Source organism: Guyparkeria sp., from assembly GCF_046540515.1.
Classification (GTDB): domain Bacteria; phylum Pseudomonadota; class Gammaproteobacteria; order Halothiobacillales; family Halothiobacillaceae; genus Guyparkeria.
On sequence record NZ_JBKHFB010000008.1, the window covers coordinates 1 to 49,884 of the forward strand.

At 67.8% G+C, this 49,884-nt stretch carries 45 protein-coding genes and 1 tRNA gene; 18 read left to right on the forward strand and 28 right to left on the reverse strand.

Annotation, left to right across the window (positions count from 1 at the left end; all coding sequences use genetic code 11):
- The coding region (locus ACLFRM_RS01750) for an amino acid--tRNA ligase-related protein (protein ID WP_410753911.1) at positions 1 to 798 on the reverse strand (798 nt) is incomplete at its 3' end.
- A gap of 266 nt (positions 799 to 1,064) precedes the next feature.
- A protein-coding gene (gene prfB, locus ACLFRM_RS01755) for a peptide chain release factor 2 (RefSeq protein ID WP_410753912.1) occupies positions 1,065 to 2,163 on the reverse strand; the annotation gives its coding sequence in 2 pieces (ribosomal slippage) (positions 1,065 to 2,087 and positions 2,089 to 2,163; 1,098 coding nt in all).
- Positions 2,164 to 2,711: 548 nt separating this feature from the next.
- On the opposite strand from prfB, the gene dacB reads away from it, so the two are divergent.
- Both dacB and ACLFRM_RS01765 read left to right on the forward strand, forming a co-directional pair.
- A complete protein-coding gene (dacB, locus tag ACLFRM_RS01760) occupies positions 2,712 to 4,184 on the forward strand; it encodes a D-alanyl-D-alanine carboxypeptidase/D-alanyl-D-alanine-endopeptidase (RefSeq protein ID WP_410753913.1) in 1,473 nt (490 codons plus the stop codon).
- Between the two features lie 353 nt (positions 4,185 to 4,537).
- A complete protein-coding gene (locus ACLFRM_RS01765) occupies positions 4,538 to 5,035 on the forward strand; it encodes an Hsp20/alpha crystallin family protein (RefSeq protein ID WP_410753914.1) in 498 nt (165 codons plus the stop codon).
- 7 nt (positions 5,036 to 5,042) lie between these two features.
- Here the strand turns inward: ACLFRM_RS01765 and tilS are convergent, their stop codons facing one another.
- From tilS to pcnB, 6 genes are all read right to left on the reverse strand, one after another.
- Positions 5,043 to 6,458 carry a tRNA lysidine(34) synthetase TilS gene (gene tilS, locus ACLFRM_RS01770; RefSeq protein ID WP_410753916.1) on the reverse strand — a complete coding sequence of 472 codons (1,416 nt, stop codon included), beginning with the start codon at positions 6,456 to 6,458 and terminating at the stop codon, positions 5,043 to 5,045.
- The gene (locus ACLFRM_RS01775) at positions 6,439 to 7,398 is read right to left on the reverse strand and encodes an acetyl-CoA carboxylase carboxyltransferase subunit alpha (RefSeq protein ID WP_410753918.1); all 960 of its coding nucleotides are present in this window, start codon (positions 7,396 to 7,398) and stop codon (positions 6,439 to 6,441) included. Before ACLFRM_RS01775 ends, tilS begins: the two co-directional genes overlap by 20 nt.
- 144 nt (positions 7,399 to 7,542) lie before the next feature.
- Positions 7,543 to 8,418, reverse strand: coding sequence for a pantoate--beta-alanine ligase (panC, locus tag ACLFRM_RS01780; RefSeq protein ID WP_410753920.1), 876 nt, complete (start codon positions 8,416 to 8,418; stop codon positions 7,543 to 7,545).
- The gene (gene panB, locus ACLFRM_RS01785; RefSeq protein ID WP_410753922.1) at positions 8,418 to 9,200 is read right to left on the reverse strand and encodes a 3-methyl-2-oxobutanoate hydroxymethyltransferase; all 783 of its coding nucleotides are present in this window, start codon (positions 9,198 to 9,200) and stop codon (positions 8,418 to 8,420) included. Before panB ends, panC begins: the two co-directional genes overlap by 1 nt.
- The gene (gene folK, locus ACLFRM_RS01790) at positions 9,197 to 9,790 is read right to left on the reverse strand and encodes a 2-amino-4-hydroxy-6-hydroxymethyldihydropteridine diphosphokinase (RefSeq protein ID WP_410753923.1); all 594 of its coding nucleotides are present in this window, start codon (positions 9,788 to 9,790) and stop codon (positions 9,197 to 9,199) included. Before folK ends, panB begins: the two co-directional genes overlap by 4 nt.
- Positions 9,791 to 9,805: 15 nt before the next feature.
- The gene (gene pcnB / locus ACLFRM_RS01795) at positions 9,806 to 11,146 is read right to left on the reverse strand and encodes a polynucleotide adenylyltransferase PcnB (RefSeq protein ID WP_410753925.1); all 1,341 of its coding nucleotides are present in this window, start codon (positions 11,144 to 11,146) and stop codon (positions 9,806 to 9,808) included.
- A 719-nt stretch (positions 11,147 to 11,865) separates the two neighbouring features.
- Between pcnB and ACLFRM_RS01800 the strand changes: the two genes are divergently transcribed.
- From ACLFRM_RS01800 to ACLFRM_RS01825, 6 genes are read left to right on the forward strand one after another with little or no spacing between them, the layout of a single operon-like run.
- Positions 11,866 to 14,745, forward strand: coding sequence for a monovalent cation/H+ antiporter subunit A (locus tag ACLFRM_RS01800; RefSeq protein WP_410753926.1), 2,880 nt, complete (start codon positions 11,866 to 11,868; stop codon positions 14,743 to 14,745).
- Positions 14,742 to 15,113, forward strand: coding sequence for a Na+/H+ antiporter subunit C (locus tag ACLFRM_RS01805; RefSeq protein ID WP_410753928.1), 372 nt, complete (start codon positions 14,742 to 14,744; stop codon positions 15,111 to 15,113). Before ACLFRM_RS01800 ends, ACLFRM_RS01805 begins: the two co-directional genes overlap by 4 nt.
- Positions 15,110 to 16,726 carry a monovalent cation/H+ antiporter subunit D gene (locus ACLFRM_RS01810; protein ID WP_410753930.1) on the forward strand — a complete coding sequence of 539 codons (1,617 nt, stop codon included), beginning with the start codon at positions 15,110 to 15,112 and terminating at the stop codon, positions 16,724 to 16,726. Before ACLFRM_RS01805 ends, ACLFRM_RS01810 begins: the two co-directional genes overlap by 4 nt.
- A complete protein-coding gene (locus ACLFRM_RS01815) occupies positions 16,727 to 17,260 on the forward strand; it encodes a Na+/H+ antiporter subunit E (protein WP_410753931.1) in 534 nt (177 codons plus the stop codon).
- Positions 17,257 to 17,526, forward strand: coding sequence for a K+/H+ antiporter subunit F (locus ACLFRM_RS01820; RefSeq protein WP_410753932.1), 270 nt, complete (start codon positions 17,257 to 17,259; stop codon positions 17,524 to 17,526). The genes ACLFRM_RS01815 and ACLFRM_RS01820 overlap by 4 nt, the downstream gene beginning before the upstream one ends.
- A 13-nt stretch (positions 17,527 to 17,539) precedes the next feature.
- Positions 17,540 to 17,887: a Na+/H+ antiporter subunit G gene (locus ACLFRM_RS01825; RefSeq protein WP_410753934.1), complete on the forward strand. Its 348-nt coding sequence runs from the start codon at positions 17,540 to 17,542 to the stop codon at positions 17,885 to 17,887.
- A 118-nt stretch (positions 17,888 to 18,005) separates the two neighbouring features.
- Here ACLFRM_RS01825 and ACLFRM_RS01830 read toward each other — a convergent pair whose 3' ends face one another.
- Together ACLFRM_RS01830 and gltX are read right to left on the reverse strand one after the other, a co-directional pair.
- Positions 18,006 to 20,138: a PAS domain-containing protein gene (locus ACLFRM_RS01830; RefSeq protein WP_410753935.1), complete on the reverse strand. Its 2,133-nt coding sequence runs from the start codon at positions 20,136 to 20,138 to the stop codon at positions 18,006 to 18,008.
- Between the two features lie 162 nt (positions 20,139 to 20,300).
- Positions 20,301 to 21,704, reverse strand: a complete 1,404-nt coding sequence (gene gltX, locus ACLFRM_RS01835; protein WP_410753936.1) for a glutamate--tRNA ligase — start codon at positions 21,702 to 21,704, stop codon at positions 20,301 to 20,303.
- A gap of 248 nt (positions 21,705 to 21,952) precedes the next feature.
- On the opposite strand from gltX, the gene ACLFRM_RS01840 reads away from it, so the two are divergent.
- Entirely contained in the window at positions 21,953 to 22,897 is a 945-nt protein-coding gene (locus ACLFRM_RS01840; RefSeq protein ID WP_410753938.1) for a hypothetical protein, read from the forward strand.
- 15 nt (positions 22,898 to 22,912) lie between these two features.
- Here the strand turns inward: ACLFRM_RS01840 and ACLFRM_RS01845 are convergent, their stop codons facing one another.
- Genes ACLFRM_RS01845 through thiD form a run of 3 tightly spaced genes read right to left on the reverse strand, consistent with a single transcriptional unit; the run spans position 22,913 to position 25,372 of the window.
- A complete protein-coding gene (locus ACLFRM_RS01845) occupies positions 22,913 to 24,118 on the reverse strand; it encodes an O-succinylhomoserine sulfhydrylase (protein ID WP_410753939.1) in 1,206 nt (401 codons plus the stop codon).
- A 33-nt stretch (positions 24,119 to 24,151) separates the two neighbouring features.
- Positions 24,152 to 24,499: a YqcC family protein gene (locus ACLFRM_RS01850; RefSeq protein WP_410753940.1), complete on the reverse strand. Its 348-nt coding sequence runs from the start codon at positions 24,497 to 24,499 to the stop codon at positions 24,152 to 24,154.
- Between the two features lie 12 nt (positions 24,500 to 24,511).
- Positions 24,512 to 25,372, reverse strand: a complete 861-nt coding sequence (gene thiD, locus ACLFRM_RS01855; RefSeq protein ID WP_410753941.1) for a bifunctional hydroxymethylpyrimidine kinase/phosphomethylpyrimidine kinase — start codon at positions 25,370 to 25,372, stop codon at positions 24,512 to 24,514.
- A 222-nt stretch (positions 25,373 to 25,594) separates the two neighbouring features.
- Between thiD and ACLFRM_RS01860 the strand changes: the two genes are divergently transcribed.
- A complete protein-coding gene (locus ACLFRM_RS01860) occupies positions 25,595 to 26,986 on the forward strand; it encodes a YihY/virulence factor BrkB family protein (protein ID WP_410753942.1) in 1,392 nt (463 codons plus the stop codon).
- On the opposite strand, the gene ACLFRM_RS01865 is transcribed toward ACLFRM_RS01860, so the two are convergent.
- Positions 26,959 to 27,543 (reverse strand): cob(I)yrinic acid a,c-diamide adenosyltransferase, encoded by a 585-nt coding sequence (locus ACLFRM_RS01865; RefSeq protein ID WP_410753943.1) that lies wholly within the window; start codon positions 27,541 to 27,543, stop codon positions 26,959 to 26,961. The genes ACLFRM_RS01860 and ACLFRM_RS01865 overlap by 28 nt on opposite strands.
- 12 nt (positions 27,544 to 27,555) lie before the next feature.
- Complete coding sequence (locus tag ACLFRM_RS01870; RefSeq protein WP_410753945.1) at positions 27,556 to 28,086, reverse strand: hypothetical protein; 531 nt, start codon at positions 28,084 to 28,086, stop codon at positions 27,556 to 27,558.
- Positions 28,087 to 28,210: 124 nt separating this feature from the next.
- Between ACLFRM_RS01870 and nth the strand changes: the two genes are divergently transcribed.
- The 3 genes from nth (at position 28,211) to ACLFRM_RS01885 (ending at position 31,731) form a co-directional block, all read left to right on the forward strand.
- Entirely contained in the window at positions 28,211 to 28,894 is a 684-nt protein-coding gene (nth, locus tag ACLFRM_RS01875) for an endonuclease III (protein ID WP_410753947.1), read from the forward strand.
- A gap of 4 nt (positions 28,895 to 28,898) precedes the next feature.
- On the forward strand, positions 28,899 to 29,330 hold the full coding sequence (locus ACLFRM_RS01880) for a DUF1841 family protein (RefSeq protein WP_410753948.1): 432 nt from the start codon (positions 28,899 to 28,901) through the stop codon (positions 29,328 to 29,330).
- 88 nt (positions 29,331 to 29,418) lie between these two features.
- A complete protein-coding gene (locus ACLFRM_RS01885) occupies positions 29,419 to 31,731 on the forward strand; it encodes a heavy metal translocating P-type ATPase (RefSeq protein WP_410753949.1) in 2,313 nt (770 codons plus the stop codon).
- Here the strand turns inward: ACLFRM_RS01885 and ACLFRM_RS01890 are convergent.
- Positions 31,728 to 32,189, reverse strand: coding sequence for a YcgN family cysteine cluster protein (locus ACLFRM_RS01890; RefSeq protein ID WP_410753951.1), 462 nt, complete (start codon positions 32,187 to 32,189; stop codon positions 31,728 to 31,730). The two genes, ACLFRM_RS01885 and ACLFRM_RS01890, sit on opposite strands and share 4 nt — an antisense overlap.
- Before the next feature lie 121 nt (positions 32,190 to 32,310).
- Here ACLFRM_RS01890 and ACLFRM_RS01895 point away from each other — a divergent pair, with 121 nt between their 5' ends.
- Positions 32,311 to 34,101, forward strand: a complete 1,791-nt coding sequence (locus tag ACLFRM_RS01895) for a GspE/PulE family protein (protein WP_410753952.1) — start codon at positions 32,311 to 32,313, stop codon at positions 34,099 to 34,101.
- A 9-nt stretch (positions 34,102 to 34,110) separates the two neighbouring features.
- Positions 34,111 to 34,362: a hypothetical protein gene (locus tag ACLFRM_RS01900; RefSeq protein ID WP_410753954.1), complete on the forward strand. Its 252-nt coding sequence runs from the start codon at positions 34,111 to 34,113 to the stop codon at positions 34,360 to 34,362.
- A gap of 12 nt (positions 34,363 to 34,374) precedes the next feature.
- On the opposite strand, the gene cfa is transcribed toward ACLFRM_RS01900, so the two are convergent.
- The 4 genes from cfa to ACLFRM_RS01920 all read right to left on the reverse strand — a co-directional run bounded on the left by cfa (position 34,375) and on the right by ACLFRM_RS01920 (position 41,769).
- On the reverse strand, positions 34,375 to 35,538 hold the full coding sequence (cfa, locus tag ACLFRM_RS01905) for a cyclopropane fatty acyl phospholipid synthase (protein WP_410753957.1): 1,164 nt from the start codon (positions 35,536 to 35,538) through the stop codon (positions 34,375 to 34,377).
- Between the two features lie 110 nt (positions 35,539 to 35,648).
- Positions 35,649 to 38,189: an EAL domain-containing protein gene (locus ACLFRM_RS01910; protein WP_410753959.1), complete on the reverse strand. Its 2,541-nt coding sequence runs from the start codon at positions 38,187 to 38,189 to the stop codon at positions 35,649 to 35,651.
- A 232-nt stretch (positions 38,190 to 38,421) separates the two neighbouring features.
- On the reverse strand, positions 38,422 to 41,004 hold the full coding sequence (gene acnB, locus ACLFRM_RS01915; protein WP_410753961.1) for a bifunctional aconitate hydratase 2/2-methylisocitrate dehydratase: 2,583 nt from the start codon (positions 41,002 to 41,004) through the stop codon (positions 38,422 to 38,424).
- Between the two features lie 159 nt (positions 41,005 to 41,163).
- Entirely contained in the window at positions 41,164 to 41,769 is a 606-nt protein-coding gene (locus tag ACLFRM_RS01920; RefSeq protein WP_410753963.1) for an NUDIX domain-containing protein, read from the reverse strand.
- A gap of 329 nt (positions 41,770 to 42,098) precedes the next feature.
- Between ACLFRM_RS01920 and ACLFRM_RS01925 the strand changes: the two genes are divergently transcribed.
- The gene (locus tag ACLFRM_RS01925; protein WP_410753964.1) at positions 42,099 to 42,398 is read left to right on the forward strand and encodes a hypothetical protein; all 300 of its coding nucleotides are present in this window, start codon (positions 42,099 to 42,101) and stop codon (positions 42,396 to 42,398) included.
- Between the two features lie 45 nt (positions 42,399 to 42,443).
- A complete protein-coding gene (locus tag ACLFRM_RS01930; RefSeq protein ID WP_410753965.1) occupies positions 42,444 to 43,112 on the forward strand; it encodes an META domain-containing protein in 669 nt (222 codons plus the stop codon).
- Positions 43,113 to 43,132: 20 nt separating this feature from the next.
- Here ACLFRM_RS01930 and ligD read toward each other — a convergent pair whose 3' ends face one another.
- Together ligD and ACLFRM_RS01940 are read right to left on the reverse strand one after the other, a co-directional pair.
- Positions 43,133 to 44,023, reverse strand: coding sequence for a non-homologous end-joining DNA ligase (ligD, locus tag ACLFRM_RS01935; protein WP_410753966.1), 891 nt, complete (start codon positions 44,021 to 44,023; stop codon positions 43,133 to 43,135).
- Positions 44,020 to 44,553, reverse strand: a complete 534-nt coding sequence (locus tag ACLFRM_RS01940; protein ID WP_410753967.1) for a DNA polymerase ligase N-terminal domain-containing protein — start codon at positions 44,551 to 44,553, stop codon at positions 44,020 to 44,022. Before ACLFRM_RS01940 ends, ligD begins: the two co-directional genes overlap by 4 nt.
- A gap of 334 nt (positions 44,554 to 44,887) precedes the next feature.
- Here ACLFRM_RS01940 and ACLFRM_RS01945 point away from each other — a divergent pair, with 334 nt between their 5' ends.
- Entirely contained in the window at positions 44,888 to 45,058 is a 171-nt protein-coding gene (locus ACLFRM_RS01945) for a hypothetical protein (RefSeq protein ID WP_410753969.1), read from the forward strand.
- Between the two features lie 72 nt (positions 45,059 to 45,130).
- Here ACLFRM_RS01945 and ACLFRM_RS01950 read toward each other — a convergent pair.
- The 6 genes from ACLFRM_RS01950 to ACLFRM_RS01975 all read right to left on the reverse strand — a co-directional run.
- Positions 45,131 to 45,206: transfer RNA gene (locus tag ACLFRM_RS01950), tRNA-Glu, on the reverse strand.
- Between the two features lie 97 nt (positions 45,207 to 45,303).
- The gene (gene phnE, locus ACLFRM_RS01955; protein WP_410753970.1) at positions 45,304 to 46,095 is read right to left on the reverse strand and encodes a phosphonate ABC transporter, permease protein PhnE; all 792 of its coding nucleotides are present in this window, start codon (positions 46,093 to 46,095) and stop codon (positions 45,304 to 45,306) included.
- Positions 46,092 to 46,877: a phosphonate ABC transporter ATP-binding protein gene (locus ACLFRM_RS01960; protein WP_410753971.1), complete on the reverse strand. Its 786-nt coding sequence runs from the start codon at positions 46,875 to 46,877 to the stop codon at positions 46,092 to 46,094. Before ACLFRM_RS01960 ends, phnE begins: the two co-directional genes overlap by 4 nt.
- The gene (locus ACLFRM_RS01965; protein ID WP_410753972.1) at positions 46,874 to 47,755 is read right to left on the reverse strand and encodes a PhnD/SsuA/transferrin family substrate-binding protein; all 882 of its coding nucleotides are present in this window, start codon (positions 47,753 to 47,755) and stop codon (positions 46,874 to 46,876) included. The genes ACLFRM_RS01960 and ACLFRM_RS01965 overlap by 4 nt, the downstream gene beginning before the upstream one ends.
- Before the next feature lie 191 nt (positions 47,756 to 47,946).
- Complete coding sequence (locus ACLFRM_RS01970; RefSeq protein WP_410753973.1) at positions 47,947 to 49,101, reverse strand: alkaline phosphatase PhoX; 1,155 nt, start codon at positions 49,099 to 49,101, stop codon at positions 47,947 to 47,949.
- A gap of 244 nt (positions 49,102 to 49,345) precedes the next feature.
- On the reverse strand, positions 49,346 to 49,884 hold a 539-nt coding region (locus ACLFRM_RS01975), incomplete at its 5' end, for an energy transducer TonB (RefSeq protein WP_410753974.1).

Here is a 49,884-nt window from a genome sequence, read left to right on the forward strand (position 1 = left end):
GTTGTGCCGCGTGGACAGCCCCTCGTTGCGGAAGTTGCGGTTGATCTCGTAGACCCGCTCGAAGCCGCCGACCACCAGGCGCTTGAGGAACAGTTCCGGGGCGATACGCAGGTAGAGCGGCATGTCGAGCGCGTTGTGGTGCGTGACGAACGGCTTGGCCGCCGCGCCGCCGGGGATGGCCTGCATCATCGGCGTCTCGACTTCCAGGAAGCCGCGGGTGTTGAGGTAGTCGCGGATGAACTGGATCACGCGGCTGCGCAGGCGGAAGGTCTCGCGGGCGGCCTCATTCATGACCAGGTCCAGGTAGCGCTGGCGGTAGCGGGCCTCGGTGTCGGACAGGCCGTGGAACTTGTCCGGCAGCGGGCGCAGGCTCTTGGTGAGCATGCGCAGGTTGTCGACGCGCACGGAGAGCTCGCCCTTGTTGGTCTTGAAGAGGACGCCCTCGCCGCCGACGATGTCGCCGATGTCCCAGGTCTTGAAGTCCTGGTAGGCATCCGCGCCGATGTCGTCGCGGGCGACGTATAACTGGATGCGCCCGGACTGGTCGAGGATGGAGAGGAAGCTGGCCTTGCCCATCACCCGCTTGGCCATGATGCGACCGGCGACCGCCACGCGCACGGTGTTTTCCTCGAACCACGGCTTGTCGTGCTCGCCGTACTCGGCCTGCAGTTCCCCGGCCATGTCCTCGCGGTCGAAGTCGTTGGGGAACGGGTTGCCGGTCTCGCGCAGCTTTTTCAGCTTCTCGCGGCGCTCGGCAATCAGTTGGTTCTCGTCGAGGGCGGGCTTTTGCTCGGCCATGGTTTCGGCTCTTGATGGTTGGATGGGCCGGGCGTGCCCGGCGTAATCGTGTTCGGCGGTTTATCACATCGCTGTGGGAGCTTGCCTGGCAAGCGAATCGCGCCCTTGTCCTCCGACTGGGGCGCGCGTCCCCGTTTCGGCCGTATGCTCGGCTTGGGCGGGGGCGGCCGCTGTCGCGGCCTTCGCGAGCGAGGCTCGCTCCCACAATGGGGTTTTTCCTTTTGCGAGCGGGGCTCGCTCCCACAATGGGGCTTCGTTCTGCCGCTTTACAGGCCGCTCTTGAGGCTGGCCTCGATGAACGGGTCGAGGTCACCGTCGAGCACGGCTTGCGTGTTGCCGGTCTCGTGTCCGGTGCGCAGGTCCTTGATGCGGCTCTGGTCGAGCACGTAGGAGCGGATCTGGCTGCCCCAGCCGACGTCGGCCTTGGTGTCCTCGACGGCCTGCGCCTCGGCGCGGCGCTTCTGCATCTCCAGCTCGTAGAGCTTGGCCTTGAGCTGCTTCATCGCCCGGTCGCGGTTCTGGATCTGCGAGCGCTCGGACTGGCAGGCCACCACCACGCCGGTGGGGATGTGCGTGAAGCGCACCGCCGACTCGGTCCGGTTGACGTGCTGACCGCCGGCCCCGGAGGCGCGGTAGACGTCGGTACGGATGTCGGCCGGGTTGATCTCGATCTCGATGTTGTCGTCGACCTCGGGGGAGACGAACACCGAGGCGAACGAGGTGTGGCGGCGGTTGTCCGAGTCGAACGGCGACTTCCTCACCAGGCGGTGCACGCCGGTCTCGGTGCGCAGCCAGCCGAAGGCGAACTCGCCCTCGAAGCGGATGGTGGCCGACTTGATGCCGGCGACCTCGCCGTCGGAGATCTCGGTGATCTCGGTCTTGAAGCCGTGCTTCTCGCCCCAGCGCAGGTACATGCGCAGCAGGATGGAGGCCCAGTCCTGTGCCTCCGTGCCGCCGGCGCCGGCCTGGATGTCCATGAAGGCGTTGGACTCGTCCATATCGCCGGAGAACATGCGACGGAACTCGAGATCCTCGATCTGCTTCTCGTAGGTGGCCACGTCGGCCTCGACGGCGGCGATGGTGTCCTCGTCGTCTTCCTCGCCGGCCATCTCGAGCAGTTCGCGGGCGTCGGTCAGGCCATCGCGCATCGCCGAAAGCGTGTCGACGATGCGCACCAGCGAGGCGCGCTCCTTGTTCAGTGCCTGGGCGCGGTCCGGGTCGTTCCAGACGTCGGGCACCTCGAGTTCACGGTCGACTTCTTCTAGACGTTCCTTCTTCTCGTCGTAGTCAAAGATACCCCCGGAGCGACTCGGAGCGCTCGATGAGGTTGTCGATACGATTCACAATCGGGTTGATTTCGGCCATGGAAGTGCGGTTTCGCCTGTCGTCGATTGGGTGGCAAGAAAGGACCTGCGTCTCGAACCCGGACCACGCCCGGGAACGGCGGAAAGGGCGTTCGGGAAGGTCTGCACGAATCCGATACCGCTCTGCGCGTCTTGAGCCGGGTAGATGCAAGGCGCTCGTCCGCCGCGGAAGGGTGGTTCCCTTCCCAAGGACGACAACGCAGCTGATGCCCGGCTCAAGGCGCGCCCTGCGGGGCTTGGCGAGTCGCCCGTGCTCTGCGTTGCGATGCCTTGACGTGGCCGCCGGCACGTCGGCGACATCGCGCCTTGATCACGAACGACTCGCCGAGCCAGAGTGGCATCGGATTCGTGCAGACCTTCCCTAGTTTACTGAATGGCAACGGTTACCTCAAAGCGCGTGACGACGCGGCCGCGCCGGCGTATTCCCCGGCGTTTTCCCTGTGGCATCATGAGCGCCGGCCATGCGCCGTCACATGCCCAGCTGCCCAGTGACGATCCGCCTTTTCCCGACAGCGCGGATCGCCCGAACACCGGATACACCGATACCCTATGCAACTGCCACTGACCACCCGATTCGCTGCCGGCCGCCGCGCGTGCGGCCGGCTCGCCCAGGCGGCCCTCGCCGGCCTGCTGCTCCTCCCGCTGGCCGTGACGGCGAACGACGCCCTGCCCTCGAGCGTCCGGTCGGAGCTCGCTGCCCAGAAGCTCGACGCCAACCAGCTTGGCCTGTGGGTTCAGGCCGTCGACAACGACACGCCGCTGATCAACCACCAGGGAGACCGCCCGTTCAACCCCGCCTCGGTGATGAAACTGGTGACCACGGTCGCCGCGCTGGACGTGCTCGGACCGACCTTCGAGTGGAAAACGGAATTCCTCGCCGACGCCCGGCCGGTCAGCGGGGTGATCGAGGGCGATCTCTACATCAAGGGCTACGGCGACCCCTGGTTTCGCAGCGAGGATCTCTGGGACGCGGTACGTCGGCTGCGCGAACTGGGCGTGCGCGAGATTAGCGGCGACGTGATCCTCGACGACTCCTACTTCGCGCCGATCACCGCCGACCCGGGCGAGTTCGACAATCGACCGGATCGCGTCTACAACGCCCTGCCCAATGCCCTGCTGCTCGACAACCGTGCCGTGCGCATCGCCATCACGCCGCACGGCGAAGGTGAATCGGCGGTGAGCACCTGGCCGCCGAACCCGCGCATGGCGCTGACCAACAGCCTCAACCTGGTCGACCAGCCCTGTCACGGCAACACCAACCAGCCGGTGATCGACATCCGCAACCCCACCGACCCGGGCGCGGAGATCCAGGTCCGCGGCACCGTCTCGCGCCAGTGCTCGCCCCACCTCTACTACCGCGTCGCCGGCGACCCGCACGATGCCTTCTTCCACGCCTTCAAGGAACTGTTCGAGGCTGCCGGCGGCACGATCACCGGCACCTGGCGCCGGGGGCTGGTGCAGTCCGGCTCCAAGCGCCTGCTCACCCACGACTCGCGACCGCTGTCGAACTACCTCTGGCTGATGAACAAGTGGTCGAACAACGTGATGGCACGCCAGATCATGCTCACCATGGCTGCGGAGATCGAGGGCGCCCCTGCCACCGAACTCAAGGCCGCGCGCGTGATCGAGCGCTGGGCCGCCGACCGGGAACTGGACTGGGACGGCGCCGTGGTCGAGAACGGCTCGGGGCTCTCGCGCGTCTCGCGCCTGACACCGCGCCAGATCGGCGAGATGCTGCGCTCGGTCTGGAACAGTCCCTACATGTCCGAGGTGATGTCCACCCTGCCGATCGCCGGCATCGACGGCACCATGAGAAAGCGGCTGACCAACGGCTCGATTCGCGGCCACGCCCACATCAAGACCGGCACGCTACGCGACGTGCGCGCCGGTGCGGGCTATCTGCTGGCGCGCTCCGGTCAGCGCTACGTCGTGGTCATGCTGCACAACGAGCAGGGCGTGCAGTACGGCGGCGGCACGCGCGTGCAGGACTCGTTGCTGACCTGGTTGTACGAGAACGGCTGAACCTCGTCGCCGGCTTGCCCCGCTCACGGCAGGAGCGTCTTCGGGCGCGGTCTCGGGTTGCGTTTCGCGGCCAAGGCCTCCCCTGCGGGGTTTCTCACCTTGGGAACTTGCCCTGCAAGCGAATCGCGCCGGTGGCGAGAGTCCCCGATTCGAATGGCTGATTTCTCCAACGGAGACGGCCGCTTGCGCGGCCTTCGCGAGCGGTGCTCGCTCCCATGACTGGGCTTGGAGTCGATCCGTCACGCACGCCGATGACTCGACCTCAACCGCACCGCCCAGGCGCTTGAAACGCGGCGCCCGAGGCCCAATTATCGTCGTCAGGAACTCACCCAGGCTACCCATGGAGGTGCAGCATGGCGACGATTGATCGAATTCGCGACCGCTTCGAACAGATCGGCACATCGATTACCGAGGGCTGGCACCGTCTGACCGACGCCGCCGGCCAGGCGATTACCCGCTTCACCCCGAGCCACCGCGAGTCGGCCGACCAAGGCCGCGATCTGGAACGGCGCAATATCGGCTGGGGCCTGCTGCCGGTCGAGGTGTTCGACCAGGACGCCCATGTCGAGGTGCGCCTGGAGGCACCGGGGCTGGAACGCGATGACATCGAGGTGGAGGTGCTCGACGAGCATCTGCGGATTGCCGGCGAGAAACGCGTCGAGCGGGAGCACCGTGAAGGCGAATACCACGTGGCCGAGTGCGCCTATGGCCGATTCGCACGACTGGTTCCCCTCCCGGCGCCGGTGAAGGCCGAATCCGCCAGGGCGGCCTATCGCAATGGTGTGCTCAGCGTGACGCTGGAAAAGGCCGGCGGTGCACGACGCAAGCGCATCGAGGTGCAGGCAGGCTAAGGGCAGACTAACCGGGCTGGCCCGAGCGCCGCTCGACCAATGTCCAGGCCGGCTCCCCCGGGGCCGGATGGAAGCCCGCGTCCACCAGCCAGTGCTCGCCGGCCAGCACGGCGGCCAGTCGACCGTCGACCTCCACCCCGATGGCCGCGGGGCGTTCCCACGGCGGGATGCCCCGATCCTGGAACCATTGCTTGACCGGCAGGCTCGGCCGCCCCTCGGCCGGGCGCAACCGTTCGCTGCCGCCGACCGGGCGCAGGCGCCACCCCTCCCCGCCCGCCGCGAGGACCAAGCGGTCATCCACCCCCTCGGCAACCGCCCGACGGCAGAGCTCGCGCCCCCCGTCGACGGGCAGGCAATCGCGATCGGCCGGCCAGTCGAGCGACGGCGTCGGCTCGGGCAGCACCCTGAGCCAATGGATCCGATCCCGGTAACGCCGTAGCTGGCCACCCGGCCATTCGAGCAACGGCTGGCGATCGGCCGCGGCCCGTCGCAATTGCGCCAGCCACTCGCCGAGGCGTTCCGGTGGAGGCGGCAGGCAACCCAGGCGGGCCAGCCACTGGCGCAGCAGGTTGCACTGGCGATGCGGCGGCAAGGCGGCGGCCCTGCGCCAATCGAGCGTCGGCCCGTCCAGAGACTGGTCGGCGTCCATCTCGGCCAGTTCACTCAGCAGACCTTGCTCCATCGCCAGTCGCTGGGCACTGGTGCGCATCCGAGCGACGGCATCGGGCCAGTAGGCCCGCAACGCGGGCAGCACGTGATGGCGCAGGTGATTGCGGGCAAAGCCGGGGTCGTCGTTGGCCGGGTCATCGACCCAGTCGAGCCCACTCGCCCGTGCGGCCGCCTCGAGCTCGGCGCGGGGGGTTTCCAGGAACGGCCGCCAGTGGGCAAACGCCCCGCGCGGACGCCAGGCCGACATCCCCGAGAGCCCCTGCCCGCCCGAACCGCGCATCAGCGCGAGCAGGATGGTCTCTGCCTGGTCATCGGCGTGGTGGGCGGTGACCAGCACGGGTGGATGGGACGGGCTCTCGACGGCCGCATCGCGCAGCGCCTCGTCGAGCGCGCGGTAACGGGCCTCGCGGGCGGCCGCCTCGGTCGAGCCGCGCCCGGCCCCGACCGTGGCGCGCTTGACGGCTACCCGGTGCAGCTCGAACGGGCAATCATGGAGACGGGCCTGTTCACGGGCGATCTCGGCCCAGTCCGGGGCGTCGGGGTGCAGTCCGTGATCGACGTGGACCACGGAAAGGCGGGCGAAGCGCCCATCGTCGCGCCAGCGCGCCAGTTGCACCAGCGCGCCGAGGGAATCGCGCCCGCCGGAGCTGGCGAGCAGGACATGGGCGTCGTGCGGCGGGCAAGCCGGCCCGGCCGACCGGTCGTCGCCGGCCGGCGGCTGCCGACGGGCGGCATTAGCGTTCGATGAACTCACCGTAGCTCATCAGGCGCTCGTAGCGCCGCTCGAGCAGCGCCTGGGTCGGCCGGTCGATCTGGGCGAGCACGGCCTTCTTGAGACTGCTCTTGAGCGAGCGGGCCATGGCCGGCACGTCGCGGTGCGCCCCGCCGCAAGGCTCGGGAATCACCTCGTCGACCAGGCCCAGCTCCTTGAGACGCTCGGCGGTGATGCCCAGCGATTCGGCGGCCTCGGGGGCCTTCTCGGCGCTCTTGTAGAGGATCGAGGCGCAACCTTCCGGGGAGATCACCGAGTAGGTGCTGTACTGGAGCATCATCACGTGGTCGCCCACGCCGATGGCCAGCGCGCCGCCCGAACCACCCTCGCCGATCACGGTGACGATGATCGGGGTCTCGAGCTCGGCCATCACGTAGAGGTTGCGCGCGATCGCCTCGCTCTGGCCGCGCGCCTCGGCGTCGATGCCCGGGTAGGCGCCGGGCGTGTCGATGAAGGTCAGCACCGGCAGGCCGAACTTCTCGGCCAGTTCCATCAGGCGCTTGGCCTTGCGGTAGCCCTCCGGGCGCGGCATGCCGAAGTTGCGGCGGATCTTCTCCTTGGTGTCGCGGCCCTTCTGCTGGCCGATGACCATCACCGGCAGACCGTCGAGGCGGGCCATGCCACCGATGATCGCCGGGTCGTCGCCGAAGGCGCGATCGCCGTGCAGCTCGCGGAAATCGGTGAACACCCGCTCGAGGTAGTCGGTGAGATACGGGCGCTGCGGATGGCGGGCCAGCTGGTTGACCTGCCAGGCGCCGAGATTGGCGAAGATCGACCGCGTCAGATCCGTCGACTTGGTGCGCAGCCGCTCGATCTCCTCGTCGATGTCCAGGCCCTGATCGTCGTCCATGAGCTGGAGCTCGCGGATCTTGGCCTCGAGTTCGGCGATCGGCTGTTCAAAGTCGAGATAGTTCGGATTCATAGACGCCTGCGCGGTGTGGGCGGGTAGTGGGTATGCCGTCTCGCCATTGGCACCGGGACCGAAATGGTCGCCCGTGGTCGCGAGACAGACGCGTATTGTGCCGAAATTGCGTCCGCAGCGTAAATCCGCGGTGCTCCCGGCCCGTCAGCGATCGCTTTCGGTGTTGGCCGGGTGCGGGGTGTGCACGGCGAGGTTGTCGATCAGACGGACCTTACCCAGGCGCGCGGCGACCAGCAGCCGCCCGTGCGAGACCAGCCGGGTCTGCTCCTCGAGCCGCTCGTCGTCGCAGTAGACCAGGTAGTCGACCTCGAAACCCTGTTGCGTGAGCCAGTGGCGGGCCGCTGCAAGCGTCGCGGCCACGCTGTGCCCACCGGCCAGCGACTCGGCCGCGCGCTTGAGCGCCCGGTGGACGGCAGGGGCCTGGCAACGCTGCTGCGAGTCGAGAAAGCGGTTGCGCGAGCTGATCGCCAGCCCGTCGGGTTCACGGTGGGTCGGCTCGATCGCCAGCTCCACCGGCATGTCGAGATCGGCCACCAGCCGCCGGATCACGGCCACCTGCTGGGCATCCTTCTCGCCGAAGACGGCCACGTCGGGCCGCACCAGGTTGAACAGCTTGGTCACCACGGTGGCCACGCCGGTGAAGTGCCCCGGGCGCACCGCGCCTTCGAGGCGCTCGCCCAGCGGGCCGGGATCGACGCGCACGATGTCGTCCTGGCCATGGGGGTAGAGCTCGGGTTCGGTCGGCAGGAAGACCGCCGCCACCCCGGCGCGCTCGAGCAGCTCGAGGTCGCGTTCCTCGGTGCGCGGATAGCGCGCGAAGTCGTCCGGGTCCTCGAACTGCAGCGGGTTGACGAACACGCTCACGATCACGGCATCGGCGCGTTGCCTGGCGTGCTCGATCAGCGCGAGGTGCCCGGCGTGGAGGTTGCCCATCGTCGGCACGAATCCCACCCGACGGGCCTCGAACTCGACCGACTCGCGCCAATCGCGCAGGGTCTCGATGTCGCGGATCACCTGCATCAGAAGCTTTCCTCGGGAGTCGGGAAACGCCGCTCGCGCACGGCCTCGACAAAGGCGGCGAACGCGCCCCGGATCGAGCCGCCCTCGACGAGGAAGTCGCGCACGAAGCGCGGCGGTTTCTCGGTCACACCCAGCATGTCGTGCATCACCAGCACCTGGCCGTCGGTATCCGCCCCGGCACCGATGCCGATCACCGGCACCTCGACCGCTTCGGCCAGCGCGCGGCCCAGTTCGCTCGGCACGCATTCGACCACCAGCAGGTCGATGCCGGCGGCGACCAGCGCCCGAGCATCGTCGAGGATGCGGCGGGCATCCGCCGCCTCGCGGCCCTGCACCCGGTAGCCGCCCAGCTTGCGCACGCGCTGGGGCAGCAGACCGACGTGGCCGCAGACCGGCACGCCGCTGCCGGTCAGGGCGCGGACGATCTCGGCCTTCTCGGCCCCGCCCTCGAGCTTGACCATGTCGGCCCCGCCCTCGCCCATCAGCCTGGCTGCGGCATCCAGCGCACGCTCGACGGTCGCATCGGAGAGAAACGGCATGTCGGCGATCACCAGCGCATCGCCCACGCCACGGCGCACCATGGCGGCGTGATAGGCGACGTCATCGACGGTGACGGCCAGCGTGTCGCGCTGCCCCTGGACCACCATGCCGAGCGAGTCGCCCACCAGGAAGGCATCCACCCCCGCCGCGGCCGCGACGCGCGCAAGGCCGGCCTCGTAGGCGGTGAGCATGGCGATGGGGCGGCGCTCGCTCTTGGCCTGGCGCAATCGGGTACGGGTCATGGCGACCTCCGCGTGGGAGTGGTGCGGGCGCCCTTGGCGCGATTCGGCCGGCTGTGTCCCGGGGCGGTGGCCCGGCCCTCGTCACCATGGCGTTCCCAGCGCATGGCACGCAGGAATCGCAGCGGGTGATCGGCGACCGCCTCGAGAAACCCGGCCAGGGCCGTGCCGTCGGGCAGGCGGGCGTCCGGGCGGATCTCGAGCCAGGGGGCGAGCACGAAGTGCCGGCGGACGATCTCCGGGTGCGGCACGGTCAGTTCGGACGTGTCGAGCTGGCGATCACCGAAGGCGAGGATGTCCAGGTCCAGCATCCGTTCCCCCCAGTGGCGCGTGTACGAGCGGCCCGCCGCGCGCTCCAGACCCTTCAGGGCGCGCAGCAGGGCTTCCGGAGCCAGGGCCGTTTCGAGCTCGGCCACGGCATTGACGTAGTCGGGCTGGTCCTGCGGGCCGATCGGCGGGTTGGCGTACAACCCGGAGACGGCACGCACCCGGCAAAGCGGCAGGCTGTCGATGGCCTCGATGGCCCGCTCGATCTGGTCGACCGGATCGCCGAGATTGGCGCCCAGGCCGATGGTGGCAATTTCCCGAACCATCCCTGCCTCCCGCGATCAGCCTTTGGCGGATTGCGGCTTGCCGCCGGGCTTGCGACGACGCGGGCGACGGCGACGACGTTTCTTGCCGAAGTCCGAGGGCTGCAGGGCCTCGATCGGTGCCTCTTCGCGGCTGGAGCGCTCCGGGGCATGACGGCGCCAGAAGCTGCAGACGGCCTCGTCGACCTCGTTGGTGCGCGAGCGCAGACAGAGGAAGTCCACTGCGGCGCGGAACCACGGCGCCTCGGTCAGCGCGCGCTGTTCCTCGGTCAGCTTGTCGCCGGACTTGCCGGCCGGCGGGGCATGGCGCTCGAGATCCGGCTGCAGCGACCAGATCGCGCGGATGATCTCGGCGAGCCGGCGCGGGATCATCAGACGGCGGGCGGCGACGGCGAGCACCTCGTCGGCGGCGAGAACCAGGGCGTCCTCCATGGGCACGCGCTGGTGCATCCACTGGACGCGGTGACGGCCCAGCATCCGCCAGAACAGGCCGGCGAACAGGAAGGCCGGGTTGACCGGCAGGTCCTTGGCCACCCGCTCGTCGGTGGCCTCGAGCACCGGCTCGATCAGCACCCAGTCGCTGGCCGGGTCGTTGGGCTCGATCCAGGTGGCCAGGTTGTCGAACAGGTACTCGAGCAGGCCGAGGCGCTTGAGTTCGAGCACCGTCTGGCGCCCGGCGCCGCCCTGAAGCAGCTTGACCGTCTCGTCGAACAGGCGTGCCGGGGAGATGTCGGCGAGCGTCTCGCGGCAGTGCGCGATGGCCTGCTCGCTGTCGGGCGTGAGGTGAAAGCCGAGCTTGGCGGCAAAGCGCGCCGCGCGCAGCATGCGCACCGGGTCCTCGCGGTAGCGGGCCTCCGGTTCGCCGATCACGCGCAGGCGACCGCTGCGGATGTCGGTCAGGCCCTCGACGTAGTCGACCAGTTCCCCGGAGGCGAAGTCGAGGTAGAGGGCGTTGCAGGCGAAGTCACGCCGCCAGACGTCCTCGTCGATGCTGCCGAAGACGTTGTCGCGCGTGATCATGCCGCCGTCGGCGCGCTTGACCTCGTCGGCATCGCCGCCACGGAAGGTAGTCACCTCGATCAGCTCGTCGCGGAAGACCACGTGCACGATCTTGAAGCGCCGGCCGATGATGCGCGCGCGCTTGAACAGGCGCTTGACCTCTTCGGGGCGCGCGTCGGTGACCACGTCGAAGTCCTTGGGGTTGCGTCCGCGCAGGAGATCGCGCACGCAGCCACCGACGGCGTAGGCCTCGAAGCCGGCCTCGTGCAGTCGCTCGAGGACGAACCGGGCGTTTTCGCTCAGGTCGTTGATCGAGAGGCCATGGGTCTCGGCGGGTATTCGGGTCTGGATTGCTGTCACGTTATCCGTCAAAACGGTCTGCCATTTGTCGCCGTGGCCGGCATCGACCCGGTTCGGGCGTCGAGCGGGCCGGTCGCGTCGATCGAACGCGCCGACGGGCCACGCAGTGGGTTGGGGAACCCCTGTACGGATTGCAGCGCCGCGCCGGCCGGGCCGGGGGAGGTGCCATTCGTGCAGAGGCTCCGCAGAAGAAAGCGTGAAGTCTATCACCATGGAAACTCTGCGCGATGCGATCGTGCCTCGACCGGACCGCCAAGCACCTGTCTACAAGGCGCCGTTCGCGGTGAATGCGGCGCTCCTTCCCGGGATCGCAACGTCGCAGATGGGCCCCTGGCGACCCGGCAGGACGGGACCAACCCCATAGTCGCGCCTTGGATCTGGCACCTGCTGGGTTGCCCCCGGAAAGGGAGTGCCCTACCGCGGTGGACCGCCGCGCATCTGCCCGCCTCAGGTCAGACAGAGCGTATGGCAATTCGTGCAGACTCCCCCAGCGACAATGGCCAGCGGCAATGGCGGGAGCCACCCGCGGCCATTGGCCGGAGCGACCGGCTCGGGCCGCCTCGCGCGCGCCCGCAGGACAAACACGTCGACATGCCCGCAAATCCCGTGCTGCCGCGGGTTTAGCGCCCTGGATCGGCAAGTTCTATGCTAGGATTTTGCGCTGATTGTGCCGTGATTCACGGCCGCAGCCCCATTTCACCCGCATAAGGACGGTGTTCGTGAACGCGATCGAACTCTTGGCCGCAGTCGTCTTGCTGCCGTTCCTGGCCGCCCCGCTGGCGGCCTGGAGCGCACGCATCAATCGTTATGCGGCCGCCTGGGTGGCGGGTGGCGTCACGCTGCTTGCCCTGGTGATCTTCGCCTGGCTGGTCGTCCTGCACAGCGGCCAGATGCCCGTGGCCACCTCGCATGCCTGGCTCGAGGCGGCAGGCCTGACGTTCGGTTTCCGCCTCGACGGCCTGTCGCTGCTGTTCACCGGCCTGATCCTGGTGATCGGCCTGCTGATCGTCGTCTACGCGCGCTACTACCTCTCGCCCAACGATTCGATGGGGCGGTTCTTCGCCTACCTGCTGATGTTCATGGGCGCGATGCTGGGCGTGGTGCTCTCCGAGAACATGATCAACCTGGTCATCTTCTGGGAACTGACCTCGCTGACCTCGTTCCTGCTGATCAGCTACTGGCAGCATCGCAAGGAAGCCCGCTACGGCGCGCGGCTGTCGCTGGCGATCACCGGCGCCGGGGGGCTGGCGCTGCTCGGCGGGGTACTGATCCTCGGTCACATCGTCGGCTCCTACGAGCTGACCGACGTGCTGGCCGCGGGCGACCTGATCAAGAACCACGAGCTCTACGCCCCGGCGCTGATCCTGATCCTGCTGGGCGTGTTCACCAAGTCGGCGCAGTTCCCGTTCCACTTCTGGCTGCCCAACGCCATGGCCGCACCGACGCCGGTGTCGGCCTACCTGCACTCGGCGACGATGGTCAAGGCCGGCATCTTCCTGCTGGCGCGCTTCTTCCCGGCGCTGGCCGGCACCGAGCTGTGGGTGATCATCGTCTCCACCGCCGGCCTGATCACCTTCCTGCTGGGTGCCTACACCGCGCTGTTCCGGCATGACCTCAAGGGGTTGCTGGCCTACTCGACCATCAGCCACCTGGGGCTGATCACGCTGCTGTTCGGCTTCGGCACGCCGCTGGCCGCGGTGGCGGGCATCTTCCACATCATCAACCACGCCACCTTCAAGGCCAGCCTGTTCATGGTCGCCGGCATCGTCGACCACGAGACCGGCACCCGCGACATGCGCCGTCTGGGCGGGCTGATCAAGTACATGCCGCACACGGCGGCGCTGGGCATGATCGCGGCGATGGCTATGGCTGGCGTGCCGCTGTTCAACGGCTTTCTCTCCAAGGAGATGTTCTTCACCGAGTCGGTACGCGTGGCCGGCGACATCGGTCCGGTGTGGCTGCTGCCGATCCTGGTCTCGATCGGCGGGCTGTTGTCGGTGGCCTACTCGCTGCGCTTCGTCCACGACACCTTCTTCGGCAAGCCCGACGGCGACCTGCCCAAGAAGCCCCACGAGCCGCCCGGCATGATGAAGCGCCCGGTCGACCTGCTGGTGGTGCTGTGCCTGGCCGTGGGCATCCTGCCGGCGCTTGTGGTCGGGCCCTTGCTGCACGTGGCCGTCACCGGCGTGCTGCAGGCCGAGCCGCCCGACTACAGCCTGTCGTTGTGGCACGGCTTCAACCTGCCGCTGCTGATGAGCGCGGTGGCCCTGATCGGCGGCCTGGTCATCTACCTCTACCGGGCGCCGATCTTCCGCTGGCACGCCCGTTCGCTGGCGCATCTCGATGCCCGTGCCGTCTACAACCGCGCCATGGAACTCCTGATGCGCGCCAGCACCGGGGTCACCGGGGCGCTGGACAACGGCCGGCTGGGCCGCATCGTGATCCTCACGCTGCTGTTCTCGCTGATCGCCGGGCTGGTCGGCTACGTCCAGACCGTCGGCCTGCCGGGCGTGCAGACCGCACCCGACCGCGGCACGGTCGAGGACAGCGGCGACTGGGTGACCTGGCTCGGCATGCTCCTGATCATCATCGCCGCGGTGGTCACCGCCATCGGCCATCGCCAGCGACTGTTCGCGGTGATCTCGATGAGCGTGGTCGGCCTGGGTGTGGCCATGATCTTCGCGCGCTTCTCGGCACCGGATCTCGCCATGACGCAGCTGTCGGTCGAGGTGGTGACCATGATCCTGTTGCTGCTGGCGCTGTTCTACCTGCCGCAGCAGTCGCGCCGCCTGTCGTCGCCGAGCCGTCGCTGGCGCGACGCGGGCATCGCCACCGTCATCGGCGGCGGGATCGCCGCGCTGACCTACGCGATCATCAGCCGGCCGTTCGAGACGATCTCGGGCTACTTCCTGGAGCATTCCGTGCCGGGCGGTGGCGGCACCAACGTGGTCAACGTGATCCTGGTCGACTTCCGGGGCTACGACACCTTCGGCGAGATCACGGTGCTCGCGCTAGCCGCGCTGGGCATCTTCGCCATGCTGCACAACCTGTCGCTGCCCTCCTCGCGTCGCGATCCGTTCGGACGTGCCTGGAGCGATGACCCACACCCGCTGATGCTGCGCACCTTCGCCCAGATCATCCTGCCGCTGACGCTGCTGTTCGGTATCTACGTGTTCCTGCGCGGGCACAACGAACCGGGCGGGGGCTTCATCGCCGGGCTGATCGTCGCCAGTGCGCTGGTGGCGCAGTACATGGCCTTCGGCATCGAGAACACCGAACGCAAGCTGCACCTGCCGATCCACGGCGTGATGGGTGCAGGCCTGCTGGTCGCGCTGGGCACCGGGCTGGTGGCCATGGTGGTCGGCGTGCCCTTCCTCACCTCCAACACCTGGCACTTCACGCTGCCGGTGGTCGGTGAGATCCACCTGGCCTCGGCGATCGGCTTCGACCTGGGCGTGTTCCTGGTGGTGGTCGGCTCGACCATGCTGATCCTGCTCAATCTCGGCCGCCTGACCGACCACGCGGTCGAACATCCCGACTACGCATCCATCGAGGCAAGCCCCGCAAGCGGAAAGATCCGCGGGGAGAGAAACGCATGACCAACCTGGCCATTTCCCTGCTGATCGGCGTGCTCACCGGGGCCGGCGTGTACCTGGTGCTGCGCGCGCAGACCTTCCCGGTGGTGCTGGGGCTGACCCTGATGTCCTACGGGGTCAACCTGTTCCTGTTCACCATGGGCCGGCTGCACACCGCCGCCCCGGCGGTGGTCGGAGCGGCCGAGCACTCGGCCGACGCCCTGCCCCAGGCGCTGGTGCTGACCGCCATCGTGATCGCCTTCGCCATGACCGCCTTCGTCATCGTCCTGGCGCTCAAGGCGCGCGCCGCACTGGGCAACGATCACGTCGACGGCACGCACATCCCACAGGCCGACCGGGTGATCGAACGCCGCAAGGAGCCGCGCGCATGACCGCCAACCTGATTTCCCTGCTGGTCCTGCTGCCGGTCGCGCTGGCGGCCATCCTCGCCATGACCGACCAGCGCGCGCCGGGACTGTCGCGCGGCATCAGCCTGGCCGGGGTGGCGGTGCTGCTGGTCGTCAGTGTCGGGCTGCTGGTCACGGGACAAGGCAACACCCCGCAGGTGATCGAGCTGGGCAGCTGGGCCGCGCCCTTCGGCATCGTCTGGGTGTTCGATCGCCTCTCCGGGCTGATGGTGGTGCTGACCTCGATCGTCGCGATGCTCGCCCTGCTCTACGCGGTGCGCCGCGAGGAGGATTCGGCCGGGCCGCATTTCCACGCCCTGTTCCAGGCGCAGCTGTTCGGTCTGAACGGCGCGTTCCTGACCGGCGACCTGTTCAACCTGTTCGTGTTCTTCGAGGTGCTGCTGCTCGCCTCCTACGGGCTGCTGCTGCACGGCAACGGCCGCAAGCGCACCCGGGCGGGATTCCACTACGTGGCGGTCAACCTGATCGGCTCGACGCTGTTCCTGTTCGCCGTCGGCGCGCTGTACGGCACGGTCGGCAGCCTCAACCTCGCCGACATCGCGCTAAAGCTGCCCGAAGTGGCGCCGGATGCGGTGCCGATCGTCACCACGGCGATCTTCCTGCTGTTCACGGTGTTCCTGATCAAGGGGGCGGCCTTCCCGTTGTATCTCTGGCTGCCGGGCGCCTACGCCTACGCCTCGATCCCGGTCGCCGCGCTGTTCGCGATCATGACCAAGGTGGGGCTGTACTCGGTGCTGCGCGTCGACTCGGTGATGCTCTCGGGCAACAGTATCGGCGGACTGGTCGAGACCACTACCCTTATCGCTCCGTGGCTGCTTTGGCTGGGCCTGGTCACCCTGATGCTCGCCGCGCTCGGCGTGCTCGCCGGGCGATTCCTGCGCCGGCAGGTGGCCTACCTGATCGTCGCCTCGGTTGGCATGATCCTGATCGCACTGGGTCTGGTAACCGGCTCGGAGCGTGAACTGGCGATCAGCGGCGCGCTGTACTACTGGATTCACACCACGGTACTGAGCGCCGGGTTCTTCCTGCTGGCCGGTCTGCTGGTGCGCCACCGCCCCGAGGCCGGCGATGCCTTCGAGACCACGCCTCCCATGCCGCACGCCGTGCTGGTCGGCTCGCTGTTCTTGGCCTACGCGATCGCGATGGCCGGCCTGCCGCCGCTGACCGGGTTCTTCGGCAAGGTGATGATCCTGGCCGCTGCTCTGGACAGCCCGTTGATGGCACCGATCTTCGCCGTGGTGCTGATCAGCGGCTTGCTGATGGTGATCGCCCTGGCGCAGGCCGGCAGCCGGCTGTTCTACCAGTCGCAGGCCACGCCCGGGCACCCCGCTCATCCCACTGCGCGCGACCAGCGCACGCCGCTGCCCGGGCTGACGCTTGCCATCGCTCCGCTGGCCGTCGCCACCGTGATGGTGGTCGGCGCCCAACCGCTATCCGACTGGCTGAATGTCACCGCCGAGCAGATCACGACGCCGTCGAGCTACAAGGAGGCGGTGATGCCCGATGGCATCCTGTCGCCGGACACCGCGCCCGGCAAGTACGGCCAAGATTACCCGGATTACGAGGGAGGTCACTGAATGCGCCGCATCCTGCCTCAACCCCTGCTCAGCCTGGCCCTGTGGGTCAGCTGGCTGGTGATCAACAACAGCCTCCACCCGGGCACCATCGTCATGGGGGCGATCGTCGCGCTGATCATTCCCTGGATCACGCACCGCTTCTGGGAGATCCGGGCCGGGGTCAAGAGCCCGGCGGCGCTGCTCGGCTACATCGGCATCGTGCTGGTCGACATCATCCGCGCCAATTTCGTGGTCGCCCGCCAGGTGCTGGGGCCCAACCGGGCATTGCGCTCGCAGCTGTTCGAAATGGAGCTCGATCTCCGCGGCTCGCTGCCGGTGAGCATCCTCGCGGCGACCATCACGCTCACGCCCGGCACGGTCTCCTGCCGGATCAGCCCGGACCAGACCCGCCTGTGGGTGCACGCCCTGCACGCCGACGATATCTCCGAGGAGATCGCGGAGATCAAGCAGCGCTACGAATCGCGCCTGATCCGCGTCTTCGGCCAGGCCGGCGATGCCGGACGGGCAGCAACCAACCCGGAGGCAGAATCATGATCCACGTCAGCCTCGGCATCGCCCTGGTCCTGATCGTCATCGCCATGGGCCTGGCGACCTATCGCCTGTTCAAGGGCCCGGACCAGGCCGACCGCGTCCTCGCGCTCGACACCATGTCGATCAACGCGATCGCCCTGCTGATCGCGCTGGGGATCTGGTTCGAGACCTCGATCAACTTCGAGGCGGCGCTGCTGATCGCCGTGCTGGGCTTCATCACCACCGTGGCGTTGAGCAAGTACCTGATTCGCGGCGACATCGTCGAATAGCCCGGAGGCCATCATGCTTTTCGAACTCATCGTCAGTTTCCTGATCCTGTTCGGCGCCGCCTTCGTGCTGCTGGGCTCGCTGGGCCTGGCCAAGCTGCCGAGCTTCTTCATGCGCCTGCACGGGCCCACCAAGGCATCGACACTGGGCGTGGGCAGCATCCTGCTGGCCTCGGCGGTGTATTTCACCAGCCGCGGCGGCCTGTCGGTCCACGAGATCCTGATCCTGATCTTCCTGTTCCTGACGGCGCCGATCAGCGCCCTGCTGATGGCACGCGCCGGCATCCACCGGGAGCTCTCGGGCGACAACCCGCGTTACGGCGAGGCCAATGGAAAGCCGAACCGGGAGGACGGCGGAGACTAGCACCGGTCGGCGAACGACGAACGCCCCGTGTCGACCGGGATCGACACGGGGCGTTCGTCGTGAGGCGTACCTGTCATGAGCTCTCCACTCGGCCCGCCGGCCGACAAGCTCCCTGCCGTCATCCCGCCTGTCCGCAGACCCGATGCAGCCGCGCCACGGCCTCCAGCAGGTCCGCGGTCATCTCCCAGCGCTCCCGGCTGATGTAGAGCCGCACGGCCACGGTACCGCGCTGGACGACCGGCTCGGGCAACATCACCACGCTGTGGCCGACAGCGGTGACGACGGCAGGACTGCCATACCCGCCCTCGACCGAATCGGCGCTATCGCTGTGCACCCAACGCCCCTCGCCGCTGACCACGACCCGCCCCAGCTCGTCGGCCAGGGGGCGCAGCAAGGCCTGGTGATGGCGAAGGCTCTCGGGCAGGTGGTCCTCGAGGTAGGCGATCAAAGCGGCGCGATCGTGGATCTCCGCCGTGGAGAGCGAGATGGTCCGCACATCGAGAAACGGACTCTCCGCCTGATCGGCCAACGAGACGGCCAGCGACTCGCGCTCGGCGGGCGGCAACACCGCGCAGCGTGCCGTGAGGTGATCGAGCTGCGCCCGCAGGGCGTGCAAGTCGACGGCCCGTGCCGGCCGCAGCATGCCGATCATGCGTTCCGGTTGGCCATCGCCGTCGCGCAGCACGCGGAGTTCCAGCCACATGGAGCCCGTGGCCGTTTCGCCGCTGACCCGGACCTCCAGCGCCAGCCAGTCCACCGCCCCACGGGCGAAGTAGGCCGGCAGGGCCGTCTCGGGGTCACCGGCGAGCGGGGAGGCCGAGTCGTTGGGCTCGAAGAGGTCGAACAACTGCCTGCCGACCAGCTCCTCGCGGCCCCGTCCCAGCCACTCGGCCGCCTGGCGATTGGCAACGATCACCCGCAGGCGATCCGCATCGATCTCGAGCAGGCCAAGCGACGGCATCTCGAGCCAGGCGTGATGCCAGAATTCGCACTCGCGCCGGATGTCGGCGCACCGGGCGCGATAGCGACCGCGCAGGAAGCGCCACAGGAACAGCAGGGCCGCAAACAGCCCCAGGGTCGAGAGCATGGCCGTGAGGCCCAGCCACTTCTCCAGCTGATCGACCGGCGCGAGCACGTCGCGGCGATCCTGCAGGACCAGCAAGCGGGCGGACAGGCGCGGCAGATCGGCCGTGGCATAGACACGATCACGCCCCTCGATCCGAGTCACGCCCTCGTCGGCATCCGGGTCGCCCTCGATCTCGGACAAGCCCACCTGGATGCGATCGACGATCGCCGCCGGCGTCTCGCCCACGGTCGCGGATTCGCCACGCGGGTCGAGTACCAGCATGGGCCAGAAGCTCGAGCCGCTGGCGGGGTCTTCCGGGGTGTTGATCAGGAGCGTGCTCAGCCCTTCGGCCGCCCGCACGCGCCGGACACTGTCCTCGACGTCCGCCAGGAGGCCGTCGGTGTTCAGCCGGGTCCAGAGCATCAGGTACCACGGCCCGCGGGTGACCGCCGTGCGCTCGTCGTAGATCGGAACGATCCAGAACAGGTCGACACCACCACGCCCACGGATGAACCGGGTGACCGTCTCCACCTTCCCGGTCACCGCGGCCTGGTCGAATGACTGCATCTCGGGCGGGACGACACTGGTCGTTCCGGTCTGCAGCCGCGGATTACGGTCCGGGTCGAGCAGCGTGATCGAGCGGAAGCGGCCGACCAGACTGCCCTGACGCAGGCTGTCGGGGAACTCGTCGACCCGCCCCTCGTCGAGTCTCTCGACCCAGTCTCGCAGCCAGTCACGCCGCTGGGCCAGCGCCTCGACCTGCTGGTCGCGCTCGTCCACCCAGTTCTCCAGCTCGATGGCCCGGATCGCCGCGAGGTTCGACACCTCCCGTTGCGCCTTGTCTAGCAGCAGCGGGGCGTACTGCCGGGCGGCTACCACGGCGATGAATATCTGCATCACGGCGATCAGCACCAGCGCGACCAGCATGGCGGTCAGCCAACCCTGACGAGGACGTGTCCGCTCGGGACCGAAATCGACCCGGTCTTCCCGGGCGATGGTCAACCGGTCGACCAGCACGTAGAGCATCGCGCCGGTGACCAGCACGAATATCTCGCCGAAGACCAGCCCGGCAGTGGAAATCTCCCAGTGGGCCCCGCCCAGCCGGCCCAGCAGCCACTGGGTGACCCAGATCCACAACGAGGCCAGCAACAGGTAGGCGACCGTGATCGGCAATGCCGGTCGCATGGCCCCGATCCTCATGGGAACCTCGAAAAACCTATTGCGCCACCCGATTGCCGCGTCGCGTGCTCGCTCGTTTCTCGCCTATCTTGTTGATCTGTCTCGTCACTCACTGTGCGGCTCCTTGCACTCGGGCGGCTCATGACGGTTTTTCGAGGCGCCCTCACGTCAGGCGCCGATCCGGTCCCGGAAGGCGTTGAGGCGCTGGATGCTGCGTATACGGCCCATCAGCTCCAGGATCACGCCGAAACTCGGCGACGAGGTGTGCCCCAGCAGGGCCAGTCGCAGCACCGGCCCCACCTTGCCAAGCTTGAGTTCGAGGGTACTGGCCACGCCCTTGACCGCCGCCTCGAGCGTGTCGCTGCTCTCCCAGACCGCATCGTCCTCGAGCGCGACGATCAGCGCATCGACCACCATCGCGGCCGAGGCATCGAGCTTTTCCATTGCCACGGGGTCCGGCTCGACGGCATCCAGGTAGAAGGGACGAGCCTGCTCGGCCATCTCGACCAACGTGTGTACCCGGTCGACGTAAGCCGGCACGATCGCAGCGGGATCGGGGCCGGTCTTGTCCGGATCGATGCCCAGCTGGCCGAGGTGCCAGCGCAGCTCGGCGGCGACGTCGGCGACCGGCAGCTCGCGCATGTAGTGCTGGTTGAGCCAGCGGAGTTTCTCGGGGTTTATGCTCGAGGCAGAGTGGTTGACGTCCTTGAGGTCGAACAACTGCACCAGCTCGGCACGCGAGAAGATCTCCTCGTCACCGTGCGACCAGCCCAGGCGAACCAGGTAGTTGAGCAGCGCCTCGGGCAGAAAGCCATCGTGGCGGTACTGCACCACGCTGACCGCGCCGTGGCGCTTGGAAAGCTTCGCCCCGTCGGGGCCGTGGATCATCGGCAGGTGCGCGAACTGCGGCGGCTCGACACCAAGTGCGCGGTAGAGGTTGATCTGACGCGGTGTGTTGTTGAGGTGGTCATCGCCACGCACGACGTGCGTGATCCGCATGTCCATGTCGTCGACCACCACCGTGAGGTTATAGGTCGGCGTGCCGTCACCGCGGGCGATGATCAGATCGTCGAGTTCGTCGTTGCGGAAGGTCACCCGACCACGGATGGCGTCCTCGACCACCACCAGCCCGTCGAGCGGATTCTTGAAGCGCACCACCGGCTTGACACCCGCCGGCGGCGTGCCGGTGAAGTCGCGGTAACGGCGATCGTAGCGGGGCTTCTCGCCGCGCTTCATCTGCGCCTCGCGCAGCTCGTCGAGTTCTTCGCGGGTGGCGTAGCAGTAGTAGGCCTTGCCCTCGGCAAGCAACTGGTCGATCACCTCGCGGTACCGCTCCATGCGCTCGGTCTGGTAGAACGGCCCCTCGTCGTAGTCGAGCCCCAGCCAGGTCATGCCCTCGAGGATCGCGTTGACCGACTCGGCGGTGGACCGTTCGCGGTCGGTATCCTCCACGCGCAGCACGAATTCGCCGCCGTGGCGGCGGGCGAACAGGTAGCTGAACAGGGCCGTGCGGGCGCCGCCGATGTGCAGGTAGCCGGTGGGCGACGGGGCAAAGCGGGTGCGAACGGTCATCGATACCTCGTTGGGAGCAATAAGCGGCCGACCTGTCCGATCGACAGGGGCACGGGCGGAAAACTGGGGTGGAAGTATAGCGGTTTGCCGGCGGATGACTGAACCGTCCCCCCGACTTGCCACCCTGCGCAAATGCCGTCACGAATGGCACGGCAATTGCTTCACGAGAACGTCAAGCCATCAATTCCATCCGGCCCCGTCGAACCGACCGGGCGCCGACGATTCCAACTGCCGACAGGCCAGCCGACATGCGCCGATCACTCCGTCACCTCTTGCCGACATCCCCATGCCCGACCAGCGGCCGAGCGCCCGTCGCCCTGCTGTCCGCCACGCTCCTGGCGGCAACGTGCGCCACGCCAATCGTCGAGGCATCTGACGAGGCCTGTGCCTCGTCCCACCGTATCGTGATCAGCGAGGCGCAGATCGAACACGAACCCGGTGACGTGATCGGCCTGTCCGCGGCCATCGCCGAGCGAATGACCACCCGGCTCGAGGAGGACGGTCTGCAGGTGGTACGGACCGTTCGGCCGACGCGCAGCAGTGGTCTCGAACCTGCGATGGACGTCTTCGACCGCCATGGCGCAACCTACTTCCTGCGGCTCACGGCACATAACCTGGGTACCGAGGGACGACCCTCCGGCATCGTGCTGCTGCCAGATCGCTATGCCCCCCGCGCCGGGGAGCTGGCCGGCACGCTGGACGACGGCGCGCGCGGGGCGCGTCTGGACAGCTGGAAAATCGATCTCTCGGCGACCAAGGGCAAACCGTTCTCGCCCGAGGTGGCGGCCGATTCGGCACGCTTCTGGGACAGCGACTGGGGACGTTCGCTCGATGCCGCCATCGAGACCCTGGCCGAGGCGGTGCATGAGACCGTGGCCTGCCGCCCGCTGGTCGGCCGGGTCCTGTCGACCGACAGCCGTGGCGACGCCATCGATTTGCGGGTCGACCTGGGCCAGAAAGACGGATTGTCCGCCGACGATCGCCTGATGGTGGTCGAACCGGGCGTCCCCACGGACTGGCTGGGTGTCAATCTCTTGACTCGACCCGACCTCGATACCACGGCCGGACCGATTCGCGAGGCCCGCAACCTCGGCGAGGCCCGCGTGACCTTTCTGGGCGACAACGACGCCACGCTGCGGTACCGGGGAGGACAGTCGGTCGAACGCGGCGACCTGGTGCAGGTCCAGCGTTGAGCCCGCGAACGACCGTCAGTCGATCTGGTCGCCCAACCCGCGCGCCAGGTCGGCGATGATGTCCTGCGGGTCCTCCAGACCGACCGACAACCGGATCAACCCCTCCTCGATGCCCGCCTCGGCGCGCGCCTCGGGACTCAAGCGGCCGTGGGTCGTGCTCGCCGGGTGCGTGATGGTGGTCTTGGTGTCACCGAGGTTCGCGGTGATCGAGAGCATGCGGGTGCGATCGATCACCTCCCAGGCCTTCTCGCGACCACCCTCGACCACGAACGAGACGATCGCCCCGGGTCCGGTCTGCTGCGCGGCGATGATCGCCGCCTGCGGGTGATCCGACAGCCCCGGGAAATGCACCCTGGCGACCCGCTCGTGGGCGACCAGCCAGTCGGCCACCTCGCGGGCATGCCGGCTGTGCGCTTCCATGCGCAGGTTCAGCGTCTCCAGTCCCTTGGCGAAGATCCAGGCGTTGAACGGCGCCATGGTCGGCCCGCAGGTGCGCAGGAAACCGCGCACTTCCTTGCCGACCCGCTCGGCGTCCCCCACCACGGCCCCGCCGATCGCGCGCCCCTGACCGTCGAGGAACTTGGTCGCCGAATGGATCACGATGTCGGCCCCGAGACTCAGGGGCCGCTGCAGCGCAGGGGTGCAGAAACAGTTGTCCACCACCAGTGCGGCACCGTGTGCATGGGCCAGGTCGGCCAGCCGGCGGATGTCGGCGACCTCGGTCAGGGGGTTGGATGGCGTCTCGATGAACAGCAGGCGTGTGCCCCCGTTGACCGCCGCTTCCCATTGCGACCAGTCGGTCAGGTCGACCCAGCGGACCACCAGGCCGAACCTGGCCAGGTACTTGTCGAACAGCACCGTGGTGGTGCCGAAGACCTGCCGGGCGACCACGACCTCGTCACCGGCTTCGCACAACGCCATGACGGTACTCAGGATCGCGGCCATGCCCGAGGCGGTGGCCACGCAATCCTCGCCGCCCTCCATCGCCGCCAGCCGCTCCTCGAAGATGCGCGTGGTGGGATTGGTGAAGCGGGCGTAGATGTTGCCCGGCTCGTCGCCGGCGAAGCGCGCCGCGGCCTGCTCGGCCGACTCGAAGGTGAAGCTCGAGGTGGTGAAGATCGGCTCGCCGTGCTCGCGTTCGGGCGTCGGGTGATGGCCGACGCGAATGGCCTGGGTCGAGAGCGACCAGTCGGGGTCGGGACGGCGGTGCGAATCGGTCATGGGGTATCCGGTCGTGTCGATCGAGCCCAGCGGTCAGCGGGCGTTGAAGAAATGCCAGGCCAGGTTGTCGAACTCGGCGATCGCCGCCAGCAGGCGGTCGGTCTCCTCATCGAGTTCGGCGAACTGGTGTTCGGCCAATGGTGCCATCGAGCAGTTCTCCGGCGGCGTGCCGAACCGTTCGAGCAGTTCGCGCATCTGCGGCAGGAATTTCCACTGCAGCCACTCCTCGAACGCCAGCGTGTCGAAGCAGAACGGATTGGGGCTGGCCAGCGCCTGATCGCTGGGACGCCGATCCGACCAGAGCCCGGCGCGCTGCATCTCGTGCGCGATCCGGTCGAGCTGGCGCAGCATCAAGTCGGTGCTGGGGCGAACGTTCTCCATCAATTCGACTCGTCAGTGCACCCGCGATGAGCCCGGCGGCTCGTCGTTCATGTCCGCCCCGCCCTCGTCGTCGGCCCAGAACAACCGGTGCGGGATCAGCTGGCCGCGACCGATCGCCGCGGCGTGCATCAGCGTCTGGTGGGTGTATTCCAGGCCCTCGTGGATCGCGTTGATCGGGTCGCTGCCCTGGGCGATCAGCCCGGCGATCGCCGAGGAGAGCGTGCAGCCCGAGCCATGGAACTGGCCGGCCAGGCGCTCGTAGACGAAGCGTCGCGGCGGCTCGACGCCATACAGCCAGTTCTCCACCTTCTCTCCCGGCTCGTCACCACCCTTGAGCAGGACGTATTCCGCCCCGAGTGCCGAGAGCATCTGGCCGCGCTGCTCGCGGTCGGCGGCGTCGGGCGCCAGCACGCGGGCTTCGTGGGCATTGGGGGTGACGATGGTCGCCCGCGGGAACAGGTGCTCGACGATCGCCGCGGCGACGGCGTTCTCGGCCAGCGACCCGCCACCGCCGGCAACCAGCACCGGGTCGAGCACCACCGGGATATCCGGGTAGCGCGCCAGTACCGTGGCGACTGCCTCGACCAGCTCGACGGTGCCGAGCATGCCGATCTTGATCGCACCGACCGGCATGTCCTTGAGCACCGCCAGGGCCTGGTCGATGACGAGCTTCGGGTCGCTGGCCACGAAACCGTGCACGTTGACCGTGTCCTGCACCGTCAATGCGGTGATGGCGGTGGCCGGATGCACGCCCTGGCTGACGATCGCCTCGATGTCGGCGTGGATGCCGGCCCCGCCACTCGGGTCGTGCCCGGCAATGGCCAGGACGACCGGGACCTCGGGGGCGTCGGTGAGCGTCGGTGTGGTTTCCATCTGGTGCTAAGCTCCCTCGCAGATAAGGCCGTGGCGGCAACGGCGTCATGATGGCGCCGGGTCGAGCATGATAACGCAGCCGGTCCCACAAGCATTGGCCCGGCATGACGACTCGGGAATCCGGAGCGTCCTCGCGGGACGGCCAGGACGCATGCACGGCACCCGGCGCGGCAACGACGAACCGTTTACCTGCACTCAACCCGACAAGGACCCGGCTGCTCGATGATCCCCTTTACGCCCCGCCAATGGTTCGACACGGTCAAACACTGGATATGGCATGACCGACCGGCCACCCGTCCTGCTCGGGCCGCCCAGCGTCTGACCCGCGCCGTGCTGAGCGTGCTGTCCTCGGCCTCGCGCGGCGACCTGCAGCTCAACGCGATGAGCCTTTCCTACACCACGCTGCTGTCCATGGTGCCGTTGCTGGCGGTGACCTTCTCGGTGCTCAAGGCGTTCGGCTCCGACTCGGTGATCGAGCCGTTCCTGCTCTCGCTGATGGCGCCGCTGGGTGACACGGCCGATGAGCTGACGCTGCGCATCCTCGATTTCGTCGACAATATCCGGGTCGGCGTCCTGGGGGCCGCCGGCATTGCCCTGCTCTTCTTCACCGTCATTGCCCTGATGCAGAAGATCGAACGGGTCTTCAACCGCATCTGGAACGTGCACCAGCTGCGCTCGATGTCGGCCCGTTTCGCCAATTATCTTTCGGTACTGATGGTCGGTCCGGTGCTGGTGATCGCCGCCGGGAGCCTCACGGCCTCGCTGGTGGCCGCGCCCTGGATCAGCGACGTGGCGGAACTCTCGGTGCTGGCCACGGTGCTCAAGTGGCTCGGTTACCTCGTGCCGCTGGCGATCTGGACCGGCGCGTTCGCCTTTCTCTACCTGTTCATCCCCAACACGCGCGTGCGCCCCGGGTCGGCCCTGGTCGGCGGGCTGGTGGCCGCCGTGCTCTGGAACCTGCTGGGTCTTCTGTTCGGCGGCCTGATCGCCGGGTCGACCAGCTACACCGCGGTCTACTCGGCCTTCGCCTCGCTGGTGCTGTTCCTGGTCTGGCTGCAGATCGCCTGGATGATCGTGCTGGTGGGCGCGGGCATCAGCTACGCCTGGCAGCACAGCGACCGCCTGACCCTGGGCAAGCCCGCCCCCGCCCATCCGGCAACGCGCCTGGCGACGGCGATCGTGCTGCTCGACGAGATCGAGCGCCGCTTCGAGGCCGGCAAGGCCCCGCCCGACCGGGACCACCTGGCCGAACGGATCGCCCCCTACCCCGAGCTGGCCCCGATCTGGATCGATCCGTTGCTGGAAAAGCTGGTCGAGGCCGAACTGCTGCGCATTACCGAACCGGCGGACAATACCTGTTTCCTGCCGGCGCGGCCGGGCGAACGCATTACGCTGGCCGAGGTGGAACGGGCGATCGAGGGCGGCTCGCCCCGGCTGCCCGGGGCACTGATCCGTGCAATCCCGGCGCTGGGGCGATTCGCCGAACGCCATCGCCATTGGGAAAAGACGCTCGAGGACACGACGCTGACCGCAGTGAGACCCGGCACGGAGGCGACGTTGGCCCGGGACGAAGAGAAACACAGGGATCAGCCCGGAGAAGATCCCCGCCAGTAGACCGTGTGCTCACCGTCGGGATCGAGCCGGCGCGCGAACACGAACCAGGCATCGGAAAGCCGGTTGAGATAGGTGGCCAGCGCGGCGCGGTCAATGGACCCGCCTGCCTCTCGAGACCACGCCCAGGCCAGCCGCTCGACCCGCCGGGTCGCCGTTCGCGCCAGATGCGCCCGCGCCATCGCCTCGCTCCCGCCGGGCAGGATGAACTCCTTGAGCGGCGGCAGGTCGCTGTTGGCCTTCTCGATCCACCCGTCGAGCCGCTCGAGCGACGGCAACTGGCCCGCCGCGGCCATCTCGCCCATGGCGACGAAGCCACCCAGGTCGAACACGGCATGCTGCTGCTCGCGGACGAAGGCAAGCATTGCCGGGCTGTCCGTCAGCGACACCGCCAGCGAGCCCAGGCGGGCATTGAGCTCGTCGAGCTCGCCGAGCAGATCGATGGCGAGAGAATCCTTGGCCAGGCGCGTCCCGTCGGCCAGACCCGTCTCGCCCCGGTCACCGCTGCGCGTCACCACGCGGGACAGGCGATCATGTGGCGGTTTCCGACGGTCGCCCATGCGAACCTCCGCTCAGCCGGCCTGCGCTTCGCTGCCGGGCACGTCGGTGGGAAAGTCGACCGGTCGACCCGCCAGCGCCCGCAGCGCGAAGGCGAGGATCGCGACCACGCCGTAGGAGAGCCCGGCCACGACGCCGAGATCCACGATCCCGTGCCAGGGCTGCGGCAACAGGCTGACCAGCAGCACCAGGGCCACCACGCCAGCGGTCACCGAGAAGGTCACGATCCGCCGCTTTCTGGTCGCATGGATGAACCCCATGCAGTACAACGGCGCCAGCGCCACGTGCCACCAGACCGGGTGACGCGACAGGTATCCGGCACGGGCGACCACCCGGGGGGAGAACCCCTTCTGGAAGCCCTTGTAGCCCTCGCCGTAGACCATGAACACCATCCAGCCGACGAAGAATACCCAGTGCCACCACGCCCACGGCGCGGCCCAGGCCTCCAACGCGTAGAAGGAGAGCCGGTAGATCGCCCAGAGCAGCAGCGCACAAAGACCCAGCACGCCCCAGACCGCTCCGATGACACCCAGTTGCTTGTTCACGGTCGAGAGATCCTCCGATCGACGCCGGGTGGCGAAAACACACTCGGCCGCCCCGGTTCTTTGACAGGGCCGCGGAGTTTATCATGGGCGGCTGTTCCGAAATTCCCATGCGACCCCTGACCTCATGAACCCCCGCACCCGCCGCGAGATGTTCGCCCGTTTCCAGCGCCAGCGCCCCGAGCCGACCACCGAGCTCGAATACCGCACGCCCTTCGAGCTCCTGGTGGCGGTGGTCCTCTCCGCCCAGGCGACCGACGCCGGGGTGAACAAGGCGACCCGGCCGCTGTTCGAACGGGCCAACACCCCGCAGGCGATCCTCGACCTGGGGCTCGACAAACTGACCGAGTCGATCCGCACCATCGGGCTTTACAAGACCAAGGCGAAGAACGTCTTCGCCCTGTGCCGCCAGCTGATCGACAAGCACGATGGCGAGGTGCCCGCCGACCGCGAGGCGCTCGAGGCCCTGCCCGGCGTGGGCCGCAAGACCGCCAACGTGGTGTTGAACACCGTCTTCCGCCAGCCGACCATGGCGGTCGACACCCACATCTTCCGCGTCGCCAACCGCACCGGGCTGGCCAGGGGCAAGACCGTACGCGCCGTGGAGGAGAAGCTGCTCAAGGTCATCCCTAAGGAATACCGACTCGACGCCCACCACTGGCTGATCCTCCACGGGCGCTATGTCTGCAAGGCGCGAAAACCCGACTGCGGGGCGTGCATCGTCTGCGACCTGTGCGACTTTCGCGACAAGACCGAGGACTGCAGCCCTGAGCTGATCGCCCGTTACGCCACCGAATCCATCGAGGCCTGAACCCATGTACTCCAGCGACCGACGCCGCATGCGCCAGCCGTTCATCGACGCCTGGGAAAAGGGCAAGGCGAGAAAGCCGCTCGCCCCGATCGAGCAGATGATCTTCGACGTGATCCGCGACCACCCCGAGTATCACTCGCTGCTCGACCAGCCCGAGTTCGCCCTGGAGGCCGACTGGCCGCCGGAGATGGGCGTGACCAATCCCTTCCTGCACATGAGCATGCACCTCTCCCTGCGCGAGATGGTGCAGACCGACCGCCCGGCCGGCATCCGCTCGGTGCACTCGGAACTCTCCCTGAAAAAGGCCGATCCGCTCGAGGCCGAACACGAGATGATCGACTGTCTCGGCGAGGCCCTCTGGCAGGCCCAGCAGAACGGCCAGCCACCCGACGAGGCCGCCCTGATGACCTGCCTCAAGGACAAGCTCAAACGCTGAGTGCCGCCTCGCCGCGTGGTCACCCAGGGCGGTTTGCGTCTAGTCTGGAACGAGACAGCCGTCTCACATCCAGTCGAGGTAGACCCCGATGAGCGAGTCGACAGACCAACGTAGCGAACCCATCACCGATCCGGTCTGCGGCATGCAGGTCGACCCGGCGACGAGCGAGCATCGCAGCGAATACGACGGCGAGACCTACCACTTCTGCTCATCCGGATGCCGCGAGCGCTTCGACGAGGACCCCGAACGGTACCTGTCCGGGGAGGCCGCGGCGGAGGACGCCGACCCGGCGGCCATCCATACCTGCCCGATGCACCCCGAGATCCGCCAGCAGGGCCCGGGCAGCTGCCCGATCTGCGGCATGGCACTGGAGCCGGAAACGATCGGTCGTGATGACGGCCCCAACCCGGAGCTGGCCGAGATGACCCGGCGGTTCTGGATCGGCGCGGCACTGACCCTGCCGTTGTTCCTGATCGCCATGGGCGGGCATTTGTTCGGCATCGATCGCTGGATCGCCCCCCAGGCGAATCACTGGATCCAGCTGCTGCTGGCCACCCCCGTGGTCCTGTGGGCCGGCAAGCCGTTCTTCGTCCGGGGCTGGCGATCGGTGGTCGACCGCCAGCTCAACATGTTCACCCTGATCGCGCTGGGCACCGGGGTGGCCTGGGCCTACAGCCTGATCGCCACCGTCGCCCCCGGCCTCTTCCCCGATGCCTTCCGCCAGTCCGACGGCTCGGTGGCCGTCTATTTCGAGGCCGCGGCGATGATCACGGTGCTGGTCCTGCTCGGCCAGGTGCTGGAACTGCGCGCCCGGGAAAAGACCTCGGGGGCCATCCGCGCCCTGCTCGACCTGGCGCCGACCACCGCCCGGCGGATCGGCGAGCAGGGCGAGGAGGAGGTCTCGCTCGACGAGGTCGAGATCGGCGACCGGTTGCGCGTACGCCCCGGCGACCGCGTCCCGCTCGACGGCGAGATCCTGGAGGGGCGTTCCAATATCGACGAGTCGATGATCACCGGCGAGCCGATGGCAGTCGCAAGAAAGCCGGGCGACACCGTCATCGGCGGCAGCATCAATGGCCGGGGCAGCTTCGTGATGCGCGCCGACAAGGTCGGGCGCGACACCATGCTCGCGCAGATCGTGCAGATGGTGGCCAAGGCCCAGCGCAGCCGCGCGCCGATCCAGGGGCTGGCCGATCGCGTGGCCGCCTGGTTCGTGCCCAGCGTCATCGCCGCGGCCGCGGTGGCCTTCGTCATCTGGTCGGTCGTCGGCCCCGAACCGCCCATGGCCTACGCCCTGATCGCGGCGGTGAGCGTGCTGATCATCGCCTGTCCCTGTGCGTTGGGCCTGGCCACGCCGATGTCGATCATGGTGGGTGTCGGCCGCGGTGCACGCGCCGGCGTGTTGATCCGTGACGCCGAATCCCTGCAACGGCTCGAGCAGGTCGACACGGTGGTAATCGACAAGACCGGCACGCTCACCGAGGGACGGCCCCGCCTGACCCGCATCCGGGCGGGCGACGAGACCGATGAAGACGAGTTGCTGCGCCTGGTGGCCGGGCTCGAACAGGGCAGCGAGCACCCGCTGGCCGAGGCGATCGTGGCCGAGGCGCGCGAACGGCAGCTGGACCTGCCCGACGCCGAGGATTTCGATGCCGAGAACGGCAAGGGCGTGACCGGCCGGATCGACGATCGGACGGTGCTGGTAGGCAATCAGCGGCTGCTGGACGACCGCGGCGTGGATGTCGGAGCATGGGGGGACACGGCGGAATCGTGGCGCGAGGACGGGGCCACGGTGATCTTCGTCGCCATCGACGGCCAGACCGCCGGCCTGCTGGCGATCGCCGATCCGATTCGCGAGTCGAGCGCCGATGCCGTTCACAGCCTGCAGCAGGCCGGGCTCGAGGTGGTAATGCTCACCGGTGACTCGAAGGCTACCGCCCAGGCCGTCGCCCGCCAGATCGGGATCGACCAGGTGCGCGCCAATGTCCTGCCGGAGGGCAAGAGCGAGGTGATCGAGCAGATGCGCGCCGACGGACGGGTAGTCGCCATGGCCGGCGACGGGGTCAACGATGCCCCGGCACTGGCCGCCGCCGATGTCGGCATCGCCATGGGCAGCGGCACGGACGTGGCGATCGAGAGCGCCGGAATCACGTTGTTGCGCGGCGATCTCGACGGGCTGGTGCAGGCCCATCGCCTGTCGAGGGCCACCATGCGCAACATCCGCCAGAACCTGTTCTTCGCCTTCGCCTACAACACGGCGGGAATCCCGATCGCCGCGGGTCTGCTCTACCCGGTCTTCGGCGTGCTGCTCTCGCCGATCATCGCCGCGGCGGCGATGTCGTTCTCCTCGGTCAGCGTGATCGCCAACGCCCTGCGGCTGCGGATGGCCCGACTCGACTAATCGCTTTCCTCGAGCGGCCACTCCACGACATGCGCCTCCCAGTCGATCGCGTCCCGGTCGGCCGTCTCGGCGATCACCGCACGACCGGCGACCGAGTAGCCGCTTTTCACGGTGCTGGCCGGGTCACCGGTGACCAATGGGTGCCACGGCGGCAGGTCACGCCCCTCGGCGACACGGCGGTAGGCGCAGGTAGGCGGCAGCCAATCGAATTCCGCGACGTCCTCGGGGCGCAGCCAGACGCAGCCGGGCACGCGGGTCTGGCGGTTGAGGTAATCCGTGCATTGGCAGGTGCCGGCGTCCAGCAGGTGGCAGGCCACGTCCGTGTAGAAGACGTCGCCGCTCTCGTCTTCCACCTTCTCGAGACAGCACTTGGCACAGCCGTCACAGAGGGATTCCCATTCGCTAGCGGTCATCTCGGCAAGGCGCTTCTCGCGCCAGAATGGCTGGTTTTCGCTCATGGACGGACCGGTCCGGTGCTGGTAGACAGGAGGCGTGGCAGCCTATCACGACGAGAATCGGGGCCTGCGGACAGGCCCGACGATATGCGATGATTCGCCTATCAGGTGAAGAGGAAACACGATGACGGAAGCGGCTTACGGTATGCCGGTGATACGCATTGGCAGCGAGACGGACATCAACCAGGCACTGCATTCGGCGCGCAACGCACGAGTACAGCGTCTGGGCGAAGTCCTGGTGCAACGCGGGGCACTGAGCCGTGAGGCACTGGAAAGCGCGCTGGAATCGCTGCGCCACCAGCCGTCCACCCACCTGGGTGACTGGCTGGTCGAGCGCAAGATCATCTCCGCCGAGCAACTCGAGCAGGCACTCTGCTCGCAACTGGGCATCCCGCAAGTCAACCTCGGCGGATTCATGCCACCGCCGGAAGTCGCCGCGCTGATCCCCTACGAGATGGCGCTGCGCCTGAACGTGCTGCCGCTGGCCCGTCGCAACTCGGTATTGGTGGTCGCCTCGGCGCGACCGACCGACCAGGAACTGCTCTCGATCCTGCGCTTCTATACGGGGCTCGGCATCGAGCCGGTACTCGCCTCGGCCCACCAGATCGCCAGCGGGATCAACCGTGCCTACCGCGTGGAATCGATCGGCGAGGATCGCGAGGCGTTCCTGCGCCACGAAAGTGAGGAAGCCGCCGCCCGGGAGCGCGAACCGGAAATCGAGAGCGAGGCCACCAGCGGACCGGTGGTCAAGATGGTCAACACCCTGCTGATGCAGGCGATCAGCCGCGGTGCCTCGGACATCCACTTCCTGCCGCGCCGCGAGAACGTGCTGGTGCGCTTCCGCCTCGACGGCGCCCTGCAGACGGTCCGCTCGATCGAGAAGGCCCAGCTCGCCGCCGTGGTCGCGCGCATCAAGATACTCGGCCGCATGAACATCGCCGAACACCGGCTGCCACAGGACGGACACGCCCGCGTGCACATGGGCAAGCAGGAAGTGGACCTGCGCATTTCGGTGATGCCCACGTTCAACGGCGAGAGCGTGGTCATCCGCATCCTGAACAAGAACATGGGGTTGAAGCCCCTCGACGCGCTGGGCTTCTCCAAGGACGACGAACGCACCATCCGCAACCTGCTCGCCCGCGCCCAGGGGATGATCCTGGTGACCGGACCGACCGGTTCGGGCAAGACCACCACGCTCTACTCGCTGCTCCAGGAAGTGAAGGCCGGCGACCCGCACATCATCACCGTCGAGGACCCGGTCGAGTACGACATGGACGGCATCGACCAGGTGCAGGTCCACGCCGGCATCGGCTACACCTTCGGCCGGGCGCTGCGCAACATACTGCGCCACGACCCGGACGTGATCATGATCGGCGAGATGCGGGACCTGGAGACCGCCGAGAGTGGCGTGAAGGCCGCCCTGACCGGACACCTCGTGTTCTCCACGCTGCACACCAACGACGCCCCCAGCGCGGTCACCCGTCTGGTCGACATGGGCGTGCCGCCCTATCTCGTCAGCTCGACGGTCATGGGCGTGCTCGCCCAGCGACTGGTGCGCATCCTGTGCTCGCACTGCAAGACGAAGCACCGGCCCGAACCGCTGGTCTGCGAGACCATGGGCGTGGACCGGGACGAGAGCTTCTGGCACTCGACCGGCTGCGATCACTGCGACCAGACCGGCTACGTCGGCCGCACCATGGCCTACGAGTTGATCGTGGTCGACCGGGACATGGCCAATCGCATCGCCCGCGGCATCACCACCGAGGAACTGCGCCAGCTGGCCGTGGACAAGGGCATGCGCACGCTAACCCGACACGCCCTGGAAATGGCGCGGGCGGGCATCACCTCGCTAGAGGAGGCCTACCGCGTGCGCCTCGAGGACCTGGGCGGCCCCGAGAACATCCACGGTCAATAGGACGCACGCATGGACCTGTTGCTGATCGTCCTGGTGGCCGTGGCCGTGCTGTTGCTCGCGTTGCGCGATCGACGCAGGCGCAGCAACGCAGCGCGGCCAGCCACCGCCCGCGCAACGCCGCTGCCACCGCGCCGGGCGGGCTGGTCGTTCTCGCGCCACCCGCGCGAGGACTGGCGCTATTGGCGCGACCTGGCGATTCTGATCGCCCTGGTGCTGGTGTTGCTGATCGCGATGGTGGTGATCGGCGCGCGCAACGGCTGAACCGGCGCGCGGTCAGACCGGGCGACGATAGCCGCCACGGGCGCCAGTGGGCGAGAGCACGAACTGCCACAGCTGGATCTGGCGAGCACGAAAGCCCCCGGCACAGGACTGCAGATAGTATTTCCACATCCGGCCGAACGTCTCGCCGTACTTCTCGCGCCACTTCGGCCAGGCCCGCTCGAAATTCTCGTACCAGGCCATCAGAGTACGGTCGTAGTCGGCGCCGAAGTTGTGGATGTCCTCGACCACGAACCTTCCCTCGCAGACGTCGAGGACCTGCTGCATGGCGGGCAACTCGCCGTTGGGGAAAATGTACTTGCTCACCCACGGGTCGGGGGGTGACCCCTCGCGGTTGGTGCCGATCGTGTGCAGCAGAAAAAGCCCGTCGGGCTTGAGGCAGCGACGGGCGACTTGCATGTATTCGTCGTAGTTGTGCCGACCGACGTGTTCGAACATGCCCACCGACACGACGTGATCGAAGGGCTCGTCGATGTCGCGATAGTCCATCAGGCGGAATTCGACCGGCAGGTCGCCGGCCAGCTCGCGACCCAGCGCGGTCTGCTCCTTCGAGACCGTCAGCCCCACGCACTCCACGCCGTAGTGCTCGGCAGCAAAGATCATGAAACTGCCCCAGCCGCAGCCGATGTCGAGCACTCGCTGGCCGGGTTTCAGGTCGAGCTTGCGGCAGATGATGTCGAGCTTGTGCTCCTGGGCGTCGGCGAGTGTCTCCGCGCCGTCGCCCCAGAACCCGCAGGTGTAGGTCATGCGGGGATCGAGCATGTCGCGATAGAAGTCGTTGCCGAGATCATAGTGTCGCTCACCCACCTCCCAGCAACGCGAACGCGTCTGGCAATTGAGCAGGCGCGCCTTGAGCGCCGGCAGCCACAGGCGCGGGGAGCGCCCTACCTCGCGTACCAGATCGGCACGCAGCACGCGGTCGACGAACTCGTCGACCCGATCGATCTCCACCCAGCCGGCCATGAAGGACTCGCCCAGGCCGAGATTGCCCCAGCCCAGGATGCGGTCGACGGCACGCGGGTCGCGGACCCGGATGTCCCAGGGGCGGTCACCGTCGAGCCGGACATCCGCCCGCTGCAGCAACTGCGCAAACCGGGAATCCGGCGCGATCACGTGATCGTCCGCCGGCTCCACCTCCATGGTCATTCGTCTGCTCATCGAGCACCTCCCTGACTACATGAGTCATGCCTGCCTGGATGCACGTGACGGGAAGCGAGCCCGGACGATTGCATCTCAAGAAAGCAACATAGCCCGCCGTTGACGGTTTTTCAACGCGCTCGATCGGCCTTTTCCAGCCCCCAGAGCCGGGCGAATTCCTCGGCCGAGGTCGGGCGCCCGTGATGGTAGCCCTGTTGCAGATCCGCCCCCAGTTCGGCCAGGAGACGGGCCTGCTCGGCGGTCTCGACTCCCTCGGCGATCACCCGCAGGCGCAGGTTGTGCGCAAGGGCGATTGTCGCCGAGACGATCGCGCGGGCATCGGCACTGATCATCATGTCGGCGGTAAAGCCGCGATCGATCTTCAGGCAATCCAGCGGGAAGCGCCGCAGGTAGGCGAGCGAGGAATACCCCGTACCGAAGTCGTCGATGGAGAAACGAAAGCCCGCCGTGCGGAGTCCCATCATGGTCGCCACATGCGCGTCGACGTCCTGCATCAGGGCCGTCTCGGTGATCTCCAGCGTCAACGTCGTGCCGGGCACGCCCACGGCCTCGCAGGCGGCGACCAGCGAACGCGCGAGTTCCGGGTCGGCAAACTGACGTGCCGACAGGTTGACCGAGATCTTGACCCGACCGTCCCAGCGCGCCGCCTGCCGCGCGGCCTCGCGCACCACCTGATCGCCGATCGGCAGGATCAGGCCGGTCTCCTCGGCCAGCGGGATGAACTCGCCCGGGCCGACCGCGCCCCATTCGGGGTGATGCCAGCGCAGCAAGGCCTCTGCACCCACCAGCTGGCCCGACTCGTCGACCACCGGCTGGTAGTGCAGCCGGAACTGCTCTTGCTCGATGGCCTGACGCAGGCCGGTCTCCAGATCGAGCCGGCGCCGGGCAGCCTCGTTCATGGCGGGCGTGAACAGGCTGTAGGTGTTGCGCCCGCTCTGCTTGGCCCGGTACATCGCGATATCGGCGTGCTTGAGCAGGCTCTCGCTGTCCATGCCGTCGTCGGGATAGAGCGCCACGCCGACCGAGCAGCCGATCACCAGTTCGCGTCCCTCGAGCACCACGGGCCGACTGAGTGAATCGATGATCCGCCGGGCGATGTCCGCCACCGGCTGAAAATCCTCGATATCCGGCAACAGCGCGAGGAACTCGTCGCCACCCGTGCGGGCCACCGAATCGTCCTCGCGCAGGCAATCGGTCAGCTTGCCCGCCACCACCTCGAGCAGTTGATCGCCGACGGCGTGGCCGAGGGTATCGTTGATCTTCTTGAAGTGGTCGAGGTCGATGAACAGCACCGCCAGGCGCCCGCCGCTGCGGTGAGCGTGCGCGATGGCCAGATCGAGCCGGTCGTGGAACAGGCGCCGGTTGGGTAGTCCGGTCAGGGCGTCGTAGTAGGCCAGGTGCCGGATCTGGCGCTCGTTCTCCTTGAGCTCGGTGATGTCGGAGAACAGCGCGGCGTAATGCGTGACCTCGCCGTCCTCGTCGGTGATCGCCTTGATGGTGAGCAGCTCCGGGTAGATCTCGCCGTTCTTGCGCCGGTTCCAGATCTCTCCGCGCCACTGCCCCTCGCGCGACAGGGTCGCCCACATCCGGTCGTAGAAGGCCTTGTCGTGACGGCCGGATTGCAGCACGGCCGGCGACTTGCCGATCACCTCGTCGGGCAGATAGCCGGTCAGGTCGGTGAAAGCCGGGTTGACCCGCATGATGCGGCCGGAGGCATCGGTGATCATGATCCCCTCGAGCGAGGTCTGGATCACCTTCTCGGCCAGCTGCAGGTTGCGCTGGGAACTCGCCAGCGCCGAGTCGCGCGCTTCCAGCGCCGTGCGCAGTTCGTCGACGTAGGCCAGCTCGATACCCGACAGCAGGTCGGCGAAGCTGACCAGTCCCTCGACCTGACCGTCGCGCTCGACCCCGATGTGCCGCACGCCGCGCTCGTTCATCATGTTGCGCACATGGAAGAGGCTTGCATCCGCGGGCACCGTGAACAGGGCGCGAGTGCATACCCCACCCACGGCGGTATCTCCGTGGCGTTCCGCGATCAACCCGATCAGGTCACGCTCGGTCAGGATGCCGCGCCCGCCGTCGTCGAGCACGACGAGCACCGCGTCCACCCGCGCCTCGCGCATGCGCCGCGACACCATCGAGAGCGTGTCCGACTCCTGCACCTCGATGCTCTCGTGGCCGACGAGCGTGCCCACCGTCCGGAAATGCAGGTAGTGCTCGATGCCCTGGTTGAGCACCACGTCGGTCAGCGAAATGATGCCGCGCAGGCGGCGATCGCCTCCCTTGCCGTTCTTCTGGGCCTCGTCCCCCTCGCAGACCAGCAGATGGCGGATATGGCGCTCGCGAAACAGGTGCGCCGCATCGGTAAGTGTTGCCGTCGAGGGAATCGAGCGCACCGGCGCACTCATCACCGTGTCCACTCGCTGATCGAACACCGCTGGTGACGACAGGTCGAGTGCCAGGGCATCGTGCTCGGTCCAGATGCCGACCGGTCCACTGTCGTCCGTCACCACGATCGAACTCACCCCGGCGACACGCATGCGGCCGGCCGCCTCGAACACGGGTGTCTCCGGCGGGCAAACCAGCACCTCGCGGTCGGGTGGCAGGATGTCGGCGATTATCGGATCGAAATCGAGTCGGCTGGCGTTCACGGGAAACCTGTCGTTGCTGGGGCGTTGGGCGGATGGATCCTCAACGGAATCCGCCGTTCCATGGCATGACGGGTCGGGGTGGGCATCACGAAACGGCGGCGCCGGATCGCTCCCCAACCCCTCTTCACGAGGAGCACGGAACGCCCGGCGCGTATCGGCGATACGAAATCACGGCCCCGCTCGACCCGTCGGACCGGGTCCGGGGGCGGGACCGCTCGCATCTCACCCACCGTCAGGCGGTGACTACCGGGATGTCCTTGAGCATCTGCAGTCCCCTGGTGGCCTCTTCCTGGTACTCCTCGATCTCGTTGAAGTTGAGATAGCGGTAGATGTCCGCGGACATCGTGGCCAGGTGGGCCACGTGTTGCTGGTACTCCTCGACCGACGGCAGCTTGCCGAGGATCGCGGTGACCGCCGAGAGCTCGGCCGAGCCGAGGTAGACGCGCGCGTCCTTGCCCATGCGGTTGGGGAAGTTGCGGGTCGAGGTCGACATGACGGTCGCGCCGTCGGCCACGCGCGCCTGGTTGCCCATGCACAGCGAGCAGCCGGGCATCTCGACCCGGGCGCCGGCCCGGCCGAAGACGTTGTAGTAGCCCTCCTCGGTCAGCTGGTGCTGGTCCATGCGGGTCGGCGGCGCGATCCACAGGCGGGTCGGCACCGAGCCACCGTGGGATTCGAGTACCTTGCCGGCCGCGCGGTAGTGGCCGATGTTGGTCATGCACGAGCCGATGAACACTTCCTGGACCTCGTCGCCGGCCACCTCGGACAGCGGCTTGATGTCGTCCGGATCGTTCGGGCAGGCCAGCAGCGGTTCCTTGATCTCGGCCAGATCGATCTCGATGACCTCGGCGTACTCGGCATCGGCGTCCGGCTCGAGCAGTTCGGGGTTGTCGAGCCATTCCTGCATCGCCTCGATGCGGCGGCCCAGGGTGCGCTTGTCCTCGTAGCCCTGGCTGATCATCCACTCGAGCAGGGTGATGTTGCTCTTGAGGAATTCCTTGATCGGCTCGGGGCCGAGACGCACGGTGCAGCCGTTGGCCGAGCGCTCGGCCGAGGCATCGGCGAACTCGAACGCCTGCTCGACCTTGAGGTCCGGCAGCCCCTCGATCTCGAGCACGCGGCCGTTGAAGACGTTCTTCTTGCCCTTCTTCTCGACGGTCAGCTGGCCGTTCTGGATCGCCTGGTAGGGAATGGCGTTGACCAGGTCGCGCAGGGTGATGCCCGGCTGCATCTTGCCCTTGAAGCGCACCAGCACCGACTCCGGCATGTCCAGCGGCATCACGCCCAGCGCGGCGGCGAAGGCCACCAGGCCGGAGCCGGCCGGGAAGGAGATCCCCAGCGGGAAGCGGGTGTGCGAGTCACCGCCGGTACCGACGGTGTCCGGCAGGATCATGCGGTTGAGCCAGGAGTGGATCACCCCGTCACCGGCGCGCAGCGAGACGCCGCCGCGGGTGGAGATGAACTCCGGCAGCTCGTGCTGCAGCGCGATGTCCACCGGACGCGGGTAGGCCGCGGTGTGGCAGAACGACTGCATGACGAGATCCGCGGAGAAGCCCAGGCAGGCCAGCTCCTTGAGCTCGTCGCGGGTCATCGCGCCGGTGGTGTCCTGGCTGCCCACGGTGGCCATGCGCGGCTCGCAGTAGGTGCCGGGACGCACACCCTCGACGCCACAGGCCCGGCCGACCATCTTCTGCGCGAGCGTGAAGCCGCGGCCGGTGTCCTCCGGCTGCTCGGCGCGCAGGAACTCGTCGGACGGTTCCATCTTGAGCGCTTCGCGCGCCTTGCCGGTCAGGCCGCGGCCGACGATCAGCGGGATGCGCCCACCGGCGCGCACCTCGTCGGGCAGCGTGCTCGGGCGCATGTCGAAGGTGGTGATCACCTCGCCGTTCTTGAGGATCTCTCCCTTGAACGGGCGGATGGTGAGCACATCACCCGTCTCCATCTGGTCGACGTCGCACTCGATCGGGAAGGCGCCGGAATCCTCGGCGGTGTTGAAGAAGATCGGCGCGATCTTGCCGCCGAGCACCACCCCGCCGGTGCGCTTGTTGGGCACGTGCGGGATGTCGCGGCCGATGTGCCACTGGACCGAGTTGATCGCCGACTTGCGCGAGGAACCGGTGCCGACCACGTCGCCCACGTAGGCGATCTTGTGGCCGGTCTCCTTGAGCTCCTTGATGGTGTCCAGCGCCTCGGGCATCTTCGATTGCAGCATCGAACAGGCATGCAACGGGATGTCCGGGCGGCTCCAGGCCTCCTGGGCCGGGGAGAGGTCGTCGGTGTTGGTCTCGCCCGGCACCTTGAGGACGACCACCTGGATCTCCTCCTCCAGCGCCGGCCTGGCCTTGAACCACTCGGCGTTCGCCCAGGACTCGAGCACCCGACCGGCGTTCGCGCTGCCCTCGCGGTACTTGTCCTCGACGTCGCGGAAGGCGTCGTAGACCATCACGAGCTTCGAGAGCGCCTTGACCGCGTCGTCGCCAACCGTCGCGTCATCGAGCAGCTCGATCAGCGGGTCGACGTTGTAGCCGCCCATCATGGTGCCCAGCAGCTCGACCGCCTCGTGCCGGTCGATCAGCGGCGATTCGGCCGTGCCCTTGGCCACGTCGGCGAGGAAGGCGGCCTTGACGTAGGCGGCCTTGTCCACCCCCGGCGGCACGCGCTGGGAGAGCAGGTACTTGAGCTCGTCGCCGTCGACGTCCGCCGGCGGGTTCTTGATCAGGTCGATCAGCTCGGCGGTCTGCTCGGCATTCAACGCCAGCGGCGGAATGTCCTGCTCGGCACGTTCGGCCTTGTGTTCGCGGTAGGCTTCAAGCATGGGTGGTCCTCAACGGCTTGTAGTCATGAATTCGGGGAGCGCGCTTGGTCGCACGGTTCGGGCTCCGCGTGTTTCGAGCCGGCCCGACCGGCCGATCGCAATGAATCGAAGACGCGGGATTCTATCAAATCCGGCGCCTTCCTTCGGCCGGATCACACCTCAGAGCCTTCCCGCCAGCCGCAAGCGGTCCAGCCAGAGCAAGGCAATGACCGGCGCGGCGGCCACGATCCGCCCGGCCTCGACGTCGGCGAGCGCCTGCTCGATCGGCACCACGCGCACCCGAATGTCCTCGTGCTCGTGGTCGAGGCCGAACCGCCCGTCGACCAGCCCGTCGCCGTCGCGATCGATCTGGCCGGTATCAACGCGGGCCAGGAACAGGTAGATGCTCTCGGTGGTTCCGCCGGGGCTGACCCAGTAGCGGGTCAGCGGGTAGAGCTCGTCGACGGCCAGCCCCGCCTCCTCGTCGGACTCGCGGCGGGCGACGTCCTCGGCCGACTCGCCCGGCTCGATCATCCCGGCGACGATCTCGGCCAGCCACGGTCCGGTGGGCGCATCCAGCGCGCCGGGTCGGAACTGCTCGATCAGCACCACCTCGCCGCGTTCCGGGTCGTAGGGCAACACCGCCACGGCATGCCCGCGCTCGAAGATCTCGCGCTCGATCGGCTCCGACCAGCTGCCATCGAAGTGCTCGTAACGCAGCCGGTAACGCTGCAGGGAGAAAAAGCCGCGATACAGGGTATCGTTGGCCAAGAGATCGAAACGCATCGGGGGTGGCTCCTGCTACCATCGTCAAGTTGATTCGGGACTGTCCCCGGCACCTTGCGCTCCCGGGATCTCCCGGATCGCTCAAGTCGCCCTGGTTCACCCCGGGCCGGGGCCGGGGACGGGCGGACAGACTCCTGGATCAGGAAACTCGGCAGGAATCCGAAGTCCAATTCCCATCGGGTTTTCTTCAAGTGAAGGTCTGCACGAACCCGATACCGCCCTGCACGCCTTGATCACGAACGACTGGCCAGGCCAGAGTGGCATCGGATTCGTGCAGACCTTCCCAAGCTTACATTCCGGCGAGCACGCTCGCCCGACAGGCGGATGCCATGAACGCGATTCTCACCCTGCTCGAGCCCCTGATCGGTCGCGAAATCCAGATCGGCGACCAGCGCGGCACGGTGATAGAGATCCACGACGAACCACCATCCCTGATCCTGCGGGCCGAGGGCAGCCCCGACGCCTTCCAGGTGGACTACCACGGCCGGCCGCGCTCGATGACCCAGCCGACCTGGACCCAGCCGATCACCGGCGAGTCCGGACGGGGCCTGCATCCCGACCTGCAACGCCAGCTACCCCGGGAAACCGCTGTCGCCCTGGACGATTTCATCAAGTCGCGGCAAGGGTAGACCCCGCTACACCACACCATCCACCCTGACAAGGAGTCACGTTTCATGGGAAGCCTTTTCTCGCCCACCACGCTTCGCGCCCTGCCCCTCGCGCTGGCAGCCGGCCTGATGGCCCCGGGAGCCGGGGCCGCGTCCGCCCCGCCGAACGACACGCACTGGCGGCTGGCAAACGTCGCCGGTCTCGATGGCATCGACCCTACCATCACCGACCTCGTGGTCGACAGCGAGGGCAATCTCAGTGGCGTGGCTGGCTGCAACCGGTATCGCCGCGAGCTCGACGCCGACGGTTACGGCGAGATCGGCCTGACTCGCAAGAGCTGCTCCGATGCCAGGATGGAGCAGGAACGGGCCTTCCTACGGGCGCTCGAGCGGACCCGCGAGTGGGATCACGACGGCGAGCGCCTGCTGCTGCGCGATGCCAAGGGGCGCACCCTCGCGATGATGCTCGAACCCATTACCCGCACCTATCATTTCGACTGCCAGGGCAAGGACGTGGTCTTCGACGTCGTCCGCCGCGGGCAGATCCGCCTGACGGTCGACGGGCGAACCGTCCTGATGCAGCGCGAGGAAAGCGACTCCGGCTCGCATTACAGCGACGAGGACGGCGAGATCGGCTTTCGGGGCAAGGGCTCCGAGGGGCGGTTGACCCTTCACGGCGAGACCCGCGAGTGCCGTCAGGTCCCTCCTCCCGATGCCCATCGGATCAACGATTGATCGCAGCCGGCCTTCCGAGGTCAGTCCAGCGCGTCCAGCGCCCGCCGGGCCACCGCCACGTCGACGGCCTGACCGGCCATTCGCGCCCAGGGGTCGCCCTTCTGCCCCAGCCGGCGAAACAGGTTGGCAAGCGTGTAGCCGTCCGGACACAGCCCACCCTTGTCGAGCTCGGCCCAGTCCAGCGGCGTGGCAACCGGCGCGCCGGCTCGGGCGCGCAAGGAATACGGTGCCACGGCTGTCTGGCCGAAGGCGTTGCGCATGACGTCGAGATACAGACGCCCCTCGCGCGCCTCGATACGCTGCTCGGTGGTGAGCTCGTCGGGGAACTCGGCGGCCAGCCGATCGGCCATCACCCCGGCAACGTCTCGTACCGAGTCGAAGTCTGCGCGCGGCACCAGGGGCGCCACCACGTGCAGGCCGGTCGAGCCGGTGGTCATCACGAAGGGCGAGAGCCCGCAATCGCGCATCAGGGCGGCCACCCGCCGGGCCGAGCGCTTGAGCAAGCCCATGTCGTCGCCGGGCGGATCGAGATCGAAGATCATCAGGTCGGGCCGCTCGACGGCATCGCCCCGGGCGGCCCAGCGGTGAAACGTGAGCGTCCCCTGGTCGGCGAGAAAGGCCAGGCAGTCGGCATCGTCGCAGAGGATGTGCTCGACCGATCCGGTGGGCTTGCCGTGAGAGATCCGCAGGCTACCGACCCGATCGCCGAAATGCTCGGCCCGTGCTTGCTGAAAGAAGCCCTGGTGATCGATTCCGTCGGGAAAGCGGTGCAAGGTCAGCGGTCGGCCGACCAGATGCGGCAACATGTACTCGGCTACCCGCCGGTAGTAGCCCACGACATCCGCCTTGGTCCATCCCGACTCGGGATACAGGATCTTGTCGGGGCGCGAGACCTCGCCCGAGGCGGTCATGACGGCGACTCCTGCTGTCGGATCTCCTCCAGCGTCCGGTCGCTCTTGACCGAGTGCGTCTCGGTGGATACCGGATCGCGACGCGCATCGGCTGCCTCGTCGCGCATCTTGATCAACAACCACTGAGGCTTGTCACCGCCCTCGATGCGCTTGAAGGCGTAACCGCCACGGATCTTCTCGCCATCGAGCCAAACCTCGATCAACCCGCGCTTGAGCCCTTCGGCCACCGAGTGCTCCGAGTCAAGGTTGCGGTACCCGCCCCGGTCCCAGAGCATCACCGTGCCGGCACCGTATTCCCCTTCGGGAATCACCCCTTCGAAGTCGGCGTAATCGAGATCGTGGTCCTCGACCTCGATCGCCAGGCGCTTTTCGGACGGGTCAGTGGACGGCCCCTTGGGCACTGCCCAGGACTTGAGTACCCCATCGACCTCGAGACGCATGTCGAAATGTCGTTGGGTGGCGTCATGCCACTGGATGACAAACCCCGGCGCCTGGCCCCTGTCTGCCTTGCCCCCTGCTGATTTGCCCATGGCACTGCTCCCCGTGGTGGATATCCCGTGATGGACGTTCCGTGGTGTTGGCCCCTGACGCTAGCCCGGAGTAAAGCAGTCCATCCGCTCGGCTGCCGATCCGATTCCGGCGTGCCGATAATCTTTATTTATTAGATCATTCAAACGCCTATGGGCCGGACTAACCAGTCTGCCTGGCCAGATCCCTGGACGCGGACTGCACACGAGATCAAGAGCAACGAGGTTTCCCTAGGCGACACACCCTCCTCTACACCCTGCTTGGTACCTTCCTCGCCGCTGGTGCCGACCATGCCGGTCACGCCAATCCCAGCGCCACCCGGAAGACGACCTGCCGATGCAGTACCACGACGAGAACCTGGAACAGAGCGTGGACACCCCGGGCGAGGACGAAATGCTCGGCGTGATGGAACAAGGCGCCTACGGCAAGCTGGTCGGCTTCCCGACGACCAGCGGCGCGGGCGCCGGCGTGGGTGGCGGCAACCCCGGGGTCGACGGCGGGCGCTGATCCAGACCCGGAAAGGATTTCCCGAAAACGAGAAAGCCCGCGCGGCAGACCCGCGCGGGCTTTCTCGTTGTGTGGCGTCCCCAAGGGGATTCGAACCCCTGTTACCGCCGTGAAAGGGCGGTGTCCTAGGCCTCTAGACGATGGGGACCTAGTGTTTGCTCTCGCGGCCTGGAACGACGATTCGACCTCGGCGCCTCGAAAGCGAGCGCGAATCTTAGCCGAACCTCCCGGGGCGATCAAGCACCTCAAAGCACCCGCTGGCGTATGGACGCCGACAGCCGCTCGAAGACGATGACAACGACCAGGATCACCAGGATGATCATCGCGGCCCGATCGTACTGGAACAGGCGCATGGAGGCGGCCAGTTCCACCCCGATGCCGCCGGCGCCGACCAGCCCCAGGGTCACCGCCGAGCGGATCGCCTTCTCGACGCTGTAGAGGCTGGTGGCGGTCATCGAGGCGAAGGTCTCCGGAAGGATCGCCCCGCCGATCACCGACAGCCGCCCGGCGCCGGTCGATGCCAGCGCCTCGCTCGGTCCGGGGCGCACCTCCTCGATGCGCTCGGCGAAGAACCGGGCGGCGAATCCGATGGTGTCGAGCACGATCGCGAGCACCCCGGCCAGCGGGCCGAGACCCACGGCGACGACGAAGATCAGCGCCCAGATCAGGTCGGGAATGGTCCGCATGGTCGCGATCATCAGGCGCACCGCCGACCGCAGTAGCGGATGGGGCGAGGTGTTCCGCGCCGCCAGCAGGGCGAACGGCAGGCTCAGGACCACCCCGACGCTCACGCCGACGATGGCGATATTGAGGGTCTCGAGCATCGCCCAGGCAATCGCATCCAGCCCGCCGGTATCGGGCGGGAAGGCCCGGGCGAGGAAATCGCCCAGGTTGCCGATGCCGCGCAGCAGCCGCTCGGGCGTCAGCTCGATCGCCACGACGCCCTGGATGAACAGGGCGAGAAACGCCACCCAGGCCGCCCACACCGTCCAGCGAGGCGCGGTCCAGCGCGGCGGTGCCATCGCCGGTTCGCTCATGCGGCCTCCTCCCCCGCCGGTGCATCGACGCCTTCGACATACAGCGCCTCCATGCGATCGCGTGCCACCGGCTCGGCGCCCGTGTCGAAGTCCACCTGCCCGGCCTTGAGTCCCACGATCCGGTCGCCGTATTCCTCCGCCAGCGCCAGCTGATGCAGGGAGGCGAGCACGGTCATGCCCTCTTCCCTCGCCACCGCGACCAGCAGATCCATCACGCCCCTTCCGGCCTGGGGATCGAGACTGGCGACCGGCTCGTCGGCGATCAGCACATCGGCCTGCTGCATCAGCGCCCGGGCGATCGCCACGCGCTGCTGCTGCCCGCCCGACAGCGTGCGGGCCGGGTGAGCGGCCCGATCCGCCAGCCCGACCCGCGCCAGGCAATCCATCGCCTTATCGCGCAGCTCGGTCGATGCCAGCGGCGAGAGCACGCCCAGCATCCCCAGCGGCGCCCGGCCCATGGCCCCGTTGAGCACGTTCTGGAACACCGAGACATTGTCGATCAGGTTGAAATGCTGGAACACCAGCGCGATCCGTCGTCTCGCTCGACGCCGGGCCGCCCCGCGCAACCGGTCGATCCGACCACCATCCAGCCACACCTCGCCGGCATCGATGCGCTCGAGCCCCGTCAGGCAACGGATGAGCGTCGACTTGCCGCTGCCGTTGGCCCCCAGCAGGATCGTCACCGCCCCGCTCTCGACCGACAGGTCCACACCCTGAAGCACCGGGTGGCGGGCGAATCGCTTCTGGATGCCTCGCGCCTCGAGAATCGGGCTCGCGCTCACAGGTCGATCCCCGCCGCCCGGTAGGCCTCCTCGACCAGCGAGTAATCCCCGGCCGTGCGGTCGAAACGCAGGGACGAATCCCGGTCGACGAACTTCTCGTGGTTGCGCTCGGTGGCGACCAGTGCCTCCCAGAGGGTGTCGGCGTTGGCCTCCAGCCGCTCGGCCAGCGCCGTGCGGCAGCTCTCCGGCAGGCTGCCGCGGATCAGCACCGGGTCGCCCGGCAGGATCGGGCTTTCCGCGATGACGCGATATTCGCCCTCGGGATCGAGCTGACGCAGCAGCCGGTCGTCGCGGTTGCCGCCACCCATTGCCGCGACATCACCGTTGACCAGTGCCGCGGCGCGGGTGTCGCCGGCCATGATCACCTGCAGGTCGCGCTCCGGGTCGAGTCCCGCCTCGCGCAGCATCAGCATGGGCAACAGGTGGCCGCTGGCCGAGCCGACGTCCTTGATCGCGACACGCTTGCCGCGCAGATCGTCGAGCGATCGGATCGGGCTGTCGGCGGGCACGAAGAAGCTGGTGCCGTAATGCGGTCGCTCGACGGTGAACAGGATATCGACCGCCGTCTCGCGCTTGAACAGGAGGTATTCCGACGGCCCGGCAAACACCAGGTCGACGTCGTCGTAGATCAGCGCGTTGCCCGCCGCGGTGCGGTTGGCCAGCGAGAACAGTTCCAGCTCGATTCCGGTGAGTCTCTCGAATTCCCTGGCGAACGGACCGAAGGCGGACGACAGGCTGCCCATGCCCTCGATGCCGGTATCGGCCATGCGCAGGCTGTCGGGGCAGCCGGGCAGCCGGTCGGCGGCCGGGGCCATCACCGGCATGCCCAACGTCAGGACGACCGCGGCCGTCTTCAGTGCGCGCGTGATCGCGTTCATCAGTTTCTTCTCCGTGTTTAGGCCGACAGGTTCGTTGCCGCTTGAACCCGGTCGGCGCCTGCCTTGCCTGGGCAGTGCGGGGACGGTCGGGGCCCGTCGGTTACCCGAGCAATGCCTTTGCCATGACGCGAAGGGCCGGGTCACCGCATGGCGCCGGAAAACGCATGCGCTCTCGTGATCAATCCACCGTGTCAGGCATCGATAAAGAAGGGGCCACGCATCTCGTAGGTGCGCCCGTCGGAGCCTTCGCCGGCCACCCCCTTCTGCGAACTGAAATAGAGACGGCTGCCGTCTGGCGAGAAGGCCGGACCGGTGATCTCCGAGCCCCGTTGACCGAGCACATTGACCAGTTCGAAGGGCTGGACATCCGGTCCGACCACCACCAGTCGCATTTCCGCGCCGTCTTCGGCCACCACGAGATCCCCTCCAGCGGAGATGGTGAGGTTGTCCACGTCGTCGATGCCGGGGTTGAAGGCGGCCTCGCTGGCCTTGTCGTAGACCACATCGATGGTGTCGGCGACCGTATCCACGGCCCACACCCGGTTGTCGCCCTTGGTGGTGAAGTAGACGACGCCATCGTGGTACCAGCAGCCCTCGCCGCCGTTGAACGCTTCGCTGCCGGCCACCTGGTAGCGGGTCGGCGTTTCCTCGGGCGGCCCGTCCGTGCCGACCAGGCTCGGTACCGGCACCGGTACCGGCTCCCAGGTGACGGGACGCGTCTGCAGAGGGTCGTCACCCGTCACCACCGCCACCTCCAGGAGCCCGCTGCGCAGGTCGGCGCGCCCGCCGCGCGGATAGTGATCCGGGGTGAAACGGTAGAAGCCGCCATCCTCGACGTCCTCGGTGAGGTAGATACGCCGACCGATCGGGTCGACCGCCGCCGCTTCATGCTTGAACATGCCCAGCGCCGGGGCCCCTGCCGCTGGCTCGCGGCCGAGCGGGTCGCATTCGAACACCAGGCCCTCGTCGGTTTCCTCGCAGGAGAGCCAGGTGCCCCAGGGCGTGGGACCACCGGCGCAATTGTTGGTGGTGCCCTTGCAGATGGGATAGCTGTCGACCAGGTCGCCCGCGGCATTGAAACGGAGCGCTCCTACCCCGCCCTGGCGCGGGATGTCTACCTCGCTGTTGGACACGTAGATCCAGCCGCCGTCATCCGTCGGGAACACGGCACCACCATCGGGGTACGGGTGCCAGGGATAGTCGCCGCCGCACCTCGCCGGCCGGCCGGTGCGGGCCACTTCACGTACGGAAAATCCGCGCGGCACGCGCATGCGGGTGGTCGGGTCGTTCTCCACGGCGATCTCGTGCAGCGTATCCGCCAGATTGGGGATATTGCTCCGACGCATCGGTGCGGCGACCGGCTGCGTCGGCCGGGGCGAACCCGCCGCGTTCCCCCACAACAGCGGTCCGACCGCAAGCACGCCACAGGCCGTCAGGCCTCGCTGCAAGAGGCGGCGGCGATCCGGATCAACGGGCATCGGGTGACGTGCGTTGGGCATCGAAATATCTCCGGCAAGTTCCAGGTTCAATGTTCCAGATTCAATGGGCGTGTCATGACCAGGCAGGCGCTGTTTCAGCTGGGTGACGAGTTCATTGCAGCTTGAAGCCGATCGGCACCTGCATCGCCCAGCGCTCGCGGTCCATCTCCTCGGGGATGGATTCGAAGGGCGAGGCCCGGCCAACCGCCTCGACCGCGGCGCGATCGATCGACTCGTCGCCGCTGCTCTGGGCCACGCGGATCTGCTCGATGCGCCCGCTGCGGTGCAGGACGAAGGAGACGATCACCGTGCCCTCGATGCCGCGCTCACGGGCGCGTTCCGGGTACTCGCGGTTGCGGGCGATCGCCGCACGCAGGCGTGCCATGTAGGCCTGCTGCGCCTGGTGACGTCCGGCGGCCGCCGAGCCGGTGTCGACCTCCTCGCTCGCCCAGCTGTCGTCCTCGTCAGATTCGCCCTCGGTCGTGTCGGTGTCGGTCGACTCGTCGGGTGACTCGCTGGCCTCCTGGGTGGCCTCGGCCGTCTCGTCCGGGGTTGGCTCAGGCTCAGGCTCAGGCTCAGGCTCCGGCTCAGGCTCAGGCTCAGGCTCCGGCTCCGGCTCCGGCTCCGGCTCCGGCTCCGGCTCCGGCTCCG

Coding starts and splice junctions, on each gene's coding strand:
- ACLFRM_RS01885 (WP_410753949.1), top strand. CDS start 29,419: ATGAGCGAGTCGACAGACCAACGTAGCGAACCCATCACCGATCCGGTC.
- ACLFRM_RS01810 (WP_410753930.1), top strand. CDS start 15,110: ATGACCGCCAACCTGATTTCCCTGCTGGTCCTGCTGCCGGTCGCGCTG.
- ACLFRM_RS01965 (WP_410753972.1), bottom strand. CDS start 47,755: ATGAACGCGATCACGCGCGCACTGAAGACGGCCGCGGTCGTCCTGACG.
- ACLFRM_RS01890 (WP_410753951.1), bottom strand. CDS start 32,189: ATGAGCGAAAACCAGCCATTCTGGCGCGAGAAGCGCCTTGCCGAGATG.
- ACLFRM_RS01845 (WP_410753939.1), bottom strand. CDS start 24,118: ATGACCGATTCGCACCGCCGTCCCGACCCCGACTGGTCGCTCTCGACC.
- ACLFRM_RS01940 (WP_410753967.1), bottom strand. CDS start 44,553: ATGGGCAAATCAGCAGGGGGCAAGGCAGACAGGGGCCAGGCGCCGGGG.
- ACLFRM_RS01895 (WP_410753952.1), top strand. CDS start 32,311: ATGACGGAAGCGGCTTACGGTATGCCGGTGATACGCATTGGCAGCGAG.
- ACLFRM_RS01820 (WP_410753932.1), top strand. CDS start 17,257: ATGATCCACGTCAGCCTCGGCATCGCCCTGGTCCTGATCGTCATCGCC.
- ACLFRM_RS01920 (WP_410753963.1), bottom strand. CDS start 41,769: ATGCGTTTCGATCTCTTGGCCAACGATACCCTGTATCGCGGCTTTTTC.
- ACLFRM_RS01830 (WP_410753935.1), bottom strand. CDS start 20,138: ATGCGACCGGCATTGCCGATCACGGTCGCCTACCTGTTGCTGGCCTCG.
- ACLFRM_RS01825 (WP_410753934.1), top strand. CDS start 17,540: ATGCTTTTCGAACTCATCGTCAGTTTCCTGATCCTGTTCGGCGCCGCC.
- ACLFRM_RS01925 (WP_410753964.1), top strand. CDS start 42,099: ATGAACGCGATTCTCACCCTGCTCGAGCCCCTGATCGGTCGCGAAATC.
- ACLFRM_RS01775 (WP_410753918.1), bottom strand. CDS start 7,398: ATGAATCCGAACTATCTCGACTTTGAACAGCCGATCGCCGAACTCGAG.
- ACLFRM_RS01900 (WP_410753954.1), top strand. CDS start 34,111: ATGGACCTGTTGCTGATCGTCCTGGTGGCCGTGGCCGTGCTGTTGCTC.
- ACLFRM_RS01840 (WP_410753938.1), top strand. CDS start 21,953: ATGCGCCGATCACTCCGTCACCTCTTGCCGACATCCCCATGCCCGACC.
- ACLFRM_RS01765 (WP_410753914.1), top strand. CDS start 4,538: ATGGCGACGATTGATCGAATTCGCGACCGCTTCGAACAGATCGGCACA.
- ACLFRM_RS01815 (WP_410753931.1), top strand. CDS start 16,727: ATGCGCCGCATCCTGCCTCAACCCCTGCTCAGCCTGGCCCTGTGGGTC.
- ACLFRM_RS01945 (WP_410753969.1), top strand. CDS start 44,888: ATGCAGTACCACGACGAGAACCTGGAACAGAGCGTGGACACCCCGGGC.
- ACLFRM_RS01865 (WP_410753943.1), bottom strand. CDS start 27,543: ATGGGCGACCGTCGGAAACCGCCACATGATCGCCTGTCCCGCGTGGTG.
- phnE (WP_410753970.1), bottom strand. CDS start 46,095: ATGAGCGAACCGGCGATGGCACCGCCGCGCTGGACCGCGCCTCGCTGG.
- nth (WP_410753947.1), top strand. CDS start 28,211: ATGAACCCCCGCACCCGCCGCGAGATGTTCGCCCGTTTCCAGCGCCAG.
- acnB (WP_410753961.1), bottom strand. CDS start 41,004: ATGCTTGAAGCCTACCGCGAACACAAGGCCGAACGTGCCGAGCAGGAC.
- ACLFRM_RS01880 (WP_410753948.1), top strand. CDS start 28,899: ATGTACTCCAGCGACCGACGCCGCATGCGCCAGCCGTTCATCGACGCC.
- ligD (WP_410753966.1), bottom strand. CDS start 44,023: ATGACCGCCTCGGGCGAGGTCTCGCGCCCCGACAAGATCCTGTATCCC.
- folK (WP_410753923.1), bottom strand. CDS start 9,790: ATGGTTCGGGAAATTGCCACCATCGGCCTGGGCGCCAATCTCGGCGAT.
- ACLFRM_RS01860 (WP_410753942.1), top strand. CDS start 25,595: ATGATCCCCTTTACGCCCCGCCAATGGTTCGACACGGTCAAACACTGG.
- panC (WP_410753920.1), bottom strand. CDS start 8,418: ATGCAGGTGATCCGCGACATCGAGACCCTGCGCGATTGGCGCGAGTCG.
- gltX (WP_410753936.1), bottom strand. CDS start 21,704: ATGACCGTTCGCACCCGCTTTGCCCCGTCGCCCACCGGCTACCTGCAC.
- dacB (WP_410753913.1), top strand. CDS start 2,712: ATGCAACTGCCACTGACCACCCGATTCGCTGCCGGCCGCCGCGCGTGC.
- ACLFRM_RS01805 (WP_410753928.1), top strand. CDS start 14,742: ATGACCAACCTGGCCATTTCCCTGCTGATCGGCGTGCTCACCGGGGCC.
- ACLFRM_RS01930 (WP_410753965.1), top strand. CDS start 42,444: ATGGGAAGCCTTTTCTCGCCCACCACGCTTCGCGCCCTGCCCCTCGCG.
- panB (WP_410753922.1), bottom strand. CDS start 9,200: ATGACCCGTACCCGATTGCGCCAGGCCAAGAGCGAGCGCCGCCCCATC.
- cfa (WP_410753957.1), bottom strand. CDS start 35,538: ATGAGCAGACGAATGACCATGGAGGTGGAGCCGGCGGACGATCACGTG.
- ACLFRM_RS01970 (WP_410753973.1), bottom strand. CDS start 49,101: ATGCGTCGGAGCAATATCCCCAATCTGGCGGATACGCTGCACGAGATC.
- ACLFRM_RS01850 (WP_410753940.1), bottom strand. CDS start 24,499: ATGGAGAACGTTCGCCCCAGCACCGACTTGATGCTGCGCCAGCTCGAC.
- thiD (WP_410753941.1), bottom strand. CDS start 25,372: ATGGAAACCACACCGACGCTCACCGACGCCCCCGAGGTCCCGGTCGTC.